Below are 55,906 nucleotides of genomic sequence, written 5' to 3'. Positions count from 1 at the left end.
TGCCACCCCGACGTCAGCTCGGCCAGCCCGCGCCGGGCCGAGTCCGCCGCGCTCTCCCGGTCGAAGACCGGCCCGCCGGCGAGCATGGACGAGAACATCGTCCAGCCGTGCACGATCCGCAGCCGTGCCCCGGGGCGGGCGGCCGCGGTGGCGAAGGCGAACTCCAGGACCGCCTCGCTGCTCTCGTCGGCGGCCACCCCCGCCACGATGTCGGAGAAGGTGTCGGCCTCCTCCGGCCGGTCGTCCTCGCCGGGTCCCGCGTCCTGCACGACGACGACCGGGCAACCGGCCATCGACGCGGTGGCCAGGCTGTTGGAGCCGATCAGCAGTGAGCGGAAGCCGCCGAGCCCGCGCGAGCCGACCACGACCATCGACGCGTCGCGGCCGAGCGAGACCAGGGCGGCCGCCGGGAAGTCCAGCGGGGCCAGCGTCGACGGGTTCAGCCCCGGAGCGAGCGCCTCGCTCCGGCGTGCGGCCTCGGCGAGCAGCTCGTCCGCCTCCCGCGCCCGGGTCTCCTCGTCGGCGGTCCGGGTGAGCGGCCTGACGTGGACGATCAGCAGCGGAAGCCGGCGCCGTACGGCCTCGTGGGTGGCCCAGTCGAGCGCCTGCCGGCTGTGCGTGGACCCGTCGACGGCGGCGATCACGGGAAGATCATGGGTGGTCATGGACCCGAGCGTACGACGCCGGGGCGCCGCCGCCGGACCCCATGCCACGGCCGCGACCCGGGGCCCGCGCTCAGGCTCGTAGGGCCGGTCCGTGCCTCGCGCCGCCACCGCCCCCCCGGCCGCCGGAGGTGGCTCCGCCGGACGTCATGCCGCCGGGCCCACCCCCGGGGCCGACCGCCCGTCAGTCGTGGTTGTGCGTCGACGAGGTGTCGTCCGGCGGTACCGTCCGGCCGCCGTCGCTTCCGCTGACCACCACCACGACCAGCGCGACCATGACGCCGACCACCGCCAGCCTGCCCGCGAGCCGCAGGCCCCAGCCGGTCCGGGAGGGGGCGGCTCCGGGCGAGAGGGGCAGCTTCTCGGAGCGGCGGGCCGGGCGCAGCAGCCGGACCAGCAGCAGAGCGGCGATCGGCAGCTGGAGCAGCCAGACGCTGGTGCGGAACCAGCCGTCGTACCAGACGTTCGTCCCGTACAGCAGGGTGTGCCAGACGCTCAGCACGTACACGACGATCACGAAGCGGTGCAGGACCCGCCAGGTCTTCGGGCCGAAGCGGTGGCGCACGTAGAAGAGCAGGCCGAGCGGGATCGCGAGGTACAGGGCCGCCTGGCCGATCGGGATGGCGATCTGCCCGGTCCCCGAGCCGTAGCCGCCGGGGACGAACGTCTCGACGAAGGCCGTGGCCAGCGCGGAGTTCCAGGCCGCCGTGTCGTGCCGGAACAGCTCGGCGCCGAAGAAGAGGGCGTGGGCGAAGATCAGCGCGATGGTGTTGAGGCTCGTGGTGCGGTGCAGCCGTTCGAGGCGCGGGCCGGAGATCCGCAGCCACCGCGGACGGGAGCCGGAGAGCAGGAGCCCGAGGACGACCGTGCCCCAGGCCCAGAGCAGAGCGGACCAGCCGAACGCCTGGCTCAGGAAGTACATCCAGAAGCCGCCCGCGTCGGCCATGAACGGCATCACGGAGACCGTGGAGGAGGTCTTGTTGCGGATCCGTATGTAGAGGAGGACGAAGACCGCCGCCGTCACCAGGAGCGCCACCAGCCCGTCGAGCCAGGAGGCCCGCAGGTCGGACCGGAGGGTGACGCGTCCGCCGGTACGCGGCTTGTCCGTGCCGGGCCGTCGGGCGTCGGGCCGGGTGATCTCGGTCGGTTCGGAGGGGAGTTCGGCGGCCGCCGCCGGCTCGGGTGTGGGGGACTGGTTCGTCATGCGGCCTCTTCGTGGGGGCGTCGGCTGGCGGGGCGGCTGCGTGGGCCCCGGGCCACGAGGCTTGTGCAGGCGTGCTGTTGGAGCAGTCGGTGGGAGCCGGGGGGAAGTTCCCGCGAGTGGTGTGTGACATGAATCACACAGGTTGCGCGTGGGGCAAACGGGGTGAACTCCCGTTGTTTCCGCATCTGCTGGTCTTCTCCACGGGGCGGGTACGGCTGGCACGATGGCCGCCATGGGAGCCGGAACCGCACTCCGCCTCGCCCGCACCGCGCTGTTCGCGGTCGTGTGCGTCGCCGTGTCCGGGCTCGGCCATGCCCTGATGTCCGGCGGTCCCCTGCCGCTCCTGCCGCTGGCGGCCGTCCTTGTACCCGTCGCCGGTGCGGGCTGGTGGCTCGGCCGCCGTGCCCGGGGAGCCCCGGTCACCGTCGCGGCCCATGTCCTGGGCCAGTTGGGGCTGCACGCCTACTTCGCCGTGACGGGGGCCCACGCGTCGGCGGACTCCGCGACGAGCGTGCCGCCGGCCGCCGCGGAGCATGTGCACCACGCGCACGAGATGCCCCACGTCCCCGCTCCGCACCCGGTCCCCGACACCACCTCCGTGCTGACGGAGCTTCTCGGCGCCTTCGCCGACTCGGTGTTCACCGGCCCCATGGCCGCCGCCCACGCCCTCGCCGGGCTGATCTGCGGCTGGTGGCTCTGGCGCGGCGAAGTGGCCCTCGCCCGGCTGGGCCGCAGCCTCGCCCTCTTCGTACGGGCTCCGCTGCGGACGGCCTGGCGTCTCTGGTCGGCGGCCCCGCCCACCACCGGGCGGCCCGTCCGGCCGCGCGCCCGCCGCAGGCCGGGCCGCCGCCCCCAGGGGCTGCTCGCCCCGCACGTCCTCTCCCGGCGCGGTCCGCCGTCTCCCGTCCCCTCCCTGTGATCCCCAGCCGCCCGGCCGGTCCTGTGTGACCCGCCGGGGGCGCTACGGGTGTGCGCTCCCGCGCCCACACCCGTGACAGGCATGCCGTTGCCGCCGGACCGCCCCAGGGCCCGGACGGCCGGCCACGCGGAGCCGGGCGACCACCGCACCACGGCTCCGCCAGGACGCGAAGGACAGCTGTGACCCCAACTGCCACCCCCTCCCTGCCCCCCACCCCCGCACCGGGGCCCTCCGCATCGGGCCTCCCCGCACTGGGCCTGCCCGCACCGGGCCCCTCCGGAACGGGCCCCTCCGGACCGGGCCGCCACGCCCCGCAGCCGACGGTCACCGCGCCCCGGCCCCGGGTGTACGCCGCCCGGCAGAACGACGGGCAGATCACCGACTGGGCCCTGGCCGCCGGCGGCGGTGACCGGGAGGCCGCCGACCGGTTCGTCCGGGCGACCTACGAGGACGTCCGGAGGTTCGTCGCCTACCTCAGCGCCGATGTCCCCGGCGCCGACGACCTCGCCCAGGAGACCTACGTACGGGCCATGAGCGGCCTCGCCCGCTTCGCCGGACGCTCCTGCGCCCGCACCTGGCTCCTCTCCATCGCCCGGCGCGTGGTCATCGACCGGCACCGCACGGCCGCCGTACGTCCCCGGACCGCCGACACCGCCGACTGGCAGGGCGCAGCGGAGCGGGCCCAGCCGCGCGGTCTCCCCGGCTTCGACGAGTCGGTCGCGGTCTTCGACGCCCTGCGCCACCTGGACCCGGCGCGCCGCCAGGCCTTCGTCCTCACCCAGGTGGTGGGGCTCTCCTACGAGGAGGCGGCTGACGCGGCGGGCTGCCCCGTCGGTACGGTCCGTTCCCGGGTGGCGCGCGCCCGCAGGGAACTGGCCGGGCAGTGGCGTACGGAGCCGGGGGAGCGCGGCGCGCCGGGCGGGCCGGGCGGGCCGGTGAGCACCCTCGCCCCTCCCGCGTCCGTCCCGGTCGCCTCCGCCCCCGCCGTGTCCCGCACCCCCGTATCCGTCACAGCCCTGCCGACCGCCGCCCTGCCGACCGCCGTCTAGCCGGCGGTCGTCTCCGCCCGGGGCTCCGACCGGCCCCGGGCGGTACGGCGGCCCACGCTCAGCAGGAGCACCGGGAGCAGCACGCACTGGAGGCCGACAACCGCCCAGAACGCCCGTGCCGACCCCGCCGATTCGGCCGCCGCGTACAGCTGGCCGCCCACCAACCCGCTGGCGAACGCCCCGATGCCCGCCGCCAGTCGCTGCCTGCCGAACACGGTGGCCGGGGGAGCGGAGCTACGGGCCAGCGCCTCCAGGTCGTTCTTGAGGAAGAGCACGATCTCGCCCAGACAGATCAGCACCCCGCCCACCGCGATCCCCGCGTGCCCGCCCCCGGCGATGGCCGCCATGCCCGCCGCCATGGCCCCGAACCCCCACCGCAGCGCCGCCGGATAGCTCAGGGCGGCGACCCGCTCCGCCAGCAGCGGCTGGGCGACGACGAGGAGGGCCGCGTATCCCATCAGGACCGCACCGTAGAACCCGGCCGAGGTCCGGGGGACGGCGTAGAGCGCCAGGTAGTGCTGGAAGAACATGAACGCGTAGACACTCGCCACCGTGACCAGGAACGGCGAGAGCCCGGAACGCCGTTCGCCGGTCGGGGGCGGTGGCGCGTCGGCCGCCGCCGGCCGTACCGCGTCGCGCGGCAGGAAGGCGTGCCCCACCCCGACCACGGCGAACAGCCCGGCCACGCACGTGAACAGGACCCCGGGGGAGCCCATCACCAGCGGGGCCGCCGCCGGAGGACCCAGCGCCATCCCCGCGTTGAACGCCGAACTGCTCGCCGACAGAAGCCTCGGCCGGTCCGGCTCCGGCGAACCGTCCACCAGATAGGCCTTGTTGGCCGGGAGGTAGAGCGCCGCGCCCGCCGACACCAGCAGCAGCGCGCCGACCGCCAGGACGGGACTGGTCAACCCCGGTACGAACGCGGCGAATCCGGCCGTCCGCAAGCCCAGCGCCAGCAGCATCGACCGCCGCAGCCCGATCCGCCCGGCCACCGGCCCCGCGGCCACGCCCCCGGCGAACTGGATCAGTGAGGCCACCGCCAGCACGGTGCCGACCGTCCCCAGCCCGAGGCCGAGCCGCTGGTGGAGCAGGACCGACATGTACGGCAGCACGGCGAAGCTGCCGAGCGTGATGAGGAACGAGCCCGCCAGCAGGAACCCCTGCGGACCGGTGAACCGCCACCGCACCAGCGCCCGTTCACCGCTCACCCGGCTCGCCTCACCGGGTGTCCGCGATCACCGGCCGGACGCGGACCGCCGCACTCCACGCCCGGTGCTGCGCCAGCTCCGCCGTCGGCGCCTGGGCCAGCACCATCCCCGTGCACCCGCGCTGGTCGCCCACGTTCGGCAGGTGCTCGCCCGGTTCGCGTACGGGGAACCACTCCACGGACCCCGGGAAGGCGGCGAGTTCACCGAGGCCGTGCCAGCCCTTCAGGACCCCGGGCCGGTCGGCGTAGACGAGGACGAAGCCGTACGCGGGGCCCCGGCCGCCCTCCAGCGGGGCGTCGAGCAGCGCGGGGCGACGGCCCAGTGCCTCGTCCATCATCGCCGTGTACACATTGGTGCCGAGCGACCGGCAGAGCACCTCGCCCACCAGCGCGCCCCCGATCCGCCGGTTGATCTCCACCAACTCCGGTCCCTCGGCGGTCAGGATGAACTCCACGTGTGCGAACCCCCGCCGGTGACCGGCGACTTCGAGCACGCGCCCCACCCACGCCTCGATCGCGGCCCGCTCCCCGTCCGGCAGCGCCACCGGGAAGGCCGCGACCTCCTCCCGTACCACCGCCGTCCGGGACGTCTGGCGGCTCAGCACTCCGAGCAGCCGGGTGGTTCCCTCCCAGCTCAGGGTCTCCGCGCTGTACAGCGGACCGGCGAGGAACGTCTCCGCGAACAGCTCGCCCTTCAAGGGCTGTTGAGCCGCCTCCGCCACCGCCCGGTGCAGCGCCTCCTCGTCGTGTGCGATCCAGACCGAGCGTGACGAGGTGCCCGAGGAGTCCTTGAGGACGGCGGGCAGACCGACCGTCCGCAGGACCTCCTCCGCGCCCTCCGGCCCGGCCGGAACGGCCACGGCCGTGGACCGGCTCAACCCCTGTGCGTGCAGCGCCTCCCGGACCCGGCGCTTGTCGCGCAGCAGCCGGACCGCTGCCGGATCCGGTCCGGGGAGCCCCAGTTCGGCGGAGAGCTCGGCGGCCGGGACGCTCCAGGTGTCGGTGGTGTTGATGAGCCCGGCGAGCGCGGGCAGCGCGGCCAGCGCCCGGCGGACCGCCGCCGGGTCGTCGGTGTCGACGTCCACCACGTCCAGGGCGTCGGGCGGCAGGGTGGCCAGCTCGTGCCGGTACACCGAGCGGTCCCCGGTCAGCAGGCAGAGCCGGTGACCGGACTCCTCGGCGGCCTCGGCCATCCGGCCGAGCCCGAACGACAGGGACTCCAGGGCGGCGATCGTCACGGTTGCATCTCCACGGTCGGTACGGGGGCGGGGGCACCGCCCTGTTCGGGCAGGCGGGCGGCCTCGGGCGCGGCGCGCCGCCCCCACTCCATCACCGACCACGGCGGCCGCAGCGCCTCCAGGGAGGTGATCGGCCGGGGCCGCAGTCCGGCCGGGTCCAGGGCCTCGGTGTGACGGGCGAACACCCGCTCGGCGTAACGGTGTCCGGTGTCGGCGCCCAGCACCAGATGCAGCCGGCCGGGATCGCGCTTCGCCTCCCAGGAGGCCGCCAGATGCGCCGCTCCGGTGGAGAGCCCGGCGAACACCGCGTGCCGGCGCAGCAGTCCGACCGCACCGGCCATCGCGTGGCGGAAGTCCAGCCAGTGCACGGTGTCGTACAGCTCGTGGTGGACGTTGCCGAACGGGATCGAGCTGCCGATGCCCGCGATGATCGCCTCCGGGTCGCTGAACTGCTCGCTGCCGAAGGTGACGCTGCCGAACGGCTGGATCCCCACCAGCCGGACCACCCGCCCCGACTCCCGCAGCGCCCGGGCCAGTCCACCGGTCGACGCCCCCGTGCCGACCGCCCCCACCACGGTCAGCGGGCCCTCGGGCAGCGAGGCGGTCAGCAGGTCGGCGAACTCCCGGTACCCCTCGTGGTGCACCGCGTCGTGGTACTGCCGCATCCAGTGGAAGTCCGGCCGTTCCGCGAGGAGTCGGCGGACGTGCCGGACGCGCAGCTCCTGGTCCAGGCGGAGGCTCTGGGACGGCGGCATCCGGTCGACGGTCGCGCCCAGCACCTCCAACTGGGCGAGCATCGTGGCGTCGACGGTGGTGGACGCCACGATGTGGCAGCGCAGCCCGTAGCGGTGGCACGCCATGGCCAGCGCCACCGCGTAGATGCCGCTGGAGCTGTCGACCAGGGTCTGACCGGGCACCACCCGGCCCCGGCGCAGCAGCGCACGGACCGCGCCGAGCGCCGCGTACACCTTCATCGTCTCGAACCGCGCGAGCACCAGGTCACCGTCGAGCCGGATCAGGTCCGGGCTCTTCACGGCGTCGGTGATGTGCTCGTGCACGGTCGCGGCGGCGGCCGACTGCCGCGCCCCGGACCTCACTTGCGCCGCCCGCGGACGATGAGCCGGTCGGAGTGCTGGTCGTAGCCCGAGCCGTCGAAGCCGCCGAAGCACTCCACGTCGGTGAGGCCCGCCTCCTCGAAGAGGGCGTGCAGTTCGGCGGCCGAGTACAGCCAGGAGTGGATGGAGGCGGTACGGGCCGTGTCCCCGCGCACCAGCGTCCAGTCGGTGCGCAGCCGCCGCCAGCTGTCGAGGACGGTGTCGCGCTGGACGACGTACGAACCGTCCGGCAGGTCCACGGCCTTGGGCCGGCCGATCCAGCCCGCCAGCACCTCCTTGCCCATCACGTCCACGACGAGCTGCCCGCCCGGCGCGAGGCTCGCGCAGGCGTTGCGGAGCACCTGGAGGTTGTCCTCGGCGGCCTCGAAGTAGCCGAACGAGGTGAAGACGTTCAGGATCACGTCGAAGGCGCCGGGCTCGGTGTACGTGAGCATGTCGGCCCGCTCCAGCCGGACCTCGGCGCCCGCCGCCTCGCACGCGGCGCGGGCCCGCTCCAGCATCGTCGGCGAGAGGTCGACGCCCGTCACCGTGTATCCGCGCGCCGCCAGCGGCACCACGAACAGCCCCGGTCCGCAGGCCAGGTCCAGGACCCGTGAGCCCGGTGGGAAGTCCAGCAGGGGCGAGGAGGCGACGAGGGCGGCGGCGGACCGTTCCCGGGCGGGCGGGAACATGGTCGGGGCGAAATCGGACCAGAGCGCGTCGTCCTCGTACCAGTGCATGCTTCTCGGTCTCCTCCCGGCCCGCGTGGGGCCGCCGGGCTGTGCCGTGTCGATGTCGGTCGCCGGGGCTCTTCTCCAGGTAGTCGGGGGCCGGTGCCGGGAAGTTCCCGGCACCGGTGTTGACCTACGATCACCGGCGGGCGGCCGGACAGCCGACGGCCGGAAATGACCGGACGGTCCGGTGGGACCGGAGAGGGCGAGGAGGACCATGACCTGGAGCGAAGTGCCGGTGGACATCGAACCGGCGGCGGGCGCCGTCCTGCTGAGCGGCATTCCCGGCAGCGGCAAGTCCACGGTGGCCGCCGCGCTGGCGGCCCGGTTCGCCGCCTCGGCGCACATCGAGGTCGACGCCCTCCAGGAGCTGATCGTCCGGGGCGGGCGGTGGCCCACCCCGGAGCGGGACGCGGAGGCGGACCGGCAGATCTTCCTGCGGGCCCGCAACGCCTGCCTGCTGGCCGGCAGCTTCGTCGGCGCGGGGTTCCTGCCGGTCCTCGACGACGTGGTCGTCCGCCGGGCCCACCTCGCCTACTACCGGCGGCAGATCGCCGTGGGGCCGCTGCACTTCGTGGTGCTGGCCCCGGGCGCGGCGACGGCGGGGCAGCGCAACCTCGCCCGGGACAAGACCCTGACGACGGACTGGTCGTTCCTGGACACGGCGATGCGGACCGAGCTGACCGGCCAGGGCGTCTGGATCGACAACGCCGAGCTGACGGTGGCGGAGACGGTCGACGCGGTCCTGGCGGCGACGGGGCTGGCGGCGACGGGCTGACAGCGACGGGCTGACGACTGACTGACGGCGGCCTGCTGAGAAGGAATCGCTGAGAACGGCTCGCCGGGAGCGGCTCCCGGGAGCGGCTCACGGAGAACGTGGCGCCGAAGACGTCTCACCGGGAGCGGGTCACAGGGAGCGGTCTGCTGAGAACCGTCCGCCGGACCGGCGTTGTCAGACCCTCGCTCTACGGTGGTGACATCTATCCGCGCTGCTGGCTGCTGCGCTGCTGGATCGGCCCTGCCCGGCTGTCCGCCGGGCAGGGCCGCACAACCGAAGGGTCAGCCCGCGGACTCACCCGCGTGCGGGCTCAGGACACCGGCCGAGACGAGGATGAAGATGAGAATGCCGAGCGCCACCCGGTAGATCACGAAGGGCATGAAGCTCTTGGTCGTGATGAACTTCATGAACCAGGCGATGACGGCGTAGCCGACGGCGAAGGCGACCAGCGTCGCGAAGATCGTCGGCCCCCAGGAGACATGGCCCTCGCCCACGTCCTTGAGCTCGTACACGCCCGAGGCGAGCACCGCGGGGATCGCCAGGAGGAACGAGTAGCGGGCGGCCGACTCGCGGGTGTAGCCCATCAGCAGACCGCCGCTGATGGTCGCGCCCGAGCGGGAGACGCCGGGGATCAGCGCCATCGCCTGGCAGCAGCCGTAGATGAGACCGTCCCGGATGCCCAGGTCCTTGAGCGTCTTGCGCTCCTTCACCGCGCGGTGCTTGCCGCCCGCCTCGTCGCGCGCGGCGAGCCGGTCCGCGATGCCGAGGACGATGCCCATGACGATCAGCGTCGTCGCGATCAGCCGCAGGTCCCGGAACGGGCCCTCGATCTGGTCCTTGAGCGTGATGCCGAGCACCCCGATGGGGATCGAGCCCACGATGACCAGCCACCCCATCTGGGCGTCGTGGTCGCTCCGCATCGTCCTGTCCGTCAGCGAGCGGAACCAGGCCGACAGGATCCGCGCGATGTCCTTGCGGAAGTAGATCAGCACCGCGGCCTCCGTGCCGATCTGGCTGATGGCGGTGAAGGCGGCCCCCGGGTCCTGCCAGCCGGCGAACGCGGCGGTCAGCCGCAGATGGGCGCTGGAGGAGATCGGCAGGAACTCGGTCAGTCCCTGAACGAGTCCCAGGACGAATGATTCGAACCAGCTCATGGGGCTTTGGCCATCCCGAGGGTGATCGTGCATCGGCCGAGGACACGGGGCCCGTCGGCTGCGTGCGGAGTGCGGTCAAGGAAGAGAGAGGGGAGAAGAACGGAGAAACGGAGGAGCGGAGGAAGGAGGGCGGGGATCGACGAGGAGAAGATCGCGGGCAGCGTATCGCCCGAAAGTGAACGTAAGGGTGACCGCGAGGGTCATCCACGTGCCGTCGCGCGCTCAGTTGTCCGGCGTGTCCCGGCCGAGCCGGTGGCGCTTGCGCCAGGCGACCAGCGCGCCGCCGATACCGGACACCATGATGAATCCCGTCGCCGCCAGGAAGAGGGGGGAGGTCGGCGAGGCCGCCTGGCTGCCCGCTATGACGTACGCCGCCGTGTTGGGGATGGAGCCGATCCCGGTGGCCAGGAGGAAGGGCGGATAGCCCATCCGCGAGGTCGCCGCGCAGTAGTTGGCGGCGGCGAACGGGATGCCGGGGAAGAGCCGGAGCGCCAGCACCGAGCGGAAACCGTGCCGGCTCAGCACCCCGTCGGCGGCCGTCAGCACCTTGCCGCGCACCAGCGTGCGCAGCGCGTCCTGGCCCAGGACCCGGCCCAGCATGAACGACACGCCCGCGCCGAGGACCGTGCCCGCCAGGGCCGCCGCCAGCCCCGTCTGCGTACCGAAGAGGGCCCCCGCCGCCAGGTTGAGGAGCGGGCGCGGCACGAACGCCACGGTGAGCGCCCCGTAGGCGAGCCCGAAGAGCATCGCCGCGCCGCCGCCCGTGAGCTGCTCCGGCCAGCCCGACGCCAGCAGCCGCTGTGGTTCGAACAGCAGCATCGTCGACGCGGCGGCCAGCAGTACCGCGACCAGCAGCGAGAACCGGGACCAGGGGGAGAGCAGCGCCTTGGAGCGGCGCAGCGCCGTGGCGCCGGCGGGCGGGGCGGTGGGGACGGGGTCGAACATTCGGGGAGACTAACCGAAAACGGCGTGTGATCGCCGTAATGTGCGTCGCGTGGACCCCGCAGCAGCCTCCGTCCCCGCCGTACCGGACGGCCCGCCTCCCGGCGCCGGGCCGGGCACCCCCGCCGTACCGGACAGTCCGCCACCTGATGCCGTACCGCGTGCCCCCGCCGTACCGGACAGTCCGCTCGCCGACACCGTTCTCGCGCGGCTGACCGAGGTGTACGCCCCGGCCGCCGACCCCGAACGGGCCGAGGGCGCCGCCGCGTACATGAAGCACATCGCCCCGTTCCTCGGGATCCCCACGCCCGAGCGCCGGGCTCTGGCGAGGACCGTACTGGCGGGCACCGGCCGGCCGGACGAACGGGACTGCACCGCTATCGCGCTGCGCTGCTGGCAGCTGCCCGAGCGCGAGTACCAGTACTTCGCCGTCGACTACCTCCGCCGGTACGTCTCCTCCTGCTCCTCCGGCTTTCTGCCGGTCCTGCGCCACCTCGTCACCACCACCCCCTGGTGGGACACGATCGACACGCTGGCCGCGCATGTCGCGGGGCCGCTCGTCACCGCCGATCCGGCGCTCGCCCGCGCCATGGACCGGTGGATCGACGACGACAACCTGTGGGTCGCCCGTACCGCCCTGCTCCACCAGCTGCGCTACAAGGAGGCCACCGACACCGACCGCCTCTTCGGCTACTGCCTGCGCCGCGCGGACCATCCGGACTTCTTCATCCGCAAGGCGATCGGCTGGGCGCTGCGGGAGTACGCCAAGACCGACCCCTCCGCCGTACGCGACTTCGTCGAGGGCGCCCGGACCCGTCTCTCCCCGCTCTCCGTGCGCGAGGCGCTGAAGAACCTCTGAGCCCGAACCCCCGGGCCCGAACCTCCGAGCCCACGGAGCGGGGCCGCCGGAAAACCATTCGACGCGGCCGTCCCGCCCCGCCATGATCAGAGGCATGTTCCGGTACGCCTTCCTCGCAGCGCCGTCCGCAGTCGCGGACGCGCCGAAGGCTGCCGTGAGCGACATGGCCGCAGCCGCCGTCGCAGCCACCACCGCAGCCTTCGCTGCCGCAGCGCCCCTCGGCGGCGCCCGAAGCTGACCCTCCCCCGACAGTCCGGCGGACCCCGCAAGGGGAGGGTCGGCGGGGCCCTGGGGTCTTCTCTCTTCTCGGTTCCGAGCCCTCGTCGGGCATCGGGGCTGTGTCCAGCTTCGAGTTCTCAAAGGAACGCGCCATGTCCAAGACGGCCTACGTACGCACCAAGCCGCACCTCAACATCGGCACCATGGGCCACGTCGACCACGGCAAGACCACCCTCACCGCCGCCATCACCAAGGTCCTCAGCGAGCGCGGGGGCGGCTCCACCTCCTACGTCTCCTTCGACCGGATCGACCGGGCCCCCGAGGAGGCCCAGCGCGGGATCACCATCAACATCGCGCACGTCGAGTACGAGACCGACACCCGCCACTACGCGCACGTCGACATGCCCGGCCACGCCGACTACGTCAAGAACATGGTGACGGGCGCGGCGCAGCTCGACGGGGCGATCCTCGTCGTCTCCGCGCTCGACGGGATCATGCCCCAGACCGCCGAGCACGTCCTGCTGGCCCGTCAGGTGGGCGTCGACCACATCGTCGTAGCGCTCAACAAGGCCGACGCGGGCGACCCCGAGCTGACCGACCTGGTCGAGCTGGAGGTCCGTGAGCTGCTCTCCGCGCACGGGTACGGCGGTGACTCCGTCCCCGTCGTCCGGGTCTCCGGGCTCAGGGCGCTGGAGGGCGACCCACGGTGGACGGCGGCGATCGAAGGGCTGCTGGACGCCGTCGACACGTACGTACCGATGCCGGTGCGCTACACCGACGCGCCGTTCCTGCTCTCCGTGGAGAACGTCCTGACCATCACCGGCCGGGGCACGGTCGTCACCGGCGCCGTGGAGCGCGGCACCGTCCGCGTGGGCGACAGGGTGCAGGTGCTCGGCGCGGACGTCGAGACGGTCGTCACCGGCCTGGAGACCTTCGGCAAGCCGATGGAGTCCGCCGAGGCCGGGGACAACGTGGCGCTGCTGCTGCGCGGGGTGGAGCGCGACCGCGTCCGCCGCGGCCATGTCGTGGCCGCGCCCGGCAGCGTCAGGCCGAGGCGCCGGTTCACCGCGCAGGTGTACGTCCTGTCGGCGAAGGAGGGCGGCCGGTCGACCCCGGTCACCACCGGCTACCGGCCGCAGTTCTACATCCGTACGGCGGACGTCGTCGGTGACGTCGACCTCGGGGAGACCGCCGTCGCGCGCCCCGGCGACACGGTCACCATGACCGTGGAGCTGGGCCGTGACGTCCCGCTGGAGTCCGGCCTCGGCTTCGCGATCCGCGAGGGCGGCCGCACTATCGGCGCGGGCACGGTCACCGGCCTGCTCTGAGGACCGCCGCTGCCCGCCACCCCGCCGCCCGGGGGTGGCGGGCAGCGGCGGCGGCCACGGAGGGGTGAACGAGAATGGAGGGGTGAACGAGCCGATACCCGTCATCCGCGACGTCGACTGCGGCACCGCCCGCCTGCTGCCCGATGTGGACCGCGACCGGGCGTGGCTGCTCACGGTCGACGACGCACCCCAGTCCTATGTCGACCTCGACGATCCGACGTACCTGGAGTTCGAGTACGTACGGCGTCTCGCGCACGTCCTGGACTGCGCGGCACCCGACGGCGCCCCGCTGGACGTCCTGCACCTGGGCGGCGGGGCGCTCACCCTGCCCCGGTACGTCGCCGCCACCCGCCCCGGCTCGCGGCAGGAGGTGATCGAGGCGGACAAGGGGCTGCTGCGGCTGGTACGGGACCAGCTCCCGCTGCCCGACGGCAGCGGCATCACCGTGCACGCCGCCGACGCCCGGGAACGGCTGGAGGCGGCCCCGCCCGGGTCGGCCGACCTCGTCGTCGCGGATGTCTTCGGCGGCTCCCGGATCCCGGCCCACCTCACGTCGGTGGAGTACGCGCGGGCCGCCGGACGGGCGCTGCGGCCCCACGGGATCTACGCCGCCAACCTGGCGGACAGCGCGCCCTTCGCCTTCCTCCGGTCCCAACTGGCCAACTTCGCCACCGTCTTCGCCGGGCTCGCCGTGATCGGTGAACCTGCCGTGCTGCGCGGACGGCGCTTCGGCAACGTCGTCCTGCTCGCCTCGCACGCCCCGATCGACACGGCACCGCTCACCCGCCGCTGCGCCGCCGACGCCTTCCCGGCCCGGGTCACCGACGGGGACGCGCTGGTCCGGCTCGTCGCCGGGGCGCGCCCGGTGCCGGACACGGACGCCGTCGCCTCGCCGGAACCCCCGGACGGCGCCTTCACCATCGGCTGAGCCCGCACGGGCGGACGGCCATACGTACGCCGCGCGGCCCGATCCGGGGGACAGCGTTCCCGGAGCGGGCCGCGCGGCGGCCGACGCTATCGCGCATACGAGGCAGCGCCGGTCGGCTTGTCAGCCGGTCGGCTTGTCGGCCGAGAGGCGGACCGTGCTCAGGATCTGCTGGATGGTGGTGTCCGGCAGTTCGCCGTCGACTCCCTTGGGACCGTAGAGGATCCACGTCGAGAACTCGTCGTTGCCGTTCTTGAAGGAGAACGCGATCGACTTGCCGTCGGTGTCGCACTTCTCCTTCTTGGCCAGACCGGTCGCGGTGGCGGTCACGACGCTGCCGGAGAGACCCGACTTCGTGGTGAACGGCTTGGGGTCGCCGACCTTGACCTTGTCCTTCGAGTCGGTCTGGGCGTACGCGGCCCACACCCAGGTGCCCGCCTCGGCCTTGGCGGCCTCGTCGGAGTTCTTCGCCCCGCGCGCCCCCTTCGTGCCGACGCCGGCCAGCTCGGTCTCCTCGTCGCGGCCGTCCTTGTCGGAGTCGTCGACGCACCACTTGCTCTTGTAGTACGCGGGCGCCGAGAAACCGGCGACGGGCTTGCCCGTGGGGTCCTTGGCGTCCTCGAAGCCGGCGAACACGCCCGAGCTGGAGACCTCCCAGTCACCGGGTACGTCGAACTGCGTGCCCCACTTGGGGTTGGTGACGACCTTCCACCCCGGGATGAGGGGCTTGGGGTCGTTCTCGGAGCCGCGCGGGTTCTCCGCCGGTGCGGAGCTGGGCTCCTCCGAGGTGCTCGGCTTCGCGCTCGGGGCGGCGGACTTCTTGTCGTCCGCGACGTCCTTGCTCTTGTCGTCGTCGTTGCCGGTCAGCAGGACGACGCCGGTGACGACCGCGGCGACCACGACGGCGGTCGCCGCCACGATGGCGATGACGGTCGTCTTCTTCTTGTCGCCGTCCGGCTTCGGTCCGCCGGGCGGGCCCCCGACGGCGTACTGCGGAACGGTCGGCTGCTGGTACGGATTGGGCTGGCCGTACCCCGGCTGCCCGTACGGGGGCTGGCCGTATCCCGGCTGTCCGTAGCCGGGCTGGGTCGGCGGCTGGCCGGGCTGCCCCGGCGGGTATCCGGGCGCGCCGGACTGCCCCGGCTGCTGCCCCGGTTGCTGACCGGGCTGCTGGCCCTGCTGCGGATATCCCGGTTGCTGATAGGGATTCGGCTGCTGGTACCCCGGCTGCTGGTACGGGTTCTGATTCGGGTCCTGCGGGTTCTGCTCGCCCCCGGGCGGCTGCTGTCCTGGCCACATGGCCAGTAACCATAGATGGGTGGCGTGTGCACTGCTACGCCCGCCCCTGTCCCAGTGCTGTCCCGGTGCCGTAACAGGGGGATGGTCAAACCTCGCTACTCATGAGTAACCTTCGGTCCATGAGCGCTGAACAGATGACCGTGGGCGAGATGCTCGTCGCGACCGTTCCGATGGCCCGGACCCTCAACCTCGAATTCCTGGAGACGACCCCCGAGCGGGCCGTCGTCCGGCTGCCGGACCAGGCGGACTACCACAACCACGTGGGCGGACCGCACGCCGGAGCGATGTTCACGCTCGCCGAGTCCGCCAGTGGCGCCATCGTCATCGCCGCCTTCGGGGACCAGATGTCCCGGGCCGTGCCGCTCGCCGTCAAGGCCGAGATCGGCTACAAGAAGCTGGCCATGGGCGAGGTCACCGCGACCGCCACCCTCGGCCGCCCGATCGCGGACGTCGTGGCCCAGCTCGACGCCGGGGAGCGCCCCGAGTTCCCGGTCTCCATCGAGATCCGGCGCGCGGACGGCGCGGTCACCGGCGAGATGACCGTCGTCTGGACCCTGCGCCCCAACAGCTGACGCCCGCGGGCGTACGTTCCCGGGGCCGCCGTCCCTCCGGTCGGGGAGGGAGCGGCGGCCTCCGGTATGCGCGGGCGCCGGGGTGCCGGGCGTGCGCCGGGCCGGGCCCCGGCCGGCGCGCCCGCGCCGCGAACCGGTCCGCCAGGTGTGCGCGGGCGCCACTACGACGGGTGTGCGCGGGCGCCGGTGCGCCGGGCCCCATCCGCGGGCCCGCCCGGACGGGCCCCGGCGGCTCCTCAGCTCTCGTGCGCCGCTCGGTGGGCCTTGGCCAGCTCCACGTAACCGGCCGCGTTGAACCGGATGCCCTCCAGCTCCTCCGCCGTCAGCGGTCGCTTGACCTTGGCGGGCACGCCCGCGACCAGCGACCCGGGCGGCACCTGCATCCCCTGCGGCACGAGCGCCTGCGCCGCCACCAGGGAGCCGGCGCCGATGTGCGCGCCGTTGAGCACCGTGGCGCCCATCCCCACCAGCACGTCGTCCTCGATGACACAGCCGTGCAGGACCGCGTTGTGGCCGACCGAGACCCGCGCGCCCACGGTGAGCGGGAAGCCGGGGTCGGTGTGGACGCTGCAGTTGTCCTGGATGTTGCTGTCCGGGCCGAGGGTGATCGGGCCGCAGTCGGCGCGCAGTACGGCCTGGTACCAGACGCTGGAGCCGGGGGCCAGGGTGACCTCTCCGATGACCACGGAGGTCGGGGCCACGAACGCGTCCGCGTCGATGGCCGGCTCCTTGCCGCCCATGCCCGTGATCAACGCCTGCTCCGCCATGGCCTGCTCCTCGGTGGTCCGGTGCCGCTCGGGGGTGGTGCTCCTGATGGTGACGCGTGGGGCCTTCGATCGGGATCGGGCCGTCTGACACGGTAGGCGACGGCTCCCCGCACATGGCGGCGGGTGGGGTGAACATCACAGGTCACCGCGCGGAGCGCCGCCCGCCGCGCCGACTACCGTGAGCCCGTGCCGAAAAACCGCAACACGTTCTCCTTCCTCGCCCGTCGGCGCCGCGGTGCCGCCTCCTGGCTGGTCCACCGCGGCTGGGAGTGGGCGCGGGAGGCGGGTGCCGTCACCGCCGAGCACCCCGGCCGGCTGCGCTTCGGCGCGATCGGGGAGGGGACCCGGCTGGCGTTCCCGCAGGGCACCGTGTTCGGGGAGCCGTGGATCGAGCTGGGCGGCCACTGCATCATCGCCGAGCAGGTGACCCTGACCGCCGGGATGATGCCGGACCTGGACCTGGGCCCCGACCCGATCCTCACCCTGGGCGACGGGGTGGTGCTGGGGCGCGGCAGCCATGTGATCGCGGACACGACGGTGACCATCGGCTCGGACACGTACTGCGGTCCGTACGTCTACATCACCTCGACCAACCACAGCTACGACGACCCGCACGAGCCCGTGGGCAAGCAGTGGCCCCGCATGGAGCCGGTCGAGATCGGCCCCGGCTGCTGGATCGGCACCGGTGCGGTGATCCTGCCGGGTGCCCGGCTCGGCCGGAACGTGGTGGTCGCGGCGGGCGCGGTGGTGCGCGGCGAGGTCCCCGACCACGCGGTGGTCGCGGGGGCGCCCGCCCGTGTCGTACGGAGCTGGGACCCGGAGCGGGGCTGGCAGCCGCCCCTGCGCACGCCCGCTCCCGTACCGATCCCCGAGGGCGTCACCCCGGAACAACTGCTGGCGCTGGCCGAGCTGGAGGGGAAGGCGGGACCGGACACCCCGTGACAGCGGGCCCGGGCCCCGAGGCCCCGCCGGCGGCAGGAGCGCCGCCGATACGGTAGGCCGCATGCGCGCACCCATCGGCACCTTCGACGACGCCTCCCCGGCCTCCGGACGGCTCGACCTGCTCCCCGCCCCCGTCGCGGCGGCTCTCGCCGCCGGATGGGGCGACATCACCGCCGACCGGATCATCCACGTCGACACCGACCCGGCCGTGGCCGACACCGCCGTCTTCGTCGAGCACCACGGGCGGGACCTGCTGGACACCTCGGCCAACTGCGTCGTCGTGGCGGGCAGACGCGGCGGCGAGACCACCCTCGCCGCCTGCGTGGTGCTCTCCCGCACCCGGGTCGACGTCAACGGCGCCGTACGCAGGCACCTGGGCGCCCGCAAGGCCTCCTTCGCCGCGATGGACACCGCGGTCGGCGAGACCGGCATGGAGTACGGCGGCATCACGCCCATCGGCCTGCCCGCCGCCTGGCCCCTCCTCCTCGACCCCGCTGTGGTGGACGAGGAGTGGGTCCTGATCGGCAGCGGCAGCCGCCGGGGCAAGCTCATCGTGCCCGGCAAGGCGCTGGCGGCCCTCCCGGGCGCGGTGGTCGTGGCGGGGCTGGGGGTCTGACGTCACCCCCGTCACCCCAGGAGCGGGCCGACGCGTCCTGCCGGGCCGTGGGCGGTGGGCCGTCAGCGGTGGGCCGTGAGCCACCCGGTGGCGAAGTCGACGGCCGCCCGCAGCCGGACGAGCCGGCAGGGCGCGGCTCCGATCGGTGCCTGCCGTACGTCACCGGGGGCGGCGCTCTCCTCGAACGCCGCGCCCAGGGCCGCGAAGTCGCTGTCGTCCAGGGCGACATCCTCGTACGCCCACCACTGCCGCACACCCCCCGGCGCCACCACGCAGCGGTAGGTGCGGCGGGGAGGGGCGGGGGTGCGGTACTCGGCCAGGTGGAAGGCGGTGCAGGTGGCGTAGCCGGTGCCGAGGAGGAGGATGCGGGCGTCGGCCTCGTACAGCCGGGCGAGCGGCGAGTCCTCGCCGAGGTGGCAGTCCGGCCGGTGCCCGGCGAGCAGGCTTCCGGCCGCGGGGCCGAGGGCGGCGAAGGACGTCTGCGGATGGGCGCTGCGCTCCGCCCCCGTCGTCGTCCGCAGGGTCTCCGCCAGGGCGCCCATCGAGGGGGCCGGGGTGAGCGCCGGGTCGAACGGCTCCATCGACGAGCGGACCGCCTCGCGCGCCGGCGCGTTCAGGCCCCGTACCCGGGCGCGGTACTGCGGTGAGGTGTCCGAGTTCTCCGGGGTGAAGGAGGGGACCACCAGGGTCCCGCCCCTCCCCGCCGCCCGGCGCAGGGCCGTCAGCACGGCGGCGGGCCCGCCCGCCGCCGGCCCGACCGTCCGCAGGGAGGCGTGCACCAGCAGGGTGTCGCCGGGGCGTACGCCGAGCGCGGACAGTCCGGAGATCAGCCGCTCACCGTCGAGAGGGAGGCTGCCCGGAGAGGCCGCGTCGCGAGAGACCGCGCGGGGAGAGGCCGCGTCGGGAAGGACCGGGTGAGGAGAGACCGTGTCGGGAGAGACCGCGCGGGGGGAGACCGCGTCGGGAAGGACCGCGTGGGGAGAGACCGCGTGGGGAGGGGCTGCATCGGGAGGGGCGCTCACGGCGGGGATCCCTGCCCAACCCGGGCAGTCCCCATGCCGGGCGGCCCCATGCCGGGCAGTCCCCATGCTGGGCGGCCGGTTGTACGGCTGCCCTCATACAAGGGCGGCCCCCACCCAGCGCGGCCCGTACAGGGCGGCCCCCATCCACGCCGGCCCCGCACCCCCTCGCCCCGGCCGCGACTCCCTCACCCCAGACGCGGGATCTCGATCGCCGGGCACCGGTCCATGACCATCTCCAGCCCGGCCGCCCGCGTCCGCCCGTACGCCTCCTCGTCCACCACGCCGAGCTGGAACCACACCGCCTTCGCCCCCACCGCCACGGCCTCGTCCGCGACCCCGCCCGCCAGCTCGCTGTTGACGAACACGTCCACCACGTCCACCGGGAACGGGATCTCCGCCAGCGAGGCGTACCCCTGCTCCCCGTGCACCGCCTCGGCCTTCGGGTGCACCGGCACGACCCGCTTGCCGAAGCGCTGGAGGACCTCCGCCACCCCGTAGGCGGCGCGGGAGCGGTTGGCGGAGAGGCCCACCACCGCCCAGGTGTCGCCCGTCTCCTGGAGAATCCGCCGGATCGTCTCTGTCTCGTTGTCCATGCCGGGACAACCGCCGGTTCCGGTCCCGTCATTCCCGCCGGTCCCCACGCCCGGCGCGGCGCATAGGGTGGACGGATGCAGGAGCAGTACCGGACCGTCGCCCGCGCGGGCGTGCACGAGAGCGAGATCAACCGATCGCGCTTCCTCTGCTCGCTCGCCCCCGCCGCCACCGAACAGGAGGCGCAGGACTTCGTCGCACGCGTCCGCAAGGAGCACCCCACCGCCACCCACAACTGCTTCGCGTACGTGATCGGCGCCGACGCCGCCGTACAGAAGGCCAGCGACGACGGCGAACCGGGCGGCACCGCCGGTGTCCCGATGCTCCAGATGCTGATGCGCCGGGAGGTGCGGTACGCCGCGGCGGTCGTCACCCGCTACTACGGCGGGGTCAAGCTCGGGGCGGGCGGACTGATCCGGGCGTACGGGGGAGTGGTCGGCGAAGCCCTCGACGCGCTCGGCACCATCACCCGGCAGCGCTTCCGGCTGGCCACCGTCCGCGTCGACCACCAGCGGGCGGGCAAGCTGGAGAACGACCTGCGGGCCACCGGCCGGGACGTGCGCGAGGTGCGGTACGCGGAGGCCGTCACCGTCGGGATCGGGCTGCCGGACGCCGACGTCCCCGCCTTCACCGCCTGGCTGGCCGACGCCACCGCCGGGACCGCCACGCTGGAGCTGGGGGGCGAGGCGTACGGGGACGTCTGAGCCGTCCCGCGGTGAGGGGAATCCCACGGGTGGCGAATTCCCGGTCGATGCGGGATCGGCGGCCCGGCGGCGTTAGCGTGGTCCGAGCCGGTCGCGGGATCACGGGCCGCCCGGCGCGGCCCACGGGGTGGAGGACGACGTAGACATGCAGCGCACACGGCGCGGAGCCACGTACACACGGCGCACGCCGCGCAGGGCGCCCGGGCGGGCGCCGCGCACCACCCGTCCCACCGGTGGAGCGGTCGCGTGAAGCTGCTGCACACCTCGGACTGGCACCTGGGCCGGTCCTTCCACCGCGTCCCCCTGCTGGACGCCCAGGCCGCCTTCCTCGACCACCTGGTGGCCACCGTCGAGGCCCGCGAGGTGGACGCCGTCCTCGTCTCGGGCGACGTCTACGACCGGGCCGTCCCGCCGCTCGCCGCCGTCGAACTCTTCGACCGGGCGCTGCACCGGCTCGCCGCCGTCGGCGTCCCGACCGTCATGATCTCCGGCAACCACGACTCGGCCCGCCGGCTCGGCGTCGGCGCGGGCCTCTTCGAACGCTCCGGCATCCACCTCCGTACCGACCCCGAGGGCTGCGCCACCCCCGTCGTCCTCACCGACGCCCACGGCGACGTCGCCCTCTACGGCCTCCCGTACCTGGAACCGGCCCTGGTCAAGGACACCCTCCGCGCCCCCAGGGCCGGGCACGAGGCGGTCCTCACCGCCGCCATGGACCGCGTCCGCGCCGACCTCGCCGCCCGCCCCGCCACCACCCGCTCCGTCGTCCTCGCCCACGCCTTCGTCGCGGGCGGCGAACCCAGCGACAGCGAACGGGACATCACCGTCGGCGGGGTCTCTGCCGTCCCGGCCGGGGTCTTCGACGGTGTCGACTACGTCGCCCTCGGCCACCTCCACGGCTCCCAGCGGGTCACGGACCGGGTCCGCTACTCCGGCTCCCCGCTCGCCTACTCCTTCTCCGAGGCCGACCACCGCAAGACCATGTGGCTGATCGAGCTGGACGGCAGCGGCGCCATCACCGCCGACGAGCGCGTCGACTGCCCGGCCGAACGCCCCCTCGCCCGGCTCCGCGGCCGCCTCGACACCCTCCTGGAGGACCCGGCCCTGGACCGTCACGAGCACGCCTGGGTCGAGGCCACCCTCACCGACCCGGTCCGCCCCGCCGACCCCATGGCCCGCCTCGCCGCCCGCTTCCCGCACACCCTGAACCTGGTCTTCGACCCCGAGCGGCCGCCCGAGGACCCGCTCGCCTCCTACGCCCAGCGCCTCCGGGGCCGCGACGACCACCAGATCGCGGAGGACTTCGTGGCCCATGTGCGCGGTGGCAGCGGACCCAGCGGCCCCGAACGCACCGTGCTGCGCGCCGCGTTCGACGACGTACGGGTGGACGAGAGCGTCCGCGAGGTGTCCCGATGAGACTGCACCGCCTCGCCCTCACCGCCTTCGGCCCCTTCGGCGCCACCCAGGAAGTCGACTTCGACGCCCTCTCCTCCGCCGGGCTCTTCCTGCTCCACGGCCCGACCGGCGCCGGGAAGACCTCCGTCCTGGACGCCGTCTGCTACGCGCTGTACGGAGCCGTCCCCGGCGCCCGCCAGAGCCCCGGCGCCACCCTGCGCAGCGACCACGCACCCGCCGACCTCCCCACTGAGGTGCTGCTGGAGCTGACGGTCGGCGGCCGGCGCCTCGAAATCACCCGCAGCCCCGCCCAGCCCCGGCCCAAGAGGCGCGGCGACGGCTTCACCCAGGAGAAGGCCCAGAGCCGGCTGCGCGAGCGCGAACCCGAGGGCGGCTGGAAGGCGCTCAGCAAGTCCCACCAGGAGATCGGTGAGGAGCTGGTCCAGCTCATCGGGATGAGCCGGGACCAGTTCTGCCAGGTCGTGCTGTTGCCCCAGGGCGACTTCGCCCGCTTCCTGCGCGCCGACGCCGAGGCGCGCGGCAAGCTGCTCGGCCGGCTCTTCGACACCCGCCGGTTCGCCGCCGTGGAGGAGCGCCTCGCGGAGCTGCGCCGGGGTGCCGAGGCCCGGGTGAAGGCGGGCGACGAGGAGATCCTCGCCCTCGCCCAGCGCATCGCCCAGGCGGGCGGCCCGGCGGCCGTAGAGGCGCCGCAGCCCGCCGTCCGGGCGGGCGAACCGGGCCTGGCCGAAGCGGTCCTGGAGTGGGCCGCCCTCGCCCGCAGCGCCGCCCGGGAACGGCTCGGCATCGCCGGTGCGGCGGTCGCGGCAGCCGAGGGCCGCCGACTCGCCGCCGCCCGAACCCTGGAGGCCGAACGCGAACTGGCCCGCCTCCAGGAGCGGTACGCCGAGACCCTGCGCCGCGCCGAGGAGCTGGAGGCGCGGCGCCCCGAACACGAAGCCTGCCAGGAGCGGTTGGAGCGCGCCCGCACGGCGGACCGGGTGGCCCCCGCGCTGGAGCTGTGCGAGGAGGCCGAGCGGGAGTACCGGGCCGCGAGCGACGCCCTCGCCCGGGCGCGGGCGCCGCTGCCCCCGGAGCTCTCCGACGCGGGAGCCGACCGACTGGCCGAGCTGGAGCGGCGGTTCCGGCAGGAGCTGTACGCGCTCGAAGCGGCCCGCGCGGCCGAGGAGCGCAGTGCGCGCATCGACGAGGAGCGCGACCTGCTCGACCGCGAGGCCCGGGCCGACGAGGAGCTGATCCGGGACGCGGACGCGTGGCTGGCCGACTGGGACACCACCCGTACGGCCCTGAAGGCACGCATCGACGCGGCCCAGGAAGCCGCCACCCGTGCCGAACAGCTCGCCGGACTCCTCGCCCCGGCCCGCCGCCGGCTGGACGCCGCCCACCGCCGTGACGCCCTCGCCACCGACGTACTCCAGGCCGAGCTGCAGCTCACCGCCGCCCGCGAACAGGCCCTGGCCACCCGCGAGTTCTGGCTCGAACTGAAGGAGCGCCGACTGCGGGGCATCGCCGCCGAGCTGGCCGCCGCTCTGGTCGCGGGCGAGCCCTGCACGGTCTGCGGCTCGGCCGAACACCCGGCTCCCGCCAGCCCCGGCGACGGCCATGTGGACCGGGCCACGGAGGAGCGGGCTCTCACCGCCCAGCGGTCCGCCGAGGAGGCCCGCGCCCGTGCGGAACAGCAGCTCGGACTCGTACGCGAACGGTACGCGGCGGCGGAGACGGAGGCGCTCGGGGACCAGCCCGGGCCCGCGGCCGGGACGCCCACCGTGGACGGACTCCGCACCCTCGTCGACCGGTTGACCGACGAGCATGCCGAGGCCCACCGCCTCGCCGCCGCGACGAACCCCGCACGGGAGGCCCTCACCGCCGCCGAACGGGAGCACGCCGGGCGGCTGGCGCAGCGCCAGGAGGCCGGCGAGAGGATCGCCGCGCGTACCGCCGCGCGCGAGGCGCTGGACAGCGATCAGGCGCGGCTGGCGGAGCAGATCGCCGCCGCCCGGGGCGAATCCCCGTCCGTCGCCGCGCACGCCGAACGGCTCACCCGCCGGGTGGCGCTCCTCGCCGGAGCCGCCGAGGCCGTACGCGCCGAGCAGGACGCGGACCGGCGCCGCAAGGAGGCCGACGGCCGGCTCTCCGACGCGGCGTTCAGGGCCGGGTTCGACACCCCGCGGGCCGCTGCCGCCACGCTCCTCGACGCGGCCGCACAGCGCGATCTCCAGCACCGCGTCGACGCCTGGCAGGCGGAGGCAGCGGCCGTCGCGGACCGCCGGGCCGAGCGCGACGCGCGCGAGGCGGCCGAACACCCGCCCGCCCGGCCCGCGGAGGCGTCGAGCGCCCACGACGCTGCGGAGTGGCTGCTGCGCGAGGCCGCGTCGGGCCGTGCGGCCGCCCGCGAGCGGTGCGCCGAACTCGACCGGCTCTCCGGGCGGGTCGCCGAGGAGGTACGGCGGCTGGGGCCGGTGCGCGCGGAGTACGAACGGGTCGCCCGGCTCGCCGGACTGACCGCCGGGACCTCCGCCGACAACGAACGCAAGATGCGCCTGGAGTCGTACGTCCTCGCCGCCCGGCTGGAGCAGGTGGCGGCCGCGGCCACCGCCCGGCTGCAGCGGATGTCCGCGGGCCGCTACACCCTCGTCCACTCCGACGCCCGCACGGGCGGGCGCCGGGCCGGGCTCGGACTCCATGTCGTGGACGCCTGGACCGGCAGCGAACGGGACACGGCGACGCTCTCCGGCGGTGAGACGTTCTTCGCCTCACTGGCCCTGGCGCTCGGGCTCGCGGACGTCGTCACCGAGGAGGCGGGCGGCGTGCGCCTGGACACCCTCTTCATCGACGAGGGCTTCGGCAGCCTGGACGACCAGACCCTGGACGAGGTGCTCGACGTGCTGGACTCGCTGCGGGAACGGGACCGGAGCGTCGGGATCGTCAGCCACGTGGCCGATCTGCGCCGCCGCATCCCGGCCCGCCTCGAAGTGGTCAAGGAGCGGCACGGCTCGACGGTCCGCCACCGGCTCTGAACCGCCGCCGGGCGTGCGCTGGGCGGGCGCTGGGCGGGCGGCGTGCGGCGGGCGGGTGCCGCCCGGCTGCCCGGCTGCCCAGCCTTGCCGGTGGTGCCGGTGGTGACGTCCTGCTGGGGCCCGGGCCGCGACGGCGCCACCCGGGCCGTCCGCTCAGCGCGGACCGCCCGCACGTCGTCGCGCGGCGCCCCGGCCGGGAGCCGCCTCCGTGGCGGGAGGGGCCGGGGCGCCGGGCCGGGTCAGAGCCGTGACAGCTCGTCCACCAGGTCGTCCAGGCCCAGCGAACCCTGCGAAAGCGCCGCCATGTGCCAGGACTTGAGGTCGAACGCGGCACCGTGGGCGGCCCGCGCGTTCTCCCGGCCGAGCAGCCAGGCGCGCTCGCCCAGCTTGTAGCCGATGGCCTGGCCCGGCATCGAGAGGTAGCGGGTCAGCTCGCTCTCCACGAAGTCCGCCGGCCGGCCGCTGTGGTTGCCGAAGAACTCCTGCGCCAGGGCGGGCGTCCAGCGCTCGCCCGGGTGGAACGGAGAGTCCGCCGGGATCTCCAGCTCCAGGTGCATACCGATGTCCACGATGACCCGGCAGGCCCGCATCATCTGCGCGTCGAGATACCCCAGGCGCCGTTCCGCGTCGGAGAGGAAGCCCAGCTCGTCCATGAGCCGCTCGGCGTAGAGCGCCCACCCCTCGGCGTTGGCGCTGACCATGCCGACCGAGGCCTGGTAGCGGGAGAGGCTGTCCGCGACGTGCGTCCACTGCGCGATCTGGAGGTGGTGGCCGGGCACGCCCTCGTGGTACCAGGTCGAGACCAGGTCGTACACGGGGAAACGGGTCTCGCCCATGGTCGGCAGCCAGGTGCGGCCGGGGCGTGAGAAGTCCTCGGAGGGGCCCGTGTAGTACGGGGCCGCCGCACCGCCCGGCGGGGCGATGTGCGACTCCACCTTGCGGACCCGCTCGGCCAGGTCGAAGTGGGTGCCGTCCAGCTTCTCGATCGCCTCGTCCATCAGACCCTGGAGCCACTCGCGCACCTCGTCGACCCCTTCGATGTGCTTGCCGTGCACATCGAGGTGGGCGAGCGCCTCCCAGGGGCTCGCGCCGGGCAGGATCTGCGCCGCCTCGGCCTTCATCTCGGCCAGCAGGCGGTGGTACTCCGACCACCCGTACGCGTAAGCCTCGTCGAGATCCAGATCCGTACCGTTGTAGTAGCGCGACCAGCGGGCGTACCGCTCGCGGCCCACGGTGTCGGGCGCGCCCTCGATCGCCGGGGCGTAGACGTCACGCACCCAGTCGCGCAGGGCGGCGAGGGACCCGGTCGCCAGCCCGGCCGCCTCGGTCAGCTGCGGACGCAGGGCCTCCGGGGCCGGGGCGACGAGGTCCGCGAAGAACGCCGCGCTGTCGCCCTCGCCGCTCCACTCGGTGAGCTGCCCGACGAAGGTGGCCGTCGCCCGGGGACCGGCGTACAGCTTGCGCTCCAGGCCGAGGCCGAGCGAGGCCCGGTACCCCTCGACGGCGGCCGGGACGGCGCCCAGCCGCTCCAGGACCGCCGCCCAGTCCTCCTCCGTGGCGGTGGGCGTCAGCGTGAAGACCTGGACCAGGCTGTGGGCGGGCGAGTGGAGGTTGGAGACGGTCCGCAACCCCTCCTCCGCCTCGTGCACGGCGAGTTCCGCCGTCAGCCGCTCGCGCAGGAGCCGAGCGCAGCGGCGCTCCTCGTCGCTGTCGGCGCCCGGCAGCCGCTCCGCGTCGTCCAGCTTCAGCAGCGTGGTCCGGATGAGGTCGGCGGAGGCCTCCTGGCCCGCCGGTGAGAGATCGGGCAGGCGGCGCGAGCTCTCCGGGATCCCCAGATAGGTGCCGGTGATGGGGTCGAGTTCGATGAGGGCGTCGACGTAGGCGTCGGCGATCTGACGGGGCAGCGCACTGCTCGAAGTGTCTGACATGCGGACATCCTCCAACGGACGACCCCTCTCCGTCACCACCGGTACGGCGGCAGCGTCCGAAAGACGATCACGGATCGCCCGTGCCCGACGATCATCGACCCGCGCGCCCGACGATCATCGACCCGCGCGCCGGGCGATCACCGGCCCGTGCGACCGGCGATCACCGGCCCGCGCGCCGGACGATCACGGGCGGATCCAGGGGCCGGACGGCTGCGGTCCGTGCCTGGCGGCCGCTCACGGGTCCGGGGCCGCTCACGGGTCCGGGATGTCGCGCGGGTCCGGGACCTCGCGCGGCGGTCAGGCGCGGGCCGGTTCACCCGGCGGCAGCAGGGGGCCGCACTCCCACTGCTGGAAGATCAGCCGGGTCTCCACCCGGGCCACCTCTCGGCGCGAGGTGAACTCGTCCAGCACCAGCCGCTGCAGATCCGCCGTGTCCGCCACCGCCACCTGCACCAGATAGTCGTCCGGCCCGGTGAGGTGGAAGAGCGCCCGCGACTCCGGCAGCGCCCGGACCCGGTCGACGAACGGGCCGATCAGCTCCCGGCGGTGCGGCCGGACCTGCACCAGGAGCAGCGCCTGGAGCCCCCGGCCGAGCTTCGCCGGATCCAGCCGCAGCTGGTCGCCGAGGATGACTCCGGAGCGGCGGAGCCGGGTCACCCGGTCCAGACAGGTCGAGGGGGCCACCCCGACCTCGGCGGCCAGCTCCCGGTAGGTGGTCCGTGCGTCGTTCTGCAGCAGCCGCAGAATGTGCAGATCCACCGGATCCAGAGCGACAGAATCAGCCATGCGGCGAACGTAACACGGCCTTTCTCCGCTACGAGCCGGTAACTGTTCAGCCTGTTGTCATGGACAACGAAGTCTCGATGACGCCCCCTGCCTCCACCCCGGCCAGGGCGCTGGCCACCGAAGCCGTGCACGCCGGACGCGACGACCTCGCCTCCCTCGGCCTGCACGCCCCGCCGCTCGACCTGTCCACCACCTACCCCTCCTACGACTCGCGGGCCGAGGCCGAGCGCATCGACGCCTTCGCCACCACGGGCGCCCGCCCGGACGGCCCGCCCGTCTACGCGCGGCTCGACAACCCGACGACCGGCCGCTTCGAGACCGCGCTCGCCCGGCTGGAGGGGACCGACAGCGCCGTCGCGTTCGCCAGCGGCATGGCGGCCCTCACCGCCGTCCTGCTGGCCCGCGCGAGCGTGGGGCTGCGCCACGTCGTCGCGGTCCGGCCCCTCTACGGGTGCAGCGACCACCTGCTGGGCGCCGGGCTGCTCGGCACCGAGGTCACCTGGACCGACCCGGCGGGGATCGCCGACGCGATCCGGCCGGACACCGGTCTGGTCATGGTCGAGACCCCGGCCAACCCCACCCTCGCCGAGATCGACATCCGGGCCGTCGCCCACTCCTGCGGCACCGTGCCGCTGCTCGTCGACAACACCTTCGCCACCCCCGTGCTCCAGCGGCCCGTCGAACACGGCGCCCGGATCGTCCTGCACAGCGCCACCAAGTACCTCGGCGGCCACGGCGATGTGATGGGCGGGGTCGTCGCCTGCGACGAGGAGTTCGCCGCCACGCTCCGTCAGGTGCGGTTCGCCACCGGCGGGGTGCTGCACCCACTGGCCGGATACCTGCTGCTGCGGGGGCTGTCCACCCTTCCGGTACGCGTCCGGGCCGCGTCCGCCTCCGCCGCCGAACTCTCCCGCCGGCTCACCGCCGACCCGCGGATCGCCCGGGTGCACTACCCGGAGATCGGCGGGGCGATGGTCTCCTTCGAGGTGTACGGGGACCCGCACGCCGTGATCGCGGGCGTCCGGCTCATCACGCCCGCCGTCAGCCTGGGCAGCGTGGACTCGCTGATCCAGCACCCGGCCTCCATCAGCCACCGCATCGTGGACGAGGGCGACCGGCGGGCGGCCGGGGTCGGTGACCGGCTGCTGCGGATGTCGGTGGGTCTGGAGGACGTCGAGGACCTGTGGGCCGACCTGTGCCAGGCGCTCAGCGACGGGCCCCTTCCGCAGGCCCGGACGGCCGAACGGTCCGCCCGTCCGACGGCCGGGCAGTCCGTTCGCCCGTAGCGCCCGTAGCGCCCGTCGGCTCCGCCGCAACGGCGCTCAGCCGTGCGGTGATGACGAGGGTGCCCTCCTCGATCTGGTAGTCGAGGGGGAGTCCCAGGGCGCGCATCGCGGCGACCATGCCGGTGTTGCGGGACTGGGTCACGGCGTACACGCTGTCGCACCCCGCCTCCTCCGCGAGCTGCACCAGTCGGCCGAGCAGCTCCGAGCCGATGCCCCGGCGCTGCCAGTCGTCCTCGACGAGGAGCGCCACCTCCGTCTCGTCGCCGTCCCAGAGCAGGTGGCCCAGCGCCACCAGCTTGCCGGAGGCGGTCTGGACGGCCAGGGTGCGGCCGAACCGCGGGCTCAGCAGGTGGTTGAGATAGCGGTCGGCGTCGCCCACCGGGCCGTGGTAGCGCAGCCCCAGGGTGTCGGGGGAGCACCGGTCGTGCATGGCGCGGGCCGCGGCGAGGTCGCTGCGGTCCGCGCGGCGCACGGTGATCTCGTTGCCCTCGGGGAGGGTGAGGATGTCGGTGCTCCGGGGCACCCGCGGGCCGAGCCGGGCGTCCAGCTCGACCAGGGCGCGGGCCCGGGCGAACTCGGTCGGCGTGAACGGCAGATAGGGCCGCTCCACGGAGATGACCCCGCCGGACGGGTCGCGCAGCCGCATGGCGGTCTCCTCCAGGACGCCTTCGACCGGGGCGCTCTGCCCGGTCGGGCGGCCGGTGACGGAGACGGCGGGCAGCGAGTGGATGGTGCAGCGGCCGAGCAACTGGCGCAGGGCCAGGGGCAGTTCCGCCGCGTCCAGTGCCGTACGGGTGGCCAGGGAGAGCACCCGGGTCGGGGTGTCGACCAGATCGTGGGTGTCGGCCCGCTCGATCCAGGTGGCCGTGCCGCCCGCGGCCTCGATCTGCCCGGTCAGCTCCTGCGCCGGGAGCGAGGCGGGCGCCCGCAGCAGGAACTCGTCGACCGTGCCCTCCGCCAGCGGGTGGGTCTGGAGCGTGAGGATGTCGATACGGAACCGGGCGATCACCAGGCAGAGCGCGGCCAGACTGCCCGGCGCGTCCCGCACGGTCGTCCGCATCCGCCACAGCACGGTTTCCCCGGCGCCGGACCCGCCCCCGGCGCCGTCCGCCGGGCGGGCGGACCCGTCCGGCGCCGGATCGGATGTGCCCGGATCCTTGGGCGGGGGATCGTTGCTGTGGCGCCTGGCCCGCCAGGCGTGGATCGCGGCCATGGCGGCCAGGGCCACGGTCGACGCCAGGACCAGGACGGCCAGGAGCAGGTGGCTTCCGTCGGGCCGGTGCCCGAACAGTGTGGTCATCGCATCCGTCACATGAGTCATATCCTTACTGTGAACGCCTGGTGTTGCCTGATCACGAACACCTTGTGACTGATGGGTTAAGTGTCGATCTGCACTCCTATCGTCGGTTTTCGGCCGTATTCCTCACTCCTTGAAGGTCTTCGCCAGGCGGGCGGCCTGCCGGACGGTCTGCGAGGACCCCTTGCGCCCGGCGGTCGCGGCCAGCCCGGCGATCGGCTCGACCCCCTCCGTTCCGCAGCGCTCGGCGCACTCCGCCGCCACGGCCAGCAGGTCACCGATGCCGCGGGGCGCCTTCTCGTACGCCAGCAGGGTGGGCAGCACCCGGGCCAGCACGCCGAGCACGGTCCGGTACGCACCGGTGGCGGCGCCCGTCCGGGCCGAGTCGGCCAGCCGGTTGACCTTGACCAGATCGTGGTCCACGAGGACCCCCAGCTCCCGGCCGAGCAGTACGGTGTCCAGCCGTCCCTGCGCCGCCAGCACGAGGAGCGCGTCCACAGCGGATATCCGGTCCTCGGGGTGGCGCGCGCCCAGCCCGTAGGCCAGGGCGAGGTGCAGGGCGACACCGGCCTCGCCGCCCGCCTCCACCAGCCGTGGCAGGCACCAGGCACTGCCCCGGGGCCCCTCGTCGGCGGTGCGCAGCAGATCCGGCATCAGCCAGGCCGCCAGGGTCTCGCCGTCCTCGGGCAGCGTCGCGGTCCAGTGCGGGCTCTGGTCCGCGCCCCAGTGGTAGCAGTCCCGGGAGTTGGGTACGCGCGGGCGTCCCAGCCAGTGGAAGGAGCGCGGGAACTCCCGCTCGATCAGGGGCCGTTCCTTGGTCGCGAGCAGCACCTGGCGCACCCCGGAGGCGGACCGCTGCCACCAGTTGCCCGCCGAGGGCCGGTCGCTGGTCAGCCCGTGGCGCAGGACGGGCACCAGCGGCTCGTCGGCCCGTATCCACGCGGCCAGCCGGTCGCCCTCCGGTGTCCCGAGCGTCGCGGCGGCGTCGGCGGCCTCCTCCGCGCCGCTCCGGCGCACCCGCAGCAGGGCCTGGGAGAAGTCGGCGGGGCCCGGGGTGATCCCGAGCCGCCGGTATGTCCGCAGCCGCTCGACCAGCTCCGCCGGGTCCAGCGATCCGGTGTGCCAGGTGGGGGTGGCGAGCAGGAAGGGGACCCGGTCGGTCGCCACGTCACCGGCCGCCTCCCAGGTACGGGCGAGCAGCACCCCGTTGAGCGCCGCGTGGGCACACGTGCCGGTGCCGGTCCAGCGGCTCCTCCCCTCGACCACGGACTGGTACGACACCCGGCCCAGCAGTGAGCCCACCACCAGGGCGAGTGCGTGGTCCGTCGTCATGTAGGCCGGTTCCGGCTGGTGGTCGATGCCGTGCTCGGCGTACCACGTGCCCGCCAGGGCCTCCCGCAACGCCTCCGTCAGCCCGGACCGGTCGGTGCGGGCCACCCGGACGAGCCCGTCCAGCGCGCGCTCGAAGGGCGAGATCCCGGACGCGGCGGCCAGGGCGCCGGGCGTGGCCCCCTGCCAGGAACGCGACTTGAGCTGGGCCGACACCTCCTCGACCAGCTCCGCCACGCTCCCCGGCGCAGGATCGAGCCGGACCGGCTCCGGCACCGGCGGCAGCAGCTCCTCGTACGGTCCCTCCACCACATCGTCCTCGTCCACCGCCCCGAAGAGCGCGGTGACCGCCTCCCGGTGGATCGGCCCCAACTGCTGGGCCGCGAAGGACAGCTCCTCCCGCAGCGCGGCGTCGTCGGCCGGAAGGTGGCGTGCGATCAGCTTGAGGGCCCGCTCCTGAAGCGCGACGTCCTCGTGCCCGAACGCCTCCGCCACCACCGGCAGCAGCTCGCCCGCCGTCGACGGGTCCCGGCCCAGCACCTTGCCCAGCAGGATCAACTGGCCGCGCACCAGCTTCTTCTCCCGGCGGAAGAGCACCGCGCCCGACGCCTCCGCCAGGTCCCGGGTGGACAGCTCGCCCCGGGCGTCCAGCCGCGCCAGCACGTCCTGGGCATGGCCGGCGACCACCGAGATGCCGTCCGCCGCCATCCCCATCCAGTCACGGAGGCGCTCCCGCTCCTCGTCCTCCGTGATGCCCACCTGCTGGAGCACGGTGAGGAAGAAGCGCTGGTCACCGGTCTTGCCCCCGCGCACCAGCCGCGTCACGCACCGCTCGGTCAGCCGCGACCGGTCGAGCACGCCCTCCTCGGCCAGGGTGCGGAGCGCACCCGGCCAGTGGTCCGTCGAGTCCGCCGTCTCGTACCAGCTGACCTGCCCCGGAAGCTCCGCCATCTCGAACAGCCGGGGCGCGAGCACCGCGACGTGCGGGTCGGACCGGAGGATGCCGATCAGAGGGGTCCGGCCGGACCTGCCGGGCCACCGCGCCGTGCTGATCCGCTCCACCCAGCCCTCGACGACACTGTCCGTCACCGGGACCGGGCCGCCGGCCATCCGGGCCAGCTCGCTGATGAACGTGAACTCCGCGTCGGAGTTGAGCGACTTCGCCGCCAGCCGCTGGGCGAGGTCACCGAGCCAGGCCGGATCGCGGTCCCCGAGCGCCGTCAGGATCAGTGGGTACGGGGACCGGGACCATCCGCGCAGATCCCGGCCGCCGATCCAGGTGGCGCACCCCGCGGCCCCCGTGTGACACCCGGCCCCGGCCACATGGAGCGCCTTGCGGATCCTGTCCTGGCGCTGCCAGTCCCAGCCCCGGACCTCCTTGCGCAGCTCCTTCAGCTCGGCCAGCGCAGCCTTGCGCCCGGCCGCGTCGAGCCCGAGCACGAGGGCGGGGACCTCACGGTGCGCTCCCGCGCGTACGGCGGTGAGAAGGTCGCTCATCGCACACCCCCGGTGACCGTCGCCCCGCGCCGGACCATCGTCACGGCGAGGGCGTGCTTGCACGGACCCCGCTTGCCCCGGTAGTCCGCCCACCACTGACAGGTGCAGGTGAGTCTTCCGTCGCTCTCGCGCACCTGATACCGCCGCTCGCCGGAGGCCACGGAGGCCACCGCGCCGTCCAGCGTGACCGCCCCCGCACCGGCCAGCTCGCGCGCCGCCACCAGCCGCGGATTGTGCCGCTCGGCCCGGTCCGCGTCGTACGGCAGCTCACGGTGGAAGTACGCCGCGTCCGCCAGGTCGTAGCCGACCCGGCCCGCCGTGCCGAGGCGGGTGAGCGCGGCCCTCACCCGCTCGACGCCCAGCCCCGACTGCTCGGCCAGCGAGGCCGGTTCGATCGCGGGCTCCCACGCGAGGAGCACGGAGACCAGCTCGGCGTCGGCCGCCGCCTCGTCCGTGGCCAGCGCCTCCAGGACCCCGCCCTCGCCCGAGAACCCGCGCGCCGCGTCCGGCGACAGCGTCAGCGTGAGCCGCATCCCCGGCAGCACCACCTCCCAGGCGCTCGCCACCGGAGCCCCGTCGACCACCGGAGGCCCGTACACCCGCAGGGCCGTCGCATGGCGCAGCACCCGCTCCAGGGCCGCCAGCCGCTCCGGCCCCGGCAGACAGACCGCGCCCGGCACCGGCCGGGTCGTCGGCCGCAGGGCGGAACCGGACGCCACCACCCACTGGGCGCCGCGCGCCGCGTTCCCCGCACGCCGGGGCAGCGAGCGCAGGAACGCCACCGCCTGCGCCCCCGACAGTTCGGCCCGCAGATCGAACCCGGCCGAGGCGACCTGGGCCTCCGCGAATCCCCGCAGCCACCGGTCCGGCAGCGGGACCTTCTTCTCCACCAACGGCCCGTCCACCGTCGTGACCGCCAACTCCTGGGGGCCCACCCGCAGATGGAGCGGGTCGTCCGCCGTGATCCGCGACAGCGCGTCCCGGAGCGGGTTGTTGACGTCCACATTGGTCGTGCCGTGGCCGGTCCGCTCGCCCTCCAGCCCTTCCTGGAGCACATCGAGGCGTGCGTACACCCCGCAGCAGCCGGAGAACGACTCGAAGCGGAGCCGGTCCCCGTTCCCCGTCACCACCGGGTCGAGGGAGGCGGACAGGGTGCGCTGGTAGTAGCGGGCGGCGGCCACATCGGCCACCGCCAGCAGTCCACGGGCGGCTATGCGCGGGGCGGAGAGGAATCCGGCGAAGAACCGCGGATGCGCCTCCGCCCCGCGCGGGGTGAGACCGCCTGCGGTCTCCAGCCCCAAGGAGGCGCCCACCTGCGAGGACTCCAGGGCGGACGGGCGTGCGTAGGCCAAGGCCTGAACGGATCGGGTCATGGAGAAAACGGTAGGACCCACCACTGACAACGGCCCCCGGCTCAGCGGTCCGTGCAGGTCAGAGGCGTATCTCGGGACCCACCGCGCGCCCGGGCCGGACGGGCGCCCGCACGGGCCGACGCGCCCCGGGCCGCGGCACTTCGGCGGAGAGCGCTCCGCCCCTCAGCGGCTGGTGTCGAGGATGACGCGGGCGACCAGGGCCGGGTCGTCGCTCATCGGGACGTGCCCGCAGCCGGGCAGCCGCACCAGCCGGGCGTCCGGGATCACGTGCTTGGCGCGGATCCCCTGACGGCGCAGCAGGATGCGGTCGCGGGTGCCCCAGGCGACGGTGACGGGGAGGCCCTTCACCTCGTCGGTGAAGAGGGCGTTGCCACCGGCCGCCAGCGCTTGGTCGAAGCCGGTGGCTTCCCGCAGGGCCAGGGTCTCGGCCACCACGGCCTCGGGCGAACGGCGGCCGGGCCGGGCGTAGATGGTGCTGGTCAGCGCCGTACGCCCGGCCGCGCTGCGGGAGAGCCGCTCGATCGCCGGCACCGGCAGGGCCAGCGCGGCACGGCGCATCGCCAGGAGGACGGCGAAGGCGTAACGGCGCTCCGGCTGGTTCCAGAAGCCCGCGGGGGCGAGGGCGGTCACCGAGCGGACCAGTTCCGTCCGCCCCAACTCCAGGGCGAACAGGCCCCCGAGGGAGTTCCCTGCCACATGCGGGCGGTCCAGGTCCAGCGCCCCGAAGAAGGCCCCGAAGATCGCGGGGACCGTCTCCAGGCTGTACGGGACCCCGTCCGGCAGCCCCGGGGACGCGCCGAAACCGGGCAGGTCGACGGCGATCACCTCCCGCTCGGCGGCCAGGATCCGCGTCACCGGATCCCACGCCTGGCGGTGGTGGCCGATGCCGTGGAGCAGCACCAGCGGCTCTCCCGTACCGGTCCGTTCGTACGCCACGGAGAGCGGACGGGGGCCGTGCGCCGTATCGACGGTGAAGGAGACCGTGGTCGCCATGGAGCCGCTCCCTGACATGGGTAGACATTGCGTCAACAACAATTACCTTCCAGTAGCTTGGAGTTCAAGGGCTGGGGCGATTCCGCTGGACACCACCGGCCGTACCGGCTGGGATGAGCCGGTGAACGCCGACCCCGCGACCGACGTCTTCGAGGAGCACCGGCCCGTCCTCACCGGTGTCGCCTACCGCATGCTCGGCCGGATCGCCGACGCCGAGGACGTGGTGCAGGAGGCGTGGCTGCGGTGGTCGTCGGCGGACCGGGAGGAGGTCCGCGAGCCGAGGGCGTACCTGGTGCGGATCACCACCCGGCTGGCCATCGACCGGCTGCGCCGGCTGCGCGCGCGTCGGGAGGTGTACGTGGGTCCCTGGCTGCCCGAACCGCTGGCCACGGAGGAGCCGCACGGGGTGCCGCCCGTCCCGGACGCCGCGGAGCGGGCGGCCCTGGCCGACACCGTCTCCTTCGCCGTGCTGGTCGTCCTCGAATCGCTCTCCCCGCTGGAGCGCGCCGTCTTCGTGCTCCGGGAGGCCTTCGGATTCCCGTACACCGAGATCGCCGCCGCCCTCGGCCGGACCGAGCCGGCCGTCCGGCAGGTCGCCGGGCGCGCCAGGCGCCATGTGGAGGAGCGCAGGCCGCGCTATGACGTGGATCCGGCCGAGCGCCGGGACCTCACCGAACGGTTCCTGGCCGCGGCGTCCGGCGGCTCCGTCGAGCGGCTGATGGCCCTCCTGGCGCCGGACATCCGGCTCGTCAGCGACGCGGGCGGCAGGGCGAAGGCGGCGCTGCGGATGATCGGGACCGCCGACAAGGTCGGCCGGTTCCTCGCGGCGGTGGCCCAGGAGGTCGGGCCGGACTGGGACATGCGGGTCGCGGAGTTCAACGGCGGACCCGCTGTGGCGTGCTTTGTCGGTGGGAAGCCGGACACATTTCTCCAGCTCGATGTCCGGGACGGCCTCATTCAATGTATCTATATCGTTCGTAATCCGGACAAGCTCTCCGGGCTGTCCGTGCCATTCGCTCGCTAGCCGTTCTATGGTTGGGAGCGCTTTCAAGCCAAGAGGAATCCGGCGGCTCGTGTGTCGCGCCCGCCCGTCCGCAGCACCGTCACCACCCCGGTGGTGGGGCTTCATGCTGCGCGCGGCTCACGGCGTCACGAACGTCTTGTGAACGCTCTGCGCCAAAGTCCCGTTTCGTTCCGTTACGGAATAAGGATTGGTCTTGACCAAGGGGGTGCGCCGCCCTAGGGTCTCAACTTAAGACAGGAACCTTTAATAAATAGCGTCATGGAAGTCGCTGGGCGATTGCGGAGGACAGTGGTGGGGACCACGCAGCTCGAATCGGTACAGGAGCCGAAGTACTGGCACCTCAAGACCGTGCTCAGTGAGGCGCTCGACTCGGACTTCGCGGTGGGTGAGATCCTGCCCAACGAGCGGGACCTCGCGGCGCGGTTCGGCGTCGCGCGCGCCACGCTCCGGCAGGCTCTGGAGCAGCTCGAACTCGAAGGCAGGCTGCAGCGCCGACGGGGCGTCGGCACGACGGTGGCCCCGCCGCGCGTCGGAGTGGCCGTCTCCACCTCCCAGCACGAGTGGGAGGGCGGAGTGGCCGGCGAGGCCTGGCAGCCGGTCGACTGCGTCAGCGAGGCGGCCCCGGGCGCCGTCGCCGCCATGCTCGGCACCGGCAGCGGGCCCGTCCACGTGGTGCGCCGCATCCGCGACACGCACGGCCAGGCGGTGGCGGCCGAACTGCTCTACGTGCCCGCCTCGTCGGTCCCCGACCTCTCCGCGATCGACGCGCCCTCCGGCACGGTGCGCGCCCGCGCCGTCCTGCGTGAGCTGCACCGGCTGGGTGTGGAGGGCCAGGACCGTTCCGTGGAGCTGGGCTCGGCGCGCGCGGACGACGCCAGGGAGCTGGACCGGCTCCCCGGCGCCCCCGTCCTCGTGGTCACCACCCGCTACTTCGCCGCGGGCGGCACGGCGGCCGTCTCCGTCGCCACCTACCGGGCGGACACCTGCCGCCTCACCTTCGGGGACTCCGGCGCGCTGGAGATCCGCCACGACGAGCAGCAGCAGCGCCAGGCCTCCTGAGCCGGACCGGCCGACGCCGGGCCTGGGGGCACGCGCCGCCCGGAGACCCGCCGACACCGGGCCTCCTGGTACGGGACCCGCCGGCGCCGGACGGACGGTTCACGGCCGGACGTCCACCGTCCCGCGTCTCACCCGATGGCGGTCCGCCGGGAAACCGGCCGGGCCGCCATCGGCGCGTCTGTCCGGGCCGTTCAGCGCCTCCCCGGGCGGCGCGTGCCCCCAGGTCCCGTCGGCGCGTGCCCGCAGGCCCGGGCGCCGCCGGTCCGTACGGCCGACCCGCGCCCCGTGACGTCCTGTGCCGCGCCCCGGGCTCCGGGACGTCCCGTGCCACCCGTGCCCCGTGACGCCCTGCCTCAGCGCCGGGTCGTCACCGCGCCCTCCACGGCGAACAACTGCTCCTCGACGTGGTCCAGCGCCAGCCGCAGGGCCCCCGTCGCGACGGCGGCCTCGCCGAGCAGGGACAGCGTCACCCGGGGCGGGCGCAGACAGTAGCGGGCCAGCTCCCTGCGCAGCGGCTCCAGCACCCCGTCCAGACCGGCGGCCCAGCCACCGACCACCACCAGCTCCGGGTCGAGCGCCAGCGCCAGCGCCGCCACATCGTGCACCAGCCGCTGGAGGAACCGCTCGACGGCCGCCTGCGCCTCCGCGTCGCCCTGCCGGGCCTTGGCGAACACCACGGCCACCGCCTGCTCGTCCAGCGGCTCCAGCGGGGTCCCCGTGGTCGACAGCAGATGCTCCGGAGTCACGTCCCTGCCCAGCAGGTGCAGGGCGCCGATCTCCCCGGCCGCCCCGCCGAACCCCCGGTGCAGCCGTCCGCCGATCAGCGAACCCGCCCCCGGGCTCAGCCCGGCCAGGACGAACACGATGTCGTCGGAGTCGGTGGCCGCGCCCTTCCAGTGCTCGGCGACGGCGGCGGCGTTGGCGTCGTTCTCCACGAGGACGGGACAGCGGAACGAACGCCGCAGCCGCTCCCCCAGGGGGAGCCCCGTCCACCCCGGCAGCGCCGTCCCCAGCCGGACCGTCCCGTCGGCCTCCACGATGCCCGGGCTGCCGACACCGACGGCCCGCAGACTGTTCCGGGCCACCCCGGTGCGGCGCAGGAGATCCGCGATCACGGCCCTCACCTGGTCCAGCCGCTCGTCCGCCTCGGCCGTCTCCGACACCGTACGGGAACCGGCCCCCGTCACCCGGCCGTCCAGCCCCGACAGAAGCGCCGACACCCGGTGCGGGCCGATCTCGACGCCCAGCAGATACCCCGCCTCCGCCCGGAAGCGGAATCGGCGGGCGGGCCGGCCCTGGCGCCGCGCCTCGCTCTCGTCGGGGTGGGCCTCGACCACCAGACCGGCCTCGAACAGCCCCTCGACCACGCCTTCCACCGTCGGCCGGGAGAGACCCGTGATCCGGGTCAGGTCCGTCAGCGTCGGCGAGCCGGCACCTCGCAGGGCGTGCAGTACCACCGCTGAATTGATCCGTCGCAGCAGCGACGGATCTCCCCCGGTCAGCCGGCTCACGGTGCGTCCTCCCAGCTCTCGCGCATGTCTGCCGGATCGTACTCGCTGCTCGCAGGCCCTGCGAGCAGCACCGCAAGCCGGTATCGAGCCGCAACCTGGGCTTTCTCGGAGCCACCGAACCGGGCGCCTGCGCCGAGCCGACCACCCTCGGACGGCCCCGCCCCCCAACTTCACCGCGATCAAACCGACATGGACCCTCACTGTCTCGATACCGATGCCCGGCGCGGCTCGATCCCCGCGTCCGACGGTCCCCGGACCGCCAACCGGAGCATTCCCCACCGCCCTGCCGGCCCGCCGACGGCACCCGTACACCGATGGCCACGGCGTCCGGAAGCCCCCGGTTCACCGCGCACCCTCACCTTCCGCTGTCGGCGGCGGACGGTTTACTGACGTCATGACGACCGCACACCATCTCCGCCTCATCGACGGGATGCGCACCAGGGGCTTCCCCCCGGAACGTACTCCGTCGGACTGGGGGGTCAGCGGACCCGGCTACCACACGGCGTTCCTGCGCGCCGGTCACCAACCGTGGGACGACGACGAGCCGTCGGCCCCCGAGCACCAGGCGCAGTGTCTGGCGGAGCACGACGCCCTGCTCACCCTGCTCGCCGTCCGCTGGGGAGAGCCGCAGGTGATGAGCCTGTGGAGCGCGCAGGAGCGGATGATGGCGGGTGAAGTGATGGCCGACCCCTGGGCGGATCCGGTGGCCGGATGCGAGTTCCTGCGGCTGTGGCGGGTCGAGGAACGGTGGATCGCGGTCGGGCTGGTCCTGGAGGACGGGGGACCGGGCTGCGAACTGACGGTGCTGGTGACGGTCGTCGACCCGCCTTGACCGGCGGTCCGCCCCGAACTGCGGTCGGCTCCGAATCGCCGGACCGCTCGGACTGGGAGACCACCCCGAACCGGCAGACCGCTCCGGCCTGCAGACCGTCCTGACCAGCAGACCAGCAGACCAGCAGACCAGCAGACCAGCAGACCGTTCCGACCGTGACGGGAGCAGACGGCGGCCCGGAGAGCAGGAGGAGTCGGCGGACCGGAGGGAGCCGGCGCGGACCGGGGGCAGGACCGAGACAGCGCGGCCGGGAGGGCTCTACGCCGTCTCCGAGGCCGCCGCGCGCAGCCGGGCGTACTCCTCGGCCATCGTCCCGACCGTCCAATGGGCGTTCAGCCCGCTGGGGTTGGGCAGGGCCCACACCCGCGCGCCGCCGATCGTGCGTTCCTGACGCCCGATCCGGGCCCTCGGCTCCCCGAAGGCCGTGCGGTACGCGGTGATGCCGACGACCGCGAGCCACGCCGGTGCCAGGCGTTCGACCCGCTCGGTGAGGGCCACCCCGCCCTTCCGGAACTCCTCGGCGTCCACCTCGTCCGCCCGTGCCGTCGCCCGGGCCACCACATTGGTGATGCCGAGGCCGAGGGGCAGCAGCTCGGCCTGTTCCGAGGGGAGGAGCCTGCGGGGCGTGAAGCCCGAGCGGTGGAGGACCGGCCAGAAGCGGTTGCCCGGGTGGGCGAAGTGATGCCCCGTGGCGGCGGTCGTCAGGCTCGGGTTGATCCCGCAGAAGAGCACGCGGAGGCCGCCCGCGGCTACATCCGGAACGGTGCGGTCGCGGGCGGCGTTCAGCTCCTCGGGAGTCATCCGGTGCGGAGGCCGCCGGTCAGAGGATCGAGCCGGGGGCGTAGGCCGCGGCCTGGGGGTGCTGCTTGGTGATCTCCTCGATGCGCGAGACCAGCGCCGTCACCTGGTCGCCCGCCGCGCCCGTGAACGAGAGCTTGTCGGCCATCAGGGCGTCCAACTGCGCACGGTCCAGCGGGATGCGCTCGTCGGCGGCCAGCTTGTCGAGCAACTCGTTGCGCTCGGCCCCCTGCTCCCGCATCGCCAGCGCGGAGGCGACCGCGTTCTCCTTGATCGCCTCGTGGGCCAGCTCGCGGCCGACCCCGGCCCGTACGGCCCCCATGAGGACCTTGGTGGTGGCCAGGAACGGCAGGTAGCGGTCCAGCTCGCGCGCCACGACGGCGGGGAACGCGCCGAACTCGTCCAGCACCGTCAGGAAGGTCTCCAGCAGACCGTCGAACGCGAAGAACGCGTCCGGCAGCGCCACCCGGCGGACCACGGAGCAGGACACGTCGCCCTCGTTCCACTGGTCGCCCGCCAGCTCGCCGGTCATCGAGGCGTAGCCGCGCAGGATCACCATCAGGCCGTTGACCCGCTCGCAGGAGCGCGTGTTCATCTTGTGCGGCATGGCGGACGAACCGACCTGGCCGGGCTTGAAGCCCTCGGTCACCAGCTCGTGACCGGCCATCAGCCGGATGGTCTTCGCCACCGACGAAGGCGCGGCGGCGAGCTGGACCAGGGCGGTCACCACGTCGTAGTCGAGCGAGCGCGGGTAGACCTGGCCGACCGAGGTGAAGGCCTCGGCGAAGCCGAGGTGGGCGGCGATGCGCTGTTCCAGGTCGGCGAGCTTGCCCGCGTCGCCGCCCAGCAGGTCCAGCATGTCCTGGGCCGTGCCGACCGGGCCCTTGATCCCGCGCAGCGGATAGCGCGCGAGCAGGTCCTCCAGGCGGCCGTACGCCACCAGCAGCTCGTCGGCGGCGGTCGCGAAGCGCTTGCCCAGCGTCGTCGCCTGCGCGGCGACGTTGTGGGAGCGTCCGGCGATCACCAGCTCGCGGTATTCCGCCGCGAGCTTGCCGAGGCGGGCCAGGACGGCCACGGTGCGGTCGCGCGTCAGCTCCAGCGAGAGGCGGATCTGGAGCTGTTCGACGTTCTCCGTCAGGTCCCGGGAGGTCATGCCCTTGTGGACCTGCTCGTGACCGGCGAGGGCGTTGAACTCCTCGATCCGGGCCTTCACGTCGTGCCGGGTGATCTTCTCGCGCTCGGCGATCGACGCCAGGTCGACCTGGTCGAGCACCCGCTCGTAATCGGCCAGCGCCTCGTCCGGCACCTCGATCCCGAGGTCCTTCTGAGCGCGCAGCACCGCCAGCCACAGCTGACGCTCCAGCTTCACCTTCTGCTCGGGGGACCAGAGGACGGCCAGCTCCGTGGAGGCGTAGCGGCCGGCCAGGACATTGGGGATGCGAGGCTTCGCAGACACAGCAGTCACGTAAACGGATTCTACTGTCGGTTTCTGCAGGCCGGCGCCGCGGTCCGGTTTGTGGGTTGCTACGAGAGAGCGGCGGCGGGCCGCCCCGGCGGCGAACAGAACCGGCCACGCGGGACGCGGCTCCCACGGCCCTGGTTCCGACCGGGCCCGATCACAGCCATGTTCCGGTCACAGCCACCTTCGGTCACAGTCATGTCCGAGCCGGGCCACGTCCCGTCACAGTCATGTCCGAGCCGGGCCACGTCCAATCCCGGCCACGTCCGACCCCGCCCGCGTCCGGTCCCGGACGGCCCCGGTTCCGTATCGCCCGGCCCCGACGCCCCTGCCGTACGCCCTCGGCCCCGAGCGTCCCTACGGTGCGTACGGCTACCGCGCCCCCCGGTCCGTGCCCTCCTCGGCGGCTGCCCGGCGCCACCCCGTCACCGGCCCCGGGGCCGAGGCGTCCGCGGGGGTGATCCAGAAGGCCGAGGCGGTGGCCGCGTCGAACTGGGCGCCCCACCGGCCGTCACCGGAGGACCGGCCGGTCAGCCGGCGGCCGATCCAGGGGCCCAGATGGCGGCGGGCGAAGCGGACGTCCTCGATCCGCCGGTCCGCCCAGCGCGGCGGCGGGGAGGCGGGGACCGGGGCCCGCCAGTCCAGCTCGGGCGGGAGCCCCAGGGTCTGCCAGACCGCCTCGGCCACCCGCCGGTGCCCCTCGGCCGTCAGGTGCAGCCGGTCGGCGTCCCACATGCGCGGGTCACCGAGCGAGGGCGCGGAGTAGAGGTCGACCACCGAGGCTCCGTGCCGGTCTGCCAGCTCCTCGATCAGGGCGAACAGCGCCTCCACCCGGGGGCGGAACCGGTCGAACACCGGACCGCTCCGCCCGGGGCTGCGCATCAGCACGAGCTGCTTGCAGGACGGGGCGAGCCGCTCCACCGCCTCCTCCAGCCGCGCCCTGACCATGCCCATGTCGCACTTCGGTCGCAGTGTGTCGTTGAGCCCGCCGACGAGGGTCACCACATCGGCCTGCATCGCCGCCGCCGCGGCCACCTGCTCGTCGACGATCTGGCCGATGAGCTTGCCGCGTACGGCGAGGTTGGCGTACCGGAAGCCGGGGGAGCGGGCCGCGAGCCGGGCGGCCAGGACATCGGCCCAGCCCCGGTACGTGCCGTCGGGCAGCAGATCCGACATGCCCTCGGTGAAGGAGTCGCCCACCGCGACGAGACTGGTGTATGAGGCATTCAATTCCATGGCCCACCGATCCTACCGTGACGGCCCCCGGCGGCCGGGGGGCCGTCACGGTGCTCAGCGCGACTGCGCGCGGCCGACCAGTTCCCGCAGGACGTCCTCCATCGTGACCATGCCGACCAGCCGGTCCTCCTCGTCGAGGACCGCCGCCAGATGGGTCCGGCTGCGCCGCATCGCGGTCAGCGCGTCGTCGAGCGGGGTCGCCGCGCGGACCCGGGCGATCGGGCGCAGCGCCGTCACCGGGAAGGGCGCGTCCCGGGGCGTGGCGTCGAGGGCGTCCTTCACATGGAGATAGCCCAGGATGCGGCCCTCGCTGTCCATCACCGGGAAGCGGGAGAACCCCGACTCGTGCGAGCGCCGCTCCAGCTCCTCGGGGGTGGTGCCGACCCGGGTGAACAGCACCCGGTCCACCGGCATGACCACATCCCGTACGGGCCTGCGGCCCAGCTCCAGGGCGTGGTGCAGCCGCTCCGCCGAGCGGTCGTCGACCAGCCCCGCCTCCCCGGCGTCCTGCACCAGCCGTGCCAGCTCGTCGTCCGAGAACGTCGCCGAGACCTCGTCCTTCGCCTCCACCCGCAACAGCTTCAGCAGGGCGTTGGCGAAGGCGTTGACCGTGAAGATCACCGGGCGCAGCGCCCGTGCCAGAGCGACCAGCGGCGGCCCCAGGAGCAGCGCGCTGCGGGCCGGTTCGGCGAGCGAGATGTTCTTCGGCACCATCTCGCCGAGCAGCATGTGCAGATAGGTCGCCACGGTCAGCGCGATCACGAACGAGATCGGGTGCACCAGCGGATGAGGCACCCCCACCGCGTCGAAGACCGGCTCCAGCAGATGGGCGATGGCCGGCTCGGCCACGATGCCCAGCACCAGGGTGCAGAGCGTGATGCCCAGCTGGGCGGCGGCCAGCAGCGCGGAGACGTGCTCCAGCCCCCAGATGACACTGCGGGCCCGCCGGTCGCCGGCCTCGGCCGCCGGTTCGATCTGACTGCGGCGCACCGAGATCAGGGCGAACTCGGCGCCCACGAAGAACGCGTTGACCACCAGGGTCAGCACACCGATGAAGAGCTGAAGAACGATCACCGGCCCTCCTCCTCCGCCCGCTCCTCCGCGTCGGGCAGCGGTGCGTGGAGCAGCGCCCGCGCCGCCCGCCGGCCCGTCGCGTCCACCACCTCGATCCGCCACCCGGCCAGCTCGACCGCGTCGTCCACGGTCGGGATCCGCCCCAGCTCCGCCGCGATCAGCCCGGCCAGCGTCTCGTAGGGCCCCTCGGGCACCCGCAGACCGATCCGGCTCAGCCGGTCGGTACGGGCGGCCCCGTCCGCCGACCACAGGGTGCGGCCGTCGGCGTCCTCACCGGCCGCCGCCAGATCGGGCGTCTCGTGCGGATCGTGTTCGTCGCGGACCTCCCCGACGACCTCCTCCACGATGTCCTCCAGCGTCACGACCCCCGCCGTACCGCCGTACTCGTCGATCACCACCGCCATCGCGAGCTTGCCGGAGAGCTGGTCCAGCAGCCGGTCGACGGTGAGCGTCTCCGGTACGAGCACGGGTTCGCGCAGCATCTCCGAGACCCTTCTGCGGGGGCGCTCGTCGGCCGGGACGGCCAGTACGTCCTTGATGTGGGCGACCCCGACCACGGTGTCCAGGCTGCCGCGGTAGACCGGGAAGCGGGAGAGCCCGGTGGCCCGGGTCGCGTTCGCCACGTCCTCGGCGGTCGCCCGCAGGTCGAGGGCCGTCACCTGCACCCGAGGGGTCATCACGTTCTCCGCGGTCAGCTCCGCCAGGTTCAGGGTGCGGACGAAGAGTTCGGCGGTGTCCGCCTCCAGCGCCCCCTCCTTCGCGGAGTGCCGGGCCAGCGCGACCAGCTCCTGCGGGCTGCGGGCGGAGGCCAGCTCCTCGGTCGGCTCGAGGCCGAGACGGCGCACGATCCGGTTGGCCGTGTTGTTGAGATGGCTGATGAAGGGGCGGAACACGGCGGTGAACACCCGTTGCGGGGTGGCGACCGCCCGGGCCACGGTCAGCGGCGAGGAGATCGCCCAGTTCTTCGGCACCAGCTCCCCGACCACCATCAGGACCATCGTGGAGAGGGCCGTACCGATGACCAGGGCCAGCGTGGACGCGGCGGCCGGAGGGAGCCCCGCCGCCTCCACCGGGCCGCGGATGAGCCGGGCGATGGACGGCTCCGCCAGCATGCCGATCACCAGGTTGGTGACGGTGATGCCGAGCTGCGCGCCCGAGAGCTGGAACGTCAGGCTCCGTACGGCCTTCAGGGCGCTGGACGCACCCCGGTCGCCGCGCTCGACGGCCCGTTCCAGCTCGCCGCGCTCCACCGTGGTCAGCGAGAACTCCGCCGCGACGAAGGCACCGCACGCGAGACAGAGCAGCAGGGCGACGAGCAGCAGAAGCAGTTCGGTCATCGGTTCACCTCCGTCCCATGATCGGGCAGGGGCGGCGGGAGCGCGCGGCGTCGTGGGCCGGCGGCGATCGGGCGAGCGGAATCGGATCTCACCGTGGAGCGTCTGCCCGGCCGGGCCCGCCTCTACCGCCCGGACCGCCTCAGAGGTGCTTCACCCACCGGCTCCACTGCGGCTGGGGCCCGTATCCCGCCGCGCGCCAGGCCCGATGAGCCAGGTCGTTGCGGTCCAGCACCATGGCGTCCGCCCGGCGTCCGCCGAGCGCGGCGAACCGTTCCTCCGCCGCCGCGAGAAGGGCACCGCCCACACCCCGGCGGCGCTGCTCCGGATGGACCGCGAGCCGGTAGAGATGACAGCGCCAGCCGTCGAAGCCCGCGATCACCGTGCCCACCAGCTCCCCGTCCCGCTCCGCCAGGATCAACGCGTCCGGGTCCCGCTCCACCAGGCGTGCGACCCCGTCGCCGTCGTCACTGATGCTGGTGCCCTCCGCGGCCACCGTCCAGAAGGCGAGCACCCGGTCCGCGTCGGCCGCGGTCGCGGACCGTGTCGAGAGATCGTTCATGGCGGCCATCCCACCACCCGCCCGCGCGGGACGTCGACCGCTTTCCGCGCCGGTGGAGCGGAGGGGACGCGGCCCGCTCACTCCACCGTGAACGGCTTGCGGGCCACGCCCAGCACACACGGCGACGAAGGGAACGGCACCCCCTTGTCCGGGATCCGCAGCCTGCGGTACGTCCCCAGCTCGAAACCCGCCGCCTCGATCGAGGCCAGCGGATCCCGCGCCGTGTGACAGCCGCCGAAGAGGAGCGGCCACACCGTCCGGTCCGCCGTGCGCTGCAGGGTGGCCAGGGCCCGGCCCGGCGCCCGCCCGTGCTCGAAGAACCGCAGCTCACCGCCCGGGCGCAGAACCCGCCTGATCTCGGCGAGCGCCTTCGGCAACTCCCGCACCGAGCACAGCACCAACGACGCCACCGCCGCGTCGAACGCCTCGCTCTTCACCGGCAGCGCCTCCGCCGCCCCCGGCACCACGTCCACTGGCACCTCGGCGCGCAGCCCGGCGCGGACGGCGAGCTGCCGCAGCGAACGCTCCGGCTCCAGCGCCACGACCTCCGAGACGGCGCGCGGGTAGTGCGGGAAGTTCAGCCCGTTCCCCGCACCGACCTCGATGACCCGCCCCGAGAGCCCCGCGAGCAGTTCCTCGCGGTACGCGGCGATGCCGCCCCTGAGATCGGCTGTCACGCTCATCCGGGCGTAGAAACGGGCGAAGACCGGATGGTGGACGGCGTCGCGGGGGAGCTTCCTGCTGCGCAGGTGCATGGCGGACCTCCGGGAGGAGAGGGCGTACGGCTCTCCTCCACGATTCTCCCCCGTACGCGCCGGTACAGGCATGTGTGCGCACGGGCACGGGGCCATGCCTCCGTACGGGTACGGGACCGGCCCGCCCCTACGAGGACGGCGCGGGCCGCCTCACAGCGACGGCACCCGCCACGACCCGCCCAGCTCCGGCGCCAGCCACCCGGCCGCCCGCGCCGCGAAATCGGCGGCGGGCAGCCCGCCCGCACCGGCCGGTACGGCCCCCAGCAGCGGGGCGCCCGCCGCCACCGGCAGGTCCTCGATGTTGCAGCGGGACGCCAGGTCGGGCCGGTCCGGCAGGGAGCCCACCACCACGCCCCGGCACTCCAGCCCACGGGTGCGCAGCGCCTCGGCCGTGAGCGCCGTGGCGTTCAGCGTGCCGAGCCCGGCGGCCGCCACCACCAGCACCGGGGCGGCCAGCAGCCGGGCGGCGTCCGCGAGCGTGGCGCCCTCGTCGTCGAAGCGCACGAGCAGCCCGCCCGCCCCCTCCACCAGCACCAGGTCGTGGTCGGCGGCCAGCTTCCGCGCCGCCTCGGCCACCTCGTACGGCCGCACCGGGTCCAGCCCCGCCCGCCGGGCCGCGGTGGCGGGGGCCAACGGCTCGGGGAACCGGGCCAGTTCGACCGGGGTCACATGGGCACCCGCCAGCCGGGCCACCTCCGCCGCGTCCCCGGGCTCCCCGGGCGCGAGCCCGGTCTGCGCGGGCTTGAGCACCGCGACCCGGCGCCCCCGCGCGGCCGCGGCCACGGCGGCGGTCACCACCGTCTTGCCGATCTCCGTGCCCGTACCGGACACCACCAGGACGCTCACGCCGGCCCTCCCGCACACAGCACCGCACGAACCACAGCCATGGGTCAGCCCTCCCGCGCCGCGGCACACACGGCCCGGCAGATCCGTCGTACGTCGTCGTCCCCGGTGACGTACGGCGGCATCGTGTACACCAGGTCCCGGAACGGCCGCAGCCACACGCCCTCGCGCACGGCCGCGCGGGTCGCCGCCGCCATGTCCACCTCGTGGTCGAGCTGGACGACCCCGATCGCCCCCAGGACGCGCACGTCCGCGACGCCGGGGAGCTCCGCCGCCTCCGCCAGACCGGAGCGCAGCCCCGTGCCGATCCGCGCCACCTCGCCCGCCCAGTCCTGCCCGAGGAGCAGGTCCACGGAGGCCGAGGCGATGGCGGCGGCCAGCGGGTTGGCCATGAAGGTCGGGCCGTGCGCCAGCACCGGCACCTCGCCGCGCGAGATGCCCTCGGCCACCCGCGAGGTGCAGAGCGTGGCCGCCATCGTCAGATATCCGCCGGTCAGCGCCTTGCCCACGCACATCACATCCGGCGAGACCCCGGCATGCCCGGCGGCGAACAGCTCGCCCGTCCGCCCGAAGCCGGTGGCGATCTCGTCGAACACCAGCAGCACGTCCAGCTCGTCGCACGCCTCGCGCAGCACCCGCAGATAGCCGGGGGAGTGGAACCTCATCCCGCCCGCACCCTGGACCACCGGCTCCACGATCACGGCGGCCACCTCGTGCGCGTGACGGGCGATCAGCTCCCGCAGCCGGGCGGTGTAGGCGGGGTCCGGCTCCGCGTCGAAGCCGTCCGGGGGCGCGTCCGCGAAGACCTGGCGGGGCAGCGAGCCGGACCACAGCTCGTGCATCCCGCCCTCCGGGTCGCACACCGACATCGGCTGCCAGGTGTCCCCGTGGTAGCCGCCACGCCAGGTCAGCAGCCGGTGCTTCTCCGGGCGGCCCGCCGAACGCCAGTACTGCAGGCACATCTTGACCGCGACCTCGACCGACACGGACCCCGAGTCGGCCAGGAAGACGTGCTGGAGCGGCTCCGGGGTGATCTCCACCAGCCGGGCCGCCAGCCGGACGGCGGGCTCGTGGGTGAGCCCGCCGAACATCACATGGCTCATCCGGTCCAGCTGGCCGCGCGCGGCCTCGTTGAGGACCGGGTGGTTGTAACCGTGCACCGCCGACCACCAGGACGACATGCCGTCCACCAACTCGCGCTGCCCCTCGGCGGGTTCGGCGAGCCGCAGCCGTACCCCGGAGGCCGACTCCACGACCAGCGGCTCCTGCCGGCCCGGCATCGGGCCGTAGGGGTGCCAGACGTGCGCGCGGTCCAGGGCCCGCAGTTCGGCGGGGGCGTACGGCTTCGGCTCGGTGGGCCGGGGGAGTGCGGGGGCGTACGGATCAGGCATTGGGCGCGAGATCCGTCCCCGCACCGCGCCGGCGCACGGCCACCAGATCCGTACGCGCGGGCCCGCCCGCAGGCGCGGCAGGAGCGCCGACGGTCTCCGTGGCGGGCGCACCCTCCTCGTCGCCCGCGACCGCCGCGTGACCGCCGCACGGACCGCAGCCACCGCCACCGGCGTGCGACCCGCAGCCACCGCCACCGGAGGCCTCGTGCGACCCGCAGCCGCCCGCCTGCTCCGGCGCGGACGCCGACGAACCGCAACCGCCGCCGGTCAGCGCGTCCGCCCGGTGGCGGGGGAGCGTCGTCGTGCCCGCGCCCTCCACCTCGAACCCGGCGTCCGCGATCATGTCCAGGTCGGCCTGACCGGCCTGGCCCTCACTGGTCAGATAGTCGCCCAGGAAGATCGAGTTCACCAGGTGCAGGGCCAGCGGCTGCATCGAGCGCAGATGCACCTCGCGCCCGCCCGCCAGCCGGACCTCCACGTCCGGGCAGACGAAGCGGACCATCGCGAGGATGCGCAGGCAGCGCTGCGGGGTGAGGTTCCACTCCTTGGCCAGGGGCGTGCCCTCGAACGGGATCAGGAAGTTGACCGGCACCGAGTCCGGGTCCAGGTCGCGCAGCGCGAAGACCACGTCGACCAGGTCCTTGTCGGTCTCGCCCATCCCCGCGATCAGCCCGGAACACGCCGACAGCCCGGCGGCCTGGGCCTGCTGCACGGTCTCCACCCGGTCCGCGTAGGTGTGGGTGGTGGTGATGGCCCCGTACGTCTCCTCGGACGTGTTGAGGTTGTGGTTGTACGCGTCGGCGCCCGCCTCGCGCAGCCGGTCGGCCTGGCCCTCGGAGAGCAGACCCAGACAGGCGCAGACCTCGACGTCCTCGTTCTGCTCCTTGATGGCCTCGATGGTCCGGGAGACCCGGTCGACGTCCCGGTCGGTCGGACCGCGCCCGCTCGCCACCAGACAGACCCGCTTGGCCCCGCCGGCCACTCCGGCGGCCGCCGCCTTCGACGCCTCGTCCGGCTTCAGCCAGGTGTACTTGAGGATCCCGGCCTTGGAGCCGAGCCGCTGCGAACAGTACGAGCAGTCCTCGGGGCAGAGCCCCGACTTCAGGTTGACCAGGTAGTTGAGTTTGACGCGCCGCCCGAACCACTGGCGGCGCACCCTGCCCGCGGCGGCCACCACGTCGAGCAGATCGTCGTCGGAGGTCGCCAGCACGGCGAGCGCTTCTTCGCGGGTCGGCAGTTCGCGCCGCAGCCCCTTGTCCACCAGCGTGTTCAGCAGGTCCATGAAAGACGATCCTGGCTTACGCCACCGCCTCCAGCCAAGGAGGAACCGGACAGCAGACGTGGCGGAGGGTGTGTGTATTGCCACACCCTGACCTGCTGCGCACCCCGCTAGGGTCTGTGAGCTGCCTACAAAAGGGACCGCCCTATGTCCTTCGCCCCGCCCTCCGCCCCGTTCGACTGGATCGACGACGAGGCCCGCCGCCGGGCCGAGGCCGGACTCGTCCGGGCCCTGCGTCCCCGGAGCGCGGAAGCCGGCCTCCTCGACCTCGCGAGCAACGACTACCTGGGCCTCACCCGGCACCCGGAGGTCACCGCGGCCGCCGCCGGTGCCGCCCACCGCTGGGGCGCGGGCGCCACCGGGTCGCGGCTGGTCACCGGCACCACCGCGCTCCACGCCGAACTCGAGGGGGAACTGGCCGACTTCTGCGGCTTCGAGGCGGCCCTCGTCCTTGCCTCCGGCTACGCGGCCAACCTGGCGGCGCTCACCGCACTCTCCGGACGTGGTTCCCTCATCGTCTCCGACGCGGGGAACCACGCCTCCATCGTGGACGGCTGCCGGCTCTCCCGCGCGGAGACCGCCGTCGTCCCGCACGCCGACCCGGACGCCGTCGCCAAGGCGCTGGCGGCCCACGACGGGCGGGCGCTCGCCGTCACCGACTCGGTCTTCTCGGTCGACGGGGACGCGGCCCCGCTCACCGCCCTGGCCGAGGTCTGCCGCGGGGCGAACGCGGCCCTCGTCGTGGACGACGCCCACGGCCTGGGTGTGCTCGGCGAGGGCGGACGCGGCGCGCTCGCGGGTGCCGGTCTGGCGGGCGGTGCGGGAGTGGTCGCCACGCTCACCCTCTCCAAGTCGCTGGGCAGCCAGGGCGGCGCGGTCCTCGGACCGGCCCGCGTCATCGACCACCTGGTCAACACGGCCCGTACGTTCATCTTCGACACCGGCCTGGCACCGGCGGCGGCAGGCGGGGCGCTCGGCGCACTCCGGCTGCTGCGCCGGGAGCCCGAACGCGCGGCCCGGGCCGGGGAGGTCGCCGGCGAGCTGTACGGGCGGCTCACCGCGGCCGGGCTGACGGCGGTCCGCCCGGACGCGGCGGTCGTCTCCGTCCGGGCCCCCTCCGCGGACGCGGCGGTGGCGTGGGCCGCCGACTGCCGTGCGGCCGGGGTGGCGGTCGGCTGCTTCCGGCCGCCGTCCGTGCCGGACGGCATCTCCCGGCTGCGGCTGACCGCGCGGGCGGACCTGACCGAGGAGCAGATCACCGCCGCGGTGGCCACGATCGCGTCGACCGCTCCCCGGGAGGCCGTGGCGCCGCTCGGCTGACCGTCCGGCCGGGGCTCAGCCGGACCGGGGCGGCTCCAGCCCCGCCACGAAGGTGGTCCACGCCGTCGCGGAGAAGGTGAGCGGCGGCCGCTCCACATCCTTGGAGTCGCGTACGGCGAGGAGCGCGCCGCACGAGCCGCGGCTGCCGCCGGAGCCGCGGCCGGAGTCCGGGCCGTGGTCGAGTCGCGCGGTCTCCACGCAGTTGTTCATCCCGGTGGAGCGGCTGCTGCGGCGCCAGAGCAGTGGCTCGGCGGCGAGTGACACGGGCGGTGCGAGACGGTCGGACATGATGCCCCCCTCGGGCAGTCGGACGTCCTGGCGAGTCGGCGGATCACCGTGCTAGCGGAAGCCGCGGCGGATCGCGGCGACGAGTTCGAGCGACCGGTCCGGCGTCAGCGCGTGCGTCTGCAGCGTGCGGAAGGCCGAACCGTACGCCTCCAGGTCTTCTTTCCGCTCCAGATAGACGCTACTCGTCAGGTGGTCCAGGACGACCACGTCCAGATCCGAGATGTTCGGAAAGGAGAAGATGACGAAGGGGGAGGCGAGCCCGACATACCCGCCGACCGAGAACGGCAGCAACTGGAGCCGCACGTGCGGGAGTCGGGCCATGTGCGCCAGGTGGTCCAGCTGATCCCGCATCACCTCGGGCCCGCCCACCTCCCGGTGCAGCACCGCCTCGTCCAGTACGGCGGTGAACCTCAGCGGCGGAGGCGTGCGCAGCACCTGCTGGCGAGTGAGCCGCACCTCGACCAGGGCGTCGAGCCGGTCCGCCGGCAGCCCGTCGACCGACGCCCGGGTCACCGCCCGGGCGTAGCCGGCGGTCTGGAGGAGCCCCGGCACCACCGAGGTCTCCAGGGTCCGCACCGTGGCTGCCTGGGACTCCAGGCTGATGAAGTCGCGGTACTGCGGCGGGATCAGCCCCCGGTAGGCGTGCCACCACCCCGCGCCCCCGCCGCCCGCCGATCCCGCGAGCACGTCCAGCAGGGCGCGCAGCTGCGCGTCGCGCACGGAGTAGACGTCGAGCAGACGCGTCACGTCGCCGGGGCTGACCCCGCTGGCGCCCGTCTCGATGCGGCTCACCTTCGACTGGTGCCAGCCGAGCAGGCGCGCCGCGTCCCGGCTGGTCAGTCCGGCGGCGTGCCGCAGGCTCCGTAACTCCTCGCCGAGCTTCCGCCGTCGGACGACGGGGGCGTGCAGCATCCGGGTCTCCTCGCGCTGTGCGGAACGGAAACGGGACCGGTACGCACCGCAAGATCCGGGCCCGCAGAGGGGCCAGTGTGCCCGCCGCCCCGCCCGTACGGGACCCGAATTCACCGCTTCGGGCGACAGATATATGCATATCTTGGTCGAACGTCGTTACAGGGAGCTTCAACAGTGGCAGTCTGGCGCGAAGCACCATCCTGGCCGGCCGCCGGTCGGCCAGGGCGCGAAAGGGACGGCGTCGCCATGGCAGACCATCAGGAAGCAACCGTCACCCTGCCGAGCGATCCGGTCTCGGTCTCCTCGGCCCGCAGACATGTGGCCAGGACATTGGCCGAATGGGGCCTCTCGGAGGAGTCGGAGCTGGCCGACACGGTCCGGCTGATCATCTCCGAACTGGCCACCAACGCCGTGCAGCACACCTTCGGCCAGTCGCCCACCTTCACGGTCGAACTGCGCCTCGAACGGGACGAGGAACTGCGCCTGGGGGTGACGGACAGTCACCCCCGCTGGCCCCAGCGGCTCCCCGCCGCCGTACGGCAGGACAACGGGCGGGGCATGGTGATCATCCGGTCGCTGGCCCATGAGTACGGCGGCCGGCTCACGGTCGTCCCGACGGCCGAGGGCGGCAAGACGGTCTGGATCTCGCTGCCCTGGGCGGCGCCGGTCCAGGGCTGACGAAACGGTTCGGAGCCCGGAGGCGGCGGGGCCCGGACGTACCGGAGCCCGGTCGCCGGGCAGTCGGCTCCCCGGGGATCGATGCACTGCGATCCACCGGGGAGGAGCGTCCGACCGGGCAGGTCGGCGAAGGCCCTGTCAGGGGATCAGCGGACGCGTCCGTACGAGACGCTCTTGGACCAGATCTTCGCGAGCCGCACCACGTCCCCGGACTTGGGGCTGTGCCAGATCTTGCCGTTCCCGGCGTAGATGCCCACGTGGTAGACGCTCCGGCCGGAGTGGAAGAAGACGAGGTCGCCCTGCTTCCGCTTCGACTTCGTGACCTTGCTGGTCTTGTTGTACTGCTGCTGTGCCGTGCGGGGGAGCTTCTTCCCGGCCTTCTTGAACGAGTAGACAGTCAGCCCCGAGCAGTCGAAACGGCTGGGACCGGCGGCGCCGTACTTGTAGGGAGCCCCCTTCTTCGACGCGGCGATCTTGAGCGCCTTCGTCGAGTGGGCGGTGGCGGCCTCGGCGTCGTCGACGAGACCTGGTGCCATCATCGTGGTCGTCACGGCGAAGGTGAGGACCGAGGCCGTACCGACCCGGGCGAGCAGAGACGGGACATGAACCTGCGCAGACATGCGCAACCCTTCGTCAGCCGCCTGTGAAGGATGACCTGTCGGGTTCGGGCTGGCGAAGTTGCCCGGCCGCGCGATGCGGCTTCACCCCGAGGGCCTTTCCGGTCTCCCGGTCGGCCCGTACTGCTCGGGTCCTCCACTCCTGCCGATCCACTTCCTGTCGACCAGTCATCCGGGAGGCGGCAGGACTCGGCGTCCACCCGGACCGCCCCGCCGCGGGTGGCGGGGGCTTGTCGTCCCAGGGATCTTGACCTACTCGGTGCCGGATTTCCGAGCCGAAACAGGGATTTGTGAGTCTCCTCACCACTGATCCATTCAGGTGGACAGGGGGGATTCGCCCCCGCCGACGAGCCGGGCGCACGCCCTCGTACCAGCGACGAAAGCGGGCATTTCGAGTACGGGGCACACGCCGAGCGCAAGTTGGGCCGTCGCTCGGGAGGGTGATCGCCTACGCCGAACGAGCGAGGAGAATTGATCGCGTGACCGGGCGTGTCGTAACCGCTCCACGCGGCCCGCTCCCGTAATGCGCTCCCGGCGTACGCGGCGGCTCAGTTCGGGGTCGGCGGCATCGTGACCCGCCCCGCCCGCCGCTCGCCGTCCAGCACCCGCAGGGCCCGCGCGAGCGTCGCCGCGTGGATCTGCCGCTCGCCCCGCTCGTGCATCAGGGCCAGCGCGTCACGCAGGGCCGCCGCCCCGGAGGCCAGGGCCTGGGCGGCCCTGAGGGCGCTGTAGGTGTCGCTGCCGCGTGCCGGGTTGATGCGTCCCACCTGGTCGAGGACGGCGAGATAGCAGTCGATGAACTCGCCCTCGGCACGGGTCAGCGCGGGCAGGGGCGGGAACTCCGATGGCTCCATGGGCGGTTCACCTCGCGTCATGCGGCGGCCGGGAGGGCGTGCGGCTCTCCGCGGCGTGGTCCACCGGCGTCATCGGATGACTACCCGTCCGCGCGGCGGGGCATGTCGGGGGCCGCGGGCTCCGGCGGCCGGATGCGCCCGGGAGTCCGGGTGTACGGGGCCTGTTCGCGGACGGCCCGGCCGGGGCGGCGCGCCTGCCCCCGGCCGGGCCGGATCGACCTGGATCGGCTCCGGTGGCCCCCCGGGGCGGAGCGGTTCACGTGGGACGTCGATGGGCCGCCGCCCTGCTGCCCGCCGCCGTTCCAGCCCCGCCGCTCGTCGCCGCCCGCCGCCGTTCCA

At 73.9% G+C, this 55,906-nt stretch carries 51 protein-coding genes (1 of these 51 only partly in view); 18 read left to right on the top strand and 33 right to left on the bottom strand.

The genetic code is table 11. The annotated features are described in order from the left end of the window. Both ACQ9ZG_RS03435 and ACQ9ZG_RS03430 read right to left on the bottom strand, forming a co-directional pair. A protein-coding gene (locus tag ACQ9ZG_RS03435) for a universal stress protein (protein ID WP_109917616.1) crosses the window boundary here: on the bottom strand, positions 1-665 show its 5' portion. The gene continues 202 nt to the left of window position 1, outside the view; the window shows 665 of its 867 coding nt (coding positions 1-665); its start codon is at positions 663-665; its stop codon lies off the left edge, out of view. Positions 666-846: 181 nt separating this feature from the next. Further along, positions 847-1,866, bottom strand: a complete 1,020-nt coding sequence (locus ACQ9ZG_RS03430; protein WP_109914274.1) for a ferric reductase-like transmembrane domain-containing protein — start codon at positions 1,864-1,866, stop codon at positions 847-849. A 232-nt stretch (positions 1,867-2,098) separates the two neighbouring features. Between ACQ9ZG_RS03430 and ACQ9ZG_RS03425 the strand changes: the two genes are divergently transcribed. Both ACQ9ZG_RS03425 and ACQ9ZG_RS03420 read left to right on the top strand, forming a co-directional pair. Further along, positions 2,099-2,785, top strand: a complete 687-nt coding sequence (locus tag ACQ9ZG_RS03425; RefSeq protein ID WP_499279879.1) for a hypothetical protein — start codon at positions 2,099-2,101, stop codon at positions 2,783-2,785. 344 nt (positions 2,786-3,129) lie between these two features. Next, positions 3,130-3,834, top strand: a complete 705-nt coding sequence (locus ACQ9ZG_RS03420; RefSeq protein ID WP_499281569.1) for a sigma-70 family RNA polymerase sigma factor — start codon at positions 3,130-3,132, stop codon at positions 3,832-3,834. Here ACQ9ZG_RS03420 and ACQ9ZG_RS03415 read toward each other — a convergent pair. From ACQ9ZG_RS03415 to ACQ9ZG_RS03400, 4 genes are read right to left on the bottom strand one after another with little or no spacing between them, the layout of a single operon-like run. Continuing rightward, positions 3,831-5,042 carry an MFS transporter gene (locus ACQ9ZG_RS03415; RefSeq protein WP_109917395.1) on the bottom strand — a complete coding sequence of 404 codons (1,212 nt, stop codon included), beginning with the start codon at positions 5,040-5,042 and terminating at the stop codon, positions 3,831-3,833. The genes ACQ9ZG_RS03420 and ACQ9ZG_RS03415 overlap by 4 nt on opposite strands. 10 nt (positions 5,043-5,052) lie before the next feature. After that, positions 5,053-6,279, bottom strand: a complete 1,227-nt coding sequence (locus ACQ9ZG_RS03410; RefSeq protein ID WP_109917394.1) for an ATP-grasp domain-containing protein — start codon at positions 6,277-6,279, stop codon at positions 5,053-5,055. Further along, on the bottom strand, positions 6,276-7,376 hold the full coding sequence (locus ACQ9ZG_RS03405; RefSeq protein WP_109917393.1) for a pyridoxal-phosphate dependent enzyme: 1,101 nt from the start codon (positions 7,374-7,376) through the stop codon (positions 6,276-6,278). Before ACQ9ZG_RS03405 ends, ACQ9ZG_RS03410 begins: the two co-directional genes overlap by 4 nt. After that, on the bottom strand, positions 7,373-8,113 hold the full coding sequence (locus ACQ9ZG_RS03400; protein ID WP_109917392.1) for a class I SAM-dependent methyltransferase: 741 nt from the start codon (positions 8,111-8,113) through the stop codon (positions 7,373-7,375). The genes ACQ9ZG_RS03405 and ACQ9ZG_RS03400 overlap by 4 nt, the downstream gene beginning before the upstream one ends. 208 nt (positions 8,114-8,321) lie before the next feature. Here ACQ9ZG_RS03400 and ACQ9ZG_RS03395 point away from each other — a divergent pair, with 208 nt between their 5' ends. Next, positions 8,322-8,882 (top strand): AAA family ATPase, encoded by a 561-nt coding sequence (locus ACQ9ZG_RS03395; protein ID WP_109917391.1) that lies wholly within the window; start codon positions 8,322-8,324, stop codon positions 8,880-8,882. 281 nt (positions 8,883-9,163) lie between these two features. Here the strand turns inward: ACQ9ZG_RS03395 and ACQ9ZG_RS03390 are convergent, their stop codons facing one another. Then, positions 9,164-10,036 carry an undecaprenyl-diphosphate phosphatase gene (locus ACQ9ZG_RS03390; RefSeq protein ID WP_028418967.1) on the bottom strand — a complete coding sequence of 291 codons (873 nt, stop codon included), beginning with the start codon at positions 10,034-10,036 and terminating at the stop codon, positions 9,164-9,166. A gap of 222 nt (positions 10,037-10,258) precedes the next feature. Then, complete coding sequence (locus tag ACQ9ZG_RS03385; RefSeq protein WP_109917390.1) at positions 10,259-10,981, bottom strand: TVP38/TMEM64 family protein; 723 nt, start codon at positions 10,979-10,981, stop codon at positions 10,259-10,261. 208 nt (positions 10,982-11,189) lie between these two features. Between ACQ9ZG_RS03385 and ACQ9ZG_RS03380 the strand changes: the two genes are divergently transcribed. From ACQ9ZG_RS03380 to ACQ9ZG_RS03370, 3 genes are all read left to right on the top strand, one after another. Beyond that, a complete protein-coding gene (locus tag ACQ9ZG_RS03380) occupies positions 11,190-11,837 on the top strand; it encodes a DNA alkylation repair protein (protein WP_258312441.1) in 648 nt (215 codons plus the stop codon). A gap of 371 nt (positions 11,838-12,208) precedes the next feature. Next, on the top strand, positions 12,209-13,384 hold the full coding sequence (gene tuf, locus ACQ9ZG_RS03375) for an elongation factor Tu (RefSeq protein ID WP_109917388.1): 1,176 nt from the start codon (positions 12,209-12,211) through the stop codon (positions 13,382-13,384). An 82-nt stretch (positions 13,385-13,466) separates the two neighbouring features. Next, entirely contained in the window at positions 13,467-14,312 is an 846-nt protein-coding gene (locus ACQ9ZG_RS03370; RefSeq protein WP_109917387.1) for a spermidine synthase, read from the top strand. 120 nt (positions 14,313-14,432) lie between these two features. On the opposite strand, the gene ACQ9ZG_RS03365 is transcribed toward ACQ9ZG_RS03370, so the two are convergent. After that, positions 14,433-15,608 carry a DUF8017 domain-containing protein gene (locus ACQ9ZG_RS03365; RefSeq protein ID WP_109917386.1) on the bottom strand — a complete coding sequence of 392 codons (1,176 nt, stop codon included), beginning with the start codon at positions 15,606-15,608 and terminating at the stop codon, positions 14,433-14,435. 134 nt (positions 15,609-15,742) lie between these two features. Between ACQ9ZG_RS03365 and ACQ9ZG_RS03360 the strand changes: the two genes are divergently transcribed. After that, complete coding sequence (locus ACQ9ZG_RS03360; RefSeq protein WP_028418961.1) at positions 15,743-16,180, top strand: DUF4442 domain-containing protein; 438 nt, start codon at positions 15,743-15,745, stop codon at positions 16,178-16,180. 236 nt (positions 16,181-16,416) lie between these two features. Here the strand turns inward: ACQ9ZG_RS03360 and ACQ9ZG_RS03355 are convergent, their stop codons facing one another. Next, positions 16,417-16,947: a gamma carbonic anhydrase family protein gene (locus ACQ9ZG_RS03355; RefSeq protein WP_028418960.1), complete on the bottom strand. Its 531-nt coding sequence runs from the start codon at positions 16,945-16,947 to the stop codon at positions 16,417-16,419. 186 nt (positions 16,948-17,133) lie between these two features. Here ACQ9ZG_RS03355 and ACQ9ZG_RS03350 point away from each other — a divergent pair, with 186 nt between their 5' ends. Both ACQ9ZG_RS03350 and ACQ9ZG_RS03345 read left to right on the top strand, forming a co-directional pair. Then, positions 17,134-17,889 (top strand): acyltransferase, encoded by a 756-nt coding sequence (locus ACQ9ZG_RS03350; RefSeq protein ID WP_386698005.1) that lies wholly within the window; start codon positions 17,134-17,136, stop codon positions 17,887-17,889. 61 nt (positions 17,890-17,950) lie between these two features. Next, a complete protein-coding gene (locus ACQ9ZG_RS03345; protein WP_028418958.1) occupies positions 17,951-18,505 on the top strand; it encodes a YbaK/EbsC family protein in 555 nt (184 codons plus the stop codon). Between the two features lie 62 nt (positions 18,506-18,567). Here the strand turns inward: ACQ9ZG_RS03345 and ACQ9ZG_RS03340 are convergent, their stop codons facing one another. Then, positions 18,568-19,335, bottom strand: coding sequence for an AAC(3) family N-acetyltransferase (locus ACQ9ZG_RS03340; protein ID WP_499281568.1), 768 nt, complete (start codon positions 19,333-19,335; stop codon positions 18,568-18,570). Between the two features lie 377 nt (positions 19,336-19,712). After that, complete coding sequence (locus tag ACQ9ZG_RS03335; RefSeq protein ID WP_018492606.1) at positions 19,713-20,120, bottom strand: CoA-binding protein; 408 nt, start codon at positions 20,118-20,120, stop codon at positions 19,713-19,715. 75 nt (positions 20,121-20,195) lie between these two features. On the opposite strand from ACQ9ZG_RS03335, the gene ACQ9ZG_RS03330 reads away from it, so the two are divergent. The 3 genes from ACQ9ZG_RS03330 (at position 20,196) to ACQ9ZG_RS03320 (ending at position 25,252) form a co-directional block, all read left to right on the top strand. Further along, positions 20,196-20,822, top strand: coding sequence for a YigZ family protein (locus tag ACQ9ZG_RS03330; RefSeq protein WP_109916942.1), 627 nt, complete (start codon positions 20,196-20,198; stop codon positions 20,820-20,822). A 246-nt stretch (positions 20,823-21,068) separates the two neighbouring features. Beyond that, positions 21,069-22,238, top strand: a complete 1,170-nt coding sequence (locus tag ACQ9ZG_RS03325; protein WP_084996457.1) for an exonuclease SbcCD subunit D — start codon at positions 21,069-21,071, stop codon at positions 22,236-22,238. Further along, positions 22,235-25,252: an AAA family ATPase gene (locus ACQ9ZG_RS03320; RefSeq protein ID WP_499279872.1), complete on the top strand. Its 3,018-nt coding sequence runs from the start codon at positions 22,235-22,237 to the stop codon at positions 25,250-25,252. The genes ACQ9ZG_RS03325 and ACQ9ZG_RS03320 overlap by 4 nt, the downstream gene beginning before the upstream one ends. 239 nt (positions 25,253-25,491) lie before the next feature. Here the strand turns inward: ACQ9ZG_RS03320 and ACQ9ZG_RS03315 are convergent, their stop codons facing one another. Together ACQ9ZG_RS03315 and ACQ9ZG_RS03310 are read right to left on the bottom strand one after the other, a co-directional pair. Further along, on the bottom strand, positions 25,492-27,180 hold the full coding sequence (locus ACQ9ZG_RS03315) for a DUF885 domain-containing protein (protein ID WP_084996459.1): 1,689 nt from the start codon (positions 27,178-27,180) through the stop codon (positions 25,492-25,494). A 297-nt stretch (positions 27,181-27,477) separates the two neighbouring features. Further along, a complete protein-coding gene (locus tag ACQ9ZG_RS03310) occupies positions 27,478-27,966 on the bottom strand; it encodes an Lrp/AsnC family transcriptional regulator (protein ID WP_028418953.1) in 489 nt (162 codons plus the stop codon). A gap of 59 nt (positions 27,967-28,025) precedes the next feature. Between ACQ9ZG_RS03310 and ACQ9ZG_RS03305 the strand changes: the two genes are divergently transcribed. Next, complete coding sequence (locus ACQ9ZG_RS03305; RefSeq protein WP_084996460.1) at positions 28,026-29,252, top strand: trans-sulfuration enzyme family protein; 1,227 nt, start codon at positions 28,026-28,028, stop codon at positions 29,250-29,252. On the opposite strand, the gene ACQ9ZG_RS03300 is transcribed toward ACQ9ZG_RS03305, so the two are convergent. From ACQ9ZG_RS03300 to ACQ9ZG_RS03285, 4 genes are all read right to left on the bottom strand, one after another. Beyond that, positions 29,173-30,573: a GNAT family N-acetyltransferase gene (locus ACQ9ZG_RS03300; protein WP_258312203.1), complete on the bottom strand. Its 1,401-nt coding sequence runs from the start codon at positions 30,571-30,573 to the stop codon at positions 29,173-29,175. The two genes, ACQ9ZG_RS03305 and ACQ9ZG_RS03300, sit on opposite strands and share 80 nt — an antisense overlap. A 102-nt stretch (positions 30,574-30,675) precedes the next feature. Beyond that, positions 30,676-33,375 carry a DUF7824 domain-containing protein gene (locus tag ACQ9ZG_RS03295; RefSeq protein ID WP_109915725.1) on the bottom strand — a complete coding sequence of 900 codons (2,700 nt, stop codon included), beginning with the start codon at positions 33,373-33,375 and terminating at the stop codon, positions 30,676-30,678. After that, positions 33,372-34,748 carry an SWIM zinc finger family protein gene (locus ACQ9ZG_RS03290; protein WP_499279868.1) on the bottom strand — a complete coding sequence of 459 codons (1,377 nt, stop codon included), beginning with the start codon at positions 34,746-34,748 and terminating at the stop codon, positions 33,372-33,374. Before ACQ9ZG_RS03290 ends, ACQ9ZG_RS03295 begins: the two co-directional genes overlap by 4 nt. 162 nt (positions 34,749-34,910) lie before the next feature. Further along, positions 34,911-35,741: an alpha/beta fold hydrolase gene (locus ACQ9ZG_RS03285; RefSeq protein ID WP_109917137.1), complete on the bottom strand. Its 831-nt coding sequence runs from the start codon at positions 35,739-35,741 to the stop codon at positions 34,911-34,913. 121 nt (positions 35,742-35,862) lie between these two features. On the opposite strand from ACQ9ZG_RS03285, the gene ACQ9ZG_RS03280 reads away from it, so the two are divergent. Together ACQ9ZG_RS03280 and ACQ9ZG_RS03275 are read left to right on the top strand one after the other, a co-directional pair. After that, the gene (locus ACQ9ZG_RS03280) at positions 35,863-36,765 is read left to right on the top strand and encodes an RNA polymerase sigma-70 factor (protein WP_109917136.1); all 903 of its coding nucleotides are present in this window, start codon (positions 35,863-35,865) and stop codon (positions 36,763-36,765) included. A gap of 291 nt (positions 36,766-37,056) precedes the next feature. Beyond that, entirely contained in the window at positions 37,057-37,824 is a 768-nt protein-coding gene (locus tag ACQ9ZG_RS03275) for a GntR family transcriptional regulator (RefSeq protein ID WP_018492594.1), read from the top strand. A 353-nt stretch (positions 37,825-38,177) separates the two neighbouring features. Here the strand turns inward: ACQ9ZG_RS03275 and ACQ9ZG_RS03270 are convergent, their stop codons facing one another. After that, complete coding sequence (locus ACQ9ZG_RS03270) at positions 38,178-39,335, bottom strand: ROK family transcriptional regulator (protein ID WP_028418947.1); 1,158 nt, start codon at positions 39,333-39,335, stop codon at positions 38,178-38,180. A gap of 394 nt (positions 39,336-39,729) precedes the next feature. Here ACQ9ZG_RS03270 and ACQ9ZG_RS03265 point away from each other — a divergent pair, with 394 nt between their 5' ends. Further along, positions 39,730-40,167: a hypothetical protein gene (locus ACQ9ZG_RS03265; protein WP_109916398.1), complete on the top strand. Its 438-nt coding sequence runs from the start codon at positions 39,730-39,732 to the stop codon at positions 40,165-40,167. A 258-nt stretch (positions 40,168-40,425) separates the two neighbouring features. Here ACQ9ZG_RS03265 and mug read toward each other — a convergent pair whose 3' ends face one another. The 10 genes from mug to bioB form a co-directional block, all read right to left on the bottom strand. Next, the gene (gene mug / locus ACQ9ZG_RS03260) at positions 40,426-40,968 is read right to left on the bottom strand and encodes a G/U mismatch-specific DNA glycosylase (RefSeq protein ID WP_109916399.1); all 543 of its coding nucleotides are present in this window, start codon (positions 40,966-40,968) and stop codon (positions 40,426-40,428) included. Between the two features lie 19 nt (positions 40,969-40,987). Further along, positions 40,988-42,430, bottom strand: coding sequence for an adenylosuccinate lyase (purB, locus tag ACQ9ZG_RS03255; RefSeq protein WP_028418944.1), 1,443 nt, complete (start codon positions 42,428-42,430; stop codon positions 40,988-40,990). Between the two features lie 366 nt (positions 42,431-42,796). Next, positions 42,797-43,660 (bottom strand): SGNH/GDSL hydrolase family protein, encoded by an 864-nt coding sequence (locus tag ACQ9ZG_RS03250; RefSeq protein ID WP_018492589.1) that lies wholly within the window; start codon positions 43,658-43,660, stop codon positions 42,797-42,799. 54 nt (positions 43,661-43,714) lie between these two features. After that, the gene (locus ACQ9ZG_RS03245) at positions 43,715-44,734 is read right to left on the bottom strand and encodes a hemolysin family protein (RefSeq protein ID WP_028418943.1); all 1,020 of its coding nucleotides are present in this window, start codon (positions 44,732-44,734) and stop codon (positions 43,715-43,717) included. After that, complete coding sequence (locus ACQ9ZG_RS03240; protein ID WP_109916546.1) at positions 44,731-46,071, bottom strand: hemolysin family protein; 1,341 nt, start codon at positions 46,069-46,071, stop codon at positions 44,731-44,733. The genes ACQ9ZG_RS03245 and ACQ9ZG_RS03240 overlap by 4 nt, the downstream gene beginning before the upstream one ends. A 139-nt stretch (positions 46,072-46,210) precedes the next feature. After that, complete coding sequence (locus ACQ9ZG_RS03235) at positions 46,211-46,639, bottom strand: GNAT family N-acetyltransferase (protein WP_109916547.1); 429 nt, start codon at positions 46,637-46,639, stop codon at positions 46,211-46,213. Between the two features lie 68 nt (positions 46,640-46,707). Continuing rightward, positions 46,708-47,385: a class I SAM-dependent methyltransferase gene (locus tag ACQ9ZG_RS03230; RefSeq protein ID WP_109916548.1), complete on the bottom strand. Its 678-nt coding sequence runs from the start codon at positions 47,383-47,385 to the stop codon at positions 46,708-46,710. A gap of 150 nt (positions 47,386-47,535) precedes the next feature. Beyond that, the gene (gene bioD / locus ACQ9ZG_RS03225; RefSeq protein ID WP_499279862.1) at positions 47,536-48,231 is read right to left on the bottom strand and encodes a dethiobiotin synthase; all 696 of its coding nucleotides are present in this window, start codon (positions 48,229-48,231) and stop codon (positions 47,536-47,538) included. Between the two features lie 44 nt (positions 48,232-48,275). After that, complete coding sequence (locus ACQ9ZG_RS03220; protein WP_499279861.1) at positions 48,276-49,619, bottom strand: adenosylmethionine--8-amino-7-oxononanoate transaminase; 1,344 nt, start codon at positions 49,617-49,619, stop codon at positions 48,276-48,278. After that, positions 49,612-50,901, bottom strand: a complete 1,290-nt coding sequence (bioB, locus tag ACQ9ZG_RS03215) for a biotin synthase BioB (RefSeq protein ID WP_499279859.1) — start codon at positions 50,899-50,901, stop codon at positions 49,612-49,614. The genes ACQ9ZG_RS03220 and bioB overlap by 8 nt, the downstream gene beginning before the upstream one ends. A gap of 144 nt (positions 50,902-51,045) precedes the next feature. Between bioB and ACQ9ZG_RS03210 the strand changes: the two genes are divergently transcribed. Next, complete coding sequence (locus ACQ9ZG_RS03210) at positions 51,046-52,218, top strand: 8-amino-7-oxononanoate synthase (RefSeq protein WP_499279858.1); 1,173 nt, start codon at positions 51,046-51,048, stop codon at positions 52,216-52,218. Positions 52,219-52,233: 15 nt separating this feature from the next. Here ACQ9ZG_RS03210 and ACQ9ZG_RS03205 read toward each other — a convergent pair whose 3' ends face one another. Together ACQ9ZG_RS03205 and ACQ9ZG_RS03200 are read right to left on the bottom strand one after the other, a co-directional pair. Beyond that, positions 52,234-52,506 carry a DUF397 domain-containing protein gene (locus ACQ9ZG_RS03205; protein ID WP_109916929.1) on the bottom strand — a complete coding sequence of 91 codons (273 nt, stop codon included), beginning with the start codon at positions 52,504-52,506 and terminating at the stop codon, positions 52,234-52,236. A 51-nt stretch (positions 52,507-52,557) separates the two neighbouring features. Continuing rightward, the gene (locus tag ACQ9ZG_RS03200; RefSeq protein ID WP_109916930.1) at positions 52,558-53,418 is read right to left on the bottom strand and encodes a helix-turn-helix domain-containing protein; all 861 of its coding nucleotides are present in this window, start codon (positions 53,416-53,418) and stop codon (positions 52,558-52,560) included. Between the two features lie 246 nt (positions 53,419-53,664). Here ACQ9ZG_RS03200 and ACQ9ZG_RS03195 point away from each other — a divergent pair, with 246 nt between their 5' ends. Continuing rightward, a complete protein-coding gene (locus ACQ9ZG_RS03195) occupies positions 53,665-54,096 on the top strand; it encodes an ATP-binding protein (protein WP_026238328.1) in 432 nt (143 codons plus the stop codon). Between the two features lie 146 nt (positions 54,097-54,242). Here ACQ9ZG_RS03195 and ACQ9ZG_RS03190 read toward each other — a convergent pair whose 3' ends face one another. Together ACQ9ZG_RS03190 and ACQ9ZG_RS03185 are read right to left on the bottom strand one after the other, a co-directional pair. Continuing rightward, positions 54,243-54,716 carry a C40 family peptidase gene (locus ACQ9ZG_RS03190; RefSeq protein WP_109916931.1) on the bottom strand — a complete coding sequence of 158 codons (474 nt, stop codon included), beginning with the start codon at positions 54,714-54,716 and terminating at the stop codon, positions 54,243-54,245. 545 nt (positions 54,717-55,261) lie between these two features. Further along, positions 55,262-55,567, bottom strand: a complete 306-nt coding sequence (locus ACQ9ZG_RS03185; protein WP_018492576.1) for a hypothetical protein — start codon at positions 55,565-55,567, stop codon at positions 55,262-55,264. Between the last annotated feature and the right edge of the window lie 339 nt (positions 55,568-55,906).

It is taken from the genome of Streptomyces araujoniae, assembly GCF_050871195.1.
Taxonomy (GTDB): domain Bacteria; phylum Actinomycetota; class Actinomycetes; order Streptomycetales; family Streptomycetaceae; genus Streptomyces; species Streptomyces bacillaris.
The sequence above is the reverse complement of the archived record's forward strand: the minus strand, read 5'-3'. Positions and strand labels throughout refer to the sequence as shown.

Bases quoted from the DNA above. Each gene is read 5' to 3' on its own strand.
- ACQ9ZG_RS03430 (WP_109914274.1), bottom strand. From the start codon at position 1,866: ATGACGAACCAGTCCCCCACACCCGAGCCGGCGGCGGCCGCCGAACTC.
- ACQ9ZG_RS03425 (WP_499279879.1), top strand. From the start codon at position 2,099: ATGGGAGCCGGAACCGCACTCCGCCTCGCCCGCACCGCGCTGTTCGCG.
- ACQ9ZG_RS03400 (WP_109917392.1), bottom strand. From the start codon at position 8,113: ATGCACTGGTACGAGGACGACGCGCTCTGGTCCGATTTCGCCCCGACC.
- ACQ9ZG_RS03395 (WP_109917391.1), top strand. From the start codon at position 8,322: ATGACCTGGAGCGAAGTGCCGGTGGACATCGAACCGGCGGCGGGCGCC.
- ACQ9ZG_RS03390 (WP_028418967.1), bottom strand. From the start codon at position 10,036: ATGAGCTGGTTCGAATCATTCGTCCTGGGACTCGTTCAGGGACTGACC.
- ACQ9ZG_RS03385 (WP_109917390.1), bottom strand. From the start codon at position 10,981: ATGTTCGACCCCGTCCCCACCGCCCCGCCCGCCGGCGCCACGGCGCTG.
- tuf (WP_109917388.1), top strand. From the start codon at position 12,209: ATGTCCAAGACGGCCTACGTACGCACCAAGCCGCACCTCAACATCGGC.
- ACQ9ZG_RS03365 (WP_109917386.1), bottom strand. From the start codon at position 15,608: ATGTGGCCAGGACAGCAGCCGCCCGGGGGCGAGCAGAACCCGCAGGAC.
- ACQ9ZG_RS03360 (WP_028418961.1), top strand. From the start codon at position 15,743: ATGACCGTGGGCGAGATGCTCGTCGCGACCGTTCCGATGGCCCGGACC.
- ACQ9ZG_RS03355 (WP_028418960.1), bottom strand. From the start codon at position 16,947: ATGGCGGAGCAGGCGTTGATCACGGGCATGGGCGGCAAGGAGCCGGCC.
- ACQ9ZG_RS03345 (WP_028418958.1), top strand. From the start codon at position 17,951: ATGCGCGCACCCATCGGCACCTTCGACGACGCCTCCCCGGCCTCCGGA.
- ACQ9ZG_RS03335 (WP_018492606.1), bottom strand. From the start codon at position 20,120: ATGGACAACGAGACAGAGACGATCCGGCGGATTCTCCAGGAGACGGGC.
- ACQ9ZG_RS03330 (WP_109916942.1), top strand. From the start codon at position 20,196: ATGCAGGAGCAGTACCGGACCGTCGCCCGCGCGGGCGTGCACGAGAGC.
- ACQ9ZG_RS03320 (WP_499279872.1), top strand. From the start codon at position 22,235: ATGAGACTGCACCGCCTCGCCCTCACCGCCTTCGGCCCCTTCGGCGCC.
- ACQ9ZG_RS03315 (WP_084996459.1), bottom strand. From the start codon at position 27,180: ATGTCAGACACTTCGAGCAGTGCGCTGCCCCGTCAGATCGCCGACGCC.
- ACQ9ZG_RS03310 (WP_028418953.1), bottom strand. From the start codon at position 27,966: ATGGCTGATTCTGTCGCTCTGGATCCGGTGGATCTGCACATTCTGCGG.
- ACQ9ZG_RS03305 (WP_084996460.1), top strand. From the start codon at position 28,026: ATGGACAACGAAGTCTCGATGACGCCCCCTGCCTCCACCCCGGCCAGG.
- ACQ9ZG_RS03300 (WP_258312203.1), bottom strand. From the start codon at position 30,573: ATGACTCATGTGACGGATGCGATGACCACACTGTTCGGGCACCGGCCC.
- ACQ9ZG_RS03295 (WP_109915725.1), bottom strand. From the start codon at position 33,375: ATGAGCGACCTTCTCACCGCCGTACGCGCGGGAGCGCACCGTGAGGTC.
- ACQ9ZG_RS03290 (WP_499279868.1), bottom strand. From the start codon at position 34,748: ATGACCCGATCCGTTCAGGCCTTGGCCTACGCACGCCCGTCCGCCCTG.
- ACQ9ZG_RS03285 (WP_109917137.1), bottom strand. From the start codon at position 35,741: ATGGCGACCACGGTCTCCTTCACCGTCGATACGGCGCACGGCCCCCGT.
- ACQ9ZG_RS03265 (WP_109916398.1), top strand. From the start codon at position 39,730: ATGACGACCGCACACCATCTCCGCCTCATCGACGGGATGCGCACCAGG.
- mug (WP_109916399.1), bottom strand. From the start codon at position 40,968: ATGACTCCCGAGGAGCTGAACGCCGCCCGCGACCGCACCGTTCCGGAT.
- ACQ9ZG_RS03250 (WP_018492589.1), bottom strand. From the start codon at position 43,660: ATGGAATTGAATGCCTCATACACCAGTCTCGTCGCGGTGGGCGACTCC.
- ACQ9ZG_RS03240 (WP_109916546.1), bottom strand. From the start codon at position 46,071: ATGACCGAACTGCTTCTGCTGCTCGTCGCCCTGCTGCTCTGTCTCGCG.
- ACQ9ZG_RS03235 (WP_109916547.1), bottom strand. From the start codon at position 46,639: ATGGCCGCCATGAACGATCTCTCGACACGGTCCGCGACCGCGGCCGAC.
- ACQ9ZG_RS03230 (WP_109916548.1), bottom strand. From the start codon at position 47,385: ATGCACCTGCGCAGCAGGAAGCTCCCCCGCGACGCCGTCCACCATCCG.
- ACQ9ZG_RS03220 (WP_499279861.1), bottom strand. From the start codon at position 49,619: ATGCCTGATCCGTACGCCCCCGCACTCCCCCGGCCCACCGAGCCGAAG.
- bioB (WP_499279859.1), bottom strand. From the start codon at position 50,901: ATGGACCTGCTGAACACGCTGGTGGACAAGGGGCTGCGGCGCGAACTG.
- ACQ9ZG_RS03210 (WP_499279858.1), top strand. From the start codon at position 51,046: ATGTCCTTCGCCCCGCCCTCCGCCCCGTTCGACTGGATCGACGACGAG.
- ACQ9ZG_RS03205 (WP_109916929.1), bottom strand. From the start codon at position 52,506: ATGTCCGACCGTCTCGCACCGCCCGTGTCACTCGCCGCCGAGCCACTG.
- ACQ9ZG_RS03200 (WP_109916930.1), bottom strand. From the start codon at position 53,418: ATGCTGCACGCCCCCGTCGTCCGACGGCGGAAGCTCGGCGAGGAGTTA.
- ACQ9ZG_RS03195 (WP_026238328.1), top strand. From the start codon at position 53,665: ATGGCAGACCATCAGGAAGCAACCGTCACCCTGCCGAGCGATCCGGTC.
- ACQ9ZG_RS03190 (WP_109916931.1), bottom strand. From the start codon at position 54,716: ATGTCTGCGCAGGTTCATGTCCCGTCTCTGCTCGCCCGGGTCGGTACG.
- ACQ9ZG_RS03185 (WP_018492576.1), bottom strand. From the start codon at position 55,567: ATGGAGCCATCGGAGTTCCCGCCCCTGCCCGCGCTGACCCGTGCCGAG.